The organism is Paraburkholderia sp. GAS42, assembly GCF_050436565.1.
In the GTDB taxonomy this organism is placed as follows: domain Bacteria; phylum Pseudomonadota; class Gammaproteobacteria; order Burkholderiales; family Burkholderiaceae; genus Paraburkholderia.
Genome location: NZ_JBNDML010000029.1, coordinates 1 through 57671, shown reverse-complemented (window position 1 = coordinate 57671; position 57671 = coordinate 1). Strand labels below are relative to the sequence as shown.

Below are 57671 nucleotides of genomic sequence, written 5' to 3'. Positions count from 1 at the left end.
CGTGGGTGCGCTTGGTCAAGCCGGTATGAGTCAGGCGAACACGGCAAACAGCCAGACCTACACCGTTCAGTTACCCGGCACGATAGCCCTTGCCAACGCGGAACTTTATTCATCGCGCTCGCGAACGGCGCTTGATCGTGCTGCGCTTGTCGTAGGCACGCCGCAGGTTGCATCTTTACTCGATCTCTCGCACAGCATGGGCGAGCAGTCCGACGCGTGGTGGAAAAAGTATCTTGAAGGGCCGCGTGATGCGGCAGAGGATCGTCTCGCGCAAGCGGTTGCCTCCGGGCGCGACGACATGCGACGCGCCCTTGATGCACTCGAGGCAGCGGTCCGGAGTAGCGACTATGCCGAGATCGGCAAGAAGGAAGCGGCTGTTTCCGCAGTCGCGGCGAAGATGGTCGCCAGCGGCGATGCGCTGAAAAAGTTCGAATACGACGCGGCGAAAGAAAGATACGAAGCCGCACAGAGAACGTTCAGGACATCCCGCATCGTCAGCCTTGTGGCAATCGCGCTGGGGCTCGCGGCCGCGTGCTACGCGTGGTTTGCATTGGACCGTGCTATCGGACGCCCACTCAACAGGGCGCTTGACCATTTCAGGGACATCACGGAAGGCGACCTGCGCAGGCCGGTAGTCGCGTCGTCGCGCGACGAGATGGGCCGTTTGCTGGATGGACTCGCAGAGATGCAGCGCGGCCTCATCGAGACGGTGACTACGGTGCGCGCCAGCAGCGAGTCGATCGCTTCGGCGACAGGCCAGATCGCCGCGGGCAATATCGACCTGTCGCGTCGGACCGAGGAGCAGGCGGCATCGCTTGAGGAAACTGCGGCAAGCATGGAAGAGATGACCGGCACCGTCAGGCAGAATGCGGACAACGCCCGTCAAGCGAGCGGACTGGCGTCAAAGGCATCCGATATCGCGAACGTCGGTAACGAAATGATGACGCGCGTCGTCGACACAATGGGCAAGATCAATCAAAGCTCGACGAAGATTGGCGACATTATCGATATTATCGAAAGCATCGCGTTCCAGACCAATATCCTTGCGCTGAACGCTGCTGTGGAAGCGGCGCGTGCGGGCGAGCAGGGACGCGGATTCGCTGTGGTTGCAAGCGAAGTGCGTGGCCTCGCGCAACGCTCTTCATCGGCGGCGAAGGAAGTCAGGGCCTTGATTGACGACTCGGTTCAGCACGTGCAAAGCGGCTCGAGACTGATTGATGAGGCGGGTCAGACGATGAACGAGATCATCGGTGCAGTGCGACGCGTCACCGACATGATGGGCGAGATCGCCGCTGCTTCCGTCGAGCAAAGTACGGGGATCGACCAGGTTTCCCGTGCCGTTACCCACATGGACGAAGCCACGCAGCAGAACGCAGCGCTTGTTGAACAGGCTGCTGCTGCATCCCGGGCGCTGGAGGACCAGGCGCTCAGGTTGCAAGCCGCGGTTTCGGTGTTCCGCATCAGCGCCGCCGATGAAATGAGCGAGCTTGCGAGTGGGCGCGGCTAGCGCTTCGACCCCTACAGGAGCTTGACGATCAAGGCTCGCCTCGGCATATGAATGCTGGTTCTCCGAGCCTTGATGACAATTTGCGCGAAGGTGGACCTGGCCGCAGGAAGAGGGCGAATCTTGCAAATCAAGCGACATCACCAACCTTGTTGAAAGCGCTGCCCGATGAAACCCGGCTACGTGTGGAAACGATAGCGCACCCCGAACGCGGCGTGCATCGAGGCGACCCAGCCGGCGTCACACATTCCATTGGCGCTGACGCTCCAGCGTTGTAGGATTCAATCGAGTGGGCGAGCACTACGCCCAACCCGCGCGCGAATTCGCCTTGTCTGCGAGCACTTAACAACCTCACCCCCTCATTGCCCATCTTGCGGTCACAAGGAGCTCCCTGAAATGAGTTCTCATTTTCTGCTCGCCGCAGGGGCCGAAATACCCAACCCGGATGCGCACTCCCAGAGTGGCGACGCCGTCCTGCCGATGTGCGAGAGTACTGTTGCTGACGCTTTTTTGCTGCTGGCGACGTCGACCGCAGAGGACGCGGTGCGACGAGTTCGCAAACTGGAATCGAAAGCAGACCCCGAAGTTCTGCACAAGCTCCGCGTTGCATTCCGCCGGTTGCGTTCGCTATGGTGGGCCTACGGGCCGCTACTGGACAGGAAGGATGCCAGGTTCCGCTGTGGCGAATTCAAGTCCCTGGCAAACGCCGCCGGCAAGACGCGCGACTGGGATGTCCTGAGGGACTTGCTTGATGCCGACCCGTCGACGAAACATTCCATTAAACCGCTCATCGAGCTTGTCGACGAACGTCGCACCGAAGCGCTGTCGTTCAGTCGCCGCACGATTGGAAACGCCGGTGTCGAGCGGGTACTGGAGCAGGCGTGCACCGGTGCACGGACCCAGCTCGAGTCGCGCGCCAGGGGGCTCGTTCTCGTCGAATTTGCCGAGGACCGGGTGAGCGTGGCTGAGAAGGCCCTGAAAAAACGGGTGAGGCGGGCAGCGTCGCAGAGCGGCTCGGACTATGCCGCGCTTCACGAAGTGCGAATCGCGGGGAAGAAGCTGCGATATCTGCTTGAGTTCTTTTCGCCCGTGCTGGGTGGCGGACACTGGGCGGTGATCGAGCGCCTGACATCAGTCCAGGACGAACTTGGGAGGCTGAACGACCTTGTCACGAGCGAAGCGTTACTGCGGGAGTACATGTTTCAGCTAGGCGAGCCCTGCCTTGTTGAGGAAGCCATTGGCTATCTGCAAGACCAGAAGGGCTATCACATGGGCAAGGCGCAGGAGATTTTGCGCGCTCAATGGTAGTTGCTAACGTGCCGCGCAGCGCAGTCGGTGGCGTCGGTTAGCTATCGGCAGATTTTCGCTTCTTCATTTCGATGCGGCGCGTCAGGTCCGTCAACAACCACTTTGCGACCACAGCCGGCTCCGTCACTCCGTATTCTGCAAACTTGATTTCATTTTCGTAATAAACGATGACAGAACCGCTCATGACGCGATAGCGGCCGCGATAGCGCGAGCCATTCAATTCGATTTCAATTTCTCTGGTCGCTTCATAGCTGTCGGCCATCAATCACTGCTCTCTGGGTACGTAGGTAGGACTACACCGAAAGTAGCGAACCGATCTGTCTGCGTCAACGACGGGCAAACCCGGGGAATGCCGGTATCCCGGCAGGTCCCCGGCGACTGATCCGGACAGCGGTCTCCTGCTGTTTTTCAACGAACCGTGTCGCTGTCGTCTAGTGCATGTTTTGCTGAGCGCTGCGCAGGTTTTCCCGAACACGTTTGGCAACGAGGACGGTCAGGTAGTCCAGGATTCGCGCGCCGTCGCTATATTCGGCCCATGTCTCCGCGTACATTTTCGATACGGTCTCTGCAGGGGTGTTGGTGTCAGCGGCGATAGCGTTGACGACATCCTCGGCATTGAGCTGGGCCATGATGCACTCCTGGTGTTTGAAGAGAGGGGGATGGGCGCCGTGCGGGAAATCGATTAAACGATGTTGCGAATGTGCATGCAAATTGAATCGACCTATCGTCGAGGCGAGTCAGTTGTCTTCGCTTTTGTCAGCACAGATTCTGTCGTTTTCCTGACCAAGGGGTGCTTACTTCACAGCCCGGTGCGCGACAGTGGTGAACAACTCATTGCACACATCCGGCATGCATCGCACAAATCCAGTCGTTTCAGTCACTTGCACCGCTTGCTCGTGAAATTGTCCACAGCCATGCGAACAGATTCTGTGGATAACTTAATGACCGTACCCGGAGGGTGGCATCGCCAATGCAGTCCAGCAAGTGTTCAGAAACGATATATACTGTTTATATCGTTTGTCAATCAGGAGATGATCGTGAGCGAACCGGGTATCAGGAAACCGACGAAGAAGGCCTTTCACTTCCCCAAGCATGCAAACGGTCATGCGAAAGCCGACGACAAGCAGGCAAGTGAGAAAAATTCACTTGAGACGGAAGCTAAAGGTGTGAAACCGGCATCGGAAACGGTTGCAAAGCGCAAGCGCGCGGTAGCCCCCGAGGTAGCGGTAAGTCCGCCTGCGGAAACGAAGCCGAAGCGCGCGAAGAAGGAAAAGGTTGTGCGTGACAGCTTCACGATGCCGACGTCTGACTACGAGAAAATCGCAGCACTGAAACAGAAGTGCCTGGACGCAGGCGTTGCCGTGAAGAAGAGCGAGCTATTGCGTGCAGGGCTGCTGATGCTGGAATCCGCTGCACCCAAACGACTTCTTGCTGCAGTCTCGGCCGTCGAAACGGTCAAAACGGGACGGCCGACGAAGTAGGCAACGCTGCTATCCATCGCGTGGGACAGGCGCGCCGGCGGTTGCTTGCGCGGACCGATGGTCTGACAAGACCACACAACCGTTGCACCTTCGCGGAAGTGGCGCAGACTGAGTGGCGGCACGCGCAATGGAACAGGCATCCATTGTCGATGCTTCCAGTCGACGCCGCCTGCTTCACTGGGTTCAGCGATTTGTACGGGAACGCTGTGGGCAATGATGCAGTGGGTGCCGTCAGAAATCGCATCGACCTGTTGAGGAATACGTCACTGGCCACTTCCGCCAAGGAACGAAAATGTCGGACATGCATCTTTCCAGCGGGTTTGATTCGGACCTCAAGCTGCTTTCAACGAGGCTGCTCGAAATGGGCGGACTGGTGGAGTCTCAGATTGCTCGCGCGATGGAGGCACTGAACACCTTCGATCTGGCACTTGTCGAACAGGTTATCGAGGACGAACGCCGGCTCAATGCGATGGAAATAGAAATCGACGAGGAAGTGAGCAATGTTATTGCCCGTCGACAGCCGACTGCTCGTGACCTGCGTCTCCTGATGGGCGCCTCCAAGTGCATCACCAACCTCGAGCGTGCGGGAGACGAGGCCCGGAAAATTGCAAAGCGAACACGCCGTCTTGCCGTGGATAGCGCGGCGTGGACTGTCGACATCACCGAAATCAAGGCGTCCGGCGAAATGGCCTCACACATTCTGCGCAGAGCACTGGATGCGTTCGCGCGGATGGATACGGTTGCAGCAGCAGAAATTGTCAGAGATGACGAAGCCATCGACAATGAGTTTCGAGCTTTCGTGCGTAAGCTTATAACGTACATGACGGAAGACCCTCGAACAATCTCGATTGGACTTGACTACCTGTTCATAGCGAAGGCCATCGAGCGTATCGGCGACCATGCTACCAACATCGCTGAGTTTGTCGTCTACGTTGCGAGTGGTACCGATGTTCGCCACGTGTCACGTGACCGGCATAAGCGGAACACCTCTGGCAGGTGAGATCTGGGAAGGGGAGGAAGCCCGTCACCGTATCGGGAGCGCTTCGGAAGATGCGTTGCGACGACTGGCAGCGGCGCATCTGACGCTCTCGACGAAAACCTCGGACGGTGACGCGGCCCAGCAGCACGCCGAGTCACCCATTCCAGGATCGGAGCCGTAAAAGTCGAAAACTGAACACGCTCATTCCCTGCTCAGTCCGGATTGAGTCCCTCGCGCCTGTTTTCAAGAACTGCCCGTCTCGAGCGTCGGCGCGACCGCCTGGCTCGCATGTCCCTTGCGAATCACGAATGAATACCGGAGTCTGCTGCCCCCAGTTTCGTTTTCCAGTCCCTTGCGCTGCAGGAACCGGCGGGCGAGTGCGCCCGCCGGGATTGGATCAGGCGAACAGATCAAGACGCGGGCGCGCCGATCCGTCACGCAAATCCGCGAAGATTCATCGACTGCCACCGCCAGTGGTCGGCACACATCTGTTCGATGTCGAACTGCGCGCGCCATCCCGGTAGTTTGTCCGCTGCCGCCGGATCCGCAAAACGCTGCGCAATGTCACCAGACCGGCGCGCGACGATCTCATACGGCGCAGGCTTCCCCAACGCCTTCTCAAACGAACGCACTACATCGAGCACGCTGTATCCCTGGCCCGTACCGAGATTCACAACAAAGCTCGCATCGTGATTAACGAGCGCGTCCAGTGCCGCAAGATGCCCACGCGCGAGATCGACCGCGTGAATGTAGTCGTGCATACCCGTGCAATCGGACGTGTCGTAATCACCGCCGAACATGCGCAGTTTTTCAAGCTTGCCAACTGCAAGCCTGCAACCTGCGCGACATACGGCATCAGGTTATTGGGCACGCCAGCGGGATCTTCTCCAATCAACCCGCTTTCATGTGCGCCCACCGGATTGAAGTAACGCAACGTCGCGATTCGCCACGTCGGATCCGAAACCTCAAGATCACGCAGCACCTGCTCAGCAATCAGCTTTGACTGGCCATACGGATTCGTCGCGGAGAGCGGAAACGATTTATCGATTGGCTCGCTTTCCGGCACGCTGCATGGAAGCCGTCTGGACGGTCGACCATCGCTTCCTGTGGCTAATGGCCGGTCACATATACAGCCAACAGATTTGCGTTCGTCCGTTTCCGTTTGACACTTGATTTGCCGTCGGGATGCACATGATTGTTCCGCTGCGCACATCACGTCCAACTGAAAGGGAGTTTTTATGAAGTGTCTAAGCCGATTTGATGACCGGCTGTTTCTACTTGTGATTGTCTGCACATGGCGTTGTTTTTTGGGGCGGGGTTAGCAAGCGATTTGATGACTGGAGAGGCGTAGACGTGCGTTGCCTCAATATTCGACCGTCGTAACGTTCGCCTTGTTCTGTTTGCAACTTGTGACCGCAAATGATGCAGTTACCTATCTCCACGGAGGGTCTATGGGAACACCCCGTAAAATCTGGCGAATTTTCTGGCAGGAATGTCAGGATTTGCTCAGGGAATACCTGTCTCCGCTAACCGCAGTAGTTCAGTGGTGTCGTCGCAAAATCAAGTAGCTCGTCTCGTTCGCACCCGCGTCGTCAAGCGACGTGGGTGTGCCGTTGTTCCCATATCCTGGTTGCATTCTGTATCACTGGGATGATGGCGTCCCCTTCGTTTGCTCTCCCCCGCCGGCACCGATACCTGATCGAGCCCATTCAGGCAGAGGTTGGCTCGCCTTGACACGGATATCCCGATCTCTCTCGGTTCGCCATCGCCCAACTGGCCTTCGGATCGAAACTGATCTGAATGGCCCGCTGCAAGCCTTGGCAATTGCATTGGGCTAACCCTCATCATCTGCGATCGATTTGCATCTGCCGTGCTCGCCGTGAAACTGGGTTCGTGTGTTCGCTTCGCTTTTCGCGGACCACCTTCCTCACTCAACTGGAGCACACCATGCAACGGATCCATACGCCCCTAACGCAAGTTCTTGATGACCTCGCCTGTACGAATAGTCCGCAAGCGATCCGCTGGTTCATCAAAGCGACAATTTTCTTGACCAACGTTGTTCCGTTCGCTTTTTTGGTGGTCCCGTGGTTCGCGTCTGTGTGGGCAATCGATGAATTGCAGTTGGCTGCTGAGCACGTTCTCGGAGGGGCCGTGTGCGCTTTCATGGAGCTTTTGAAGCTAGGCATTTCAGCGTTCGCGTTTGAGGTGTTGATGCTCATGTTCATCATCCGGGACGAGTGGATTCCAATCGCCCATCAGAACGTATACGACGGAATCGAAGACCTGTTGCAGCCGTGGTTGCGTTAAGCCGCTCCGCCCCCCGAACCTGACTTCAGAGACTCCGATATGAAACGTCTTCTGCACCATTCAATCAAAGTTATATCCGTGTTCGCTCTCGCGCTGATGCTATACGGCTGGGCGCATGCGCTTCTTGCAAGCTTGCATACAGACGCACCATTGATCCGATCCCAACGTTTGTGGATGCTCGGCAATACGCTGTTGGTCACTTCTCTGCTCTGTCTTCTGCTGCGTAGATACGCGGTGACGCGGTGGATCGCGATCGCAATGATTGGAGTGGCCGTGTGTCGCGCGCTGTTCCCATTAGACGGCCTTTCGATCGCAGCCCTCGCTGGGTTGGCGCTGACTATCTTCGCCGAGATCGTACGTCCTGATCGCAATAAAGTTCAGATTTCTCCTCCGCGGTCCAGCGCGACCGGCTCGGAAACAAATGCGCACCCTCAAACAGAACCCGTCTACGAGTTCGACGACCTGATTTCGGTGCCGGCACTGCGCTTCAGCGATATCGTCGGGATGGCGGATACGAAGGCGAGGCTGCTGCGCGCAGGGCGGGAAATCGTCGAGAATGGAGGCGCTCAACGCAACGGAATTCTGCTGTCTGGCGAGCCCGGTAACGGAAAAACCATGTTTGCGCAGGCTCTGGCAGGGGAGCTGAACGTCCGCTTCTTTTCGCTGAGCTATCAGGATGTCGCGTCCAAATGGATTAACGAGACGCCGGCCAAGATCAAGGCGGCGTTCGCCAGAGCCGCTACGCTTGGTGAGGCAGTGTGCTTCATTGACGAGATTGATGCATTTTTGAAACCCCGAGGTGACAGCAGCCATCACATGGACCGTGATCTGACCAACGTGATGCTGACCGAGCTGGTGCGTTTGCGAGGCACCCGTATCGTGGTCGTAGCCGCCTGCAACCAGATAGAGTGGCTTGATACTGCGGCAAGGCGTGAAGGGCGCTTCGATTTCAAGATCACCGTGCCGCCGCCGGACCTTGATGCGCGCAAAGCCATCCTTAACCGGTCGGTTGTGACGATTGTGGATCGCGCCGGATTGCCACCCGCAGTGCTCGACGCGCTCGCTGAACGTTGGGAGGGTTTTAGCGCCGCGCGGATCGCATCCATTGGTCCAGAGCTCGCCGACATGCGGGGAGAGTGGCTCTTCGGCCGCAATGATGTGACCTTCGACCTCGCCATGCAGGCAATGCGCAGATTGCAGGGAAGCAAAGGGCGCCTTCCCGAACACGTGAAGCGTATCGACGACATCATCATGCCCGAGGCTTCCCGGGACGAACTGCGTGACCTCTCCTTCAGGCTGAAGCACGTATTCGAACTGGAGAAGCTGGGCGCGCGCCTGCCATGCGGCGTACTGTTCTATGGGATACCCGGCACCGGGAAGACTCAGGCCGCCATGTCACTCGCTGCCGCAAGTGACTGCGCGTTCCTGAAGACCACGGGCGCCGAGCTGCTGGCGAACCCGTCGTCGTGGGATCGGTTGATAAAGGATGCAAAGGATTTGCGACCGACGATCCTCTTCATCGACGAAGCGGACGACGTCCTGCGCGACCGACGTGGGTCTGGTGTGGCCCCCGTCACGAACAGGATTCTCTCCACGATCGACGGCGCGGATGGGCGCGTCAGCGATATCCTGTACATCGCCGCGACCAATCATCCGGATGCGCTTGACGAAGCCTCGATCCGAGGCGGCCGGTTCGAGCAGCAGATCCACTTTGACGTCCCGGATGAGCATGTCCTCGCGTCGTATGTGAGGACCAGAATCCGTTTACTCGCCGCTGGGGTTTTCGGCATTTCCCGCCACACAATGGAGTACCTGGTGGGCGGCCTGCGGGGATCCTCGATAGCGGACGCCGATGCAGCACTGCAGCGCGTGATTGACAGCGCGGCACTCAGAAAACTACGTGAAGGGACGACGACAATCACTATGACCGACGTACGGCCGGCACTGCGTCGCCCCGTTCCGCACCGGTGAGCGACAGTGCTCCAGCAACCTCGCGCGCCGGATAAATCGCGAGTCAGTTATCTGCGCGCGCGGTTCACAGGAATATCTCCGTTGGAGGTGGCGATGCTTGTCGAGCTAATTGAATACAAGGATGTCCCTGCGGACGGACAGATGTCCTCTTCAGCACACGTACCTGTTGATGGCTTGTGGCAGGTCAGCGTGCCGCAGGGAGGCAATGGTATCGACGATTGTGTTCCCGATCCCGCGCACTACGTCGTGTGCCTGTTTCCGCGGACAGCTTCCGGGATAGTCTCGGGATACTGCTTCGGCTTTGAGAGCCGGCGGGAGTTGATCGAATCCATGGGGGATTATGCCTGCGCGTCAGGGGTACACGTTCGACTGCAGTAGGGCACGCGACGTAGGCCATCACGGTCGTTCGATGCGCGTCCAAGGCGTGCGCTCTGAGGTCGAGTGCCTGCACGCTACTTGATCGGCTTCTGTTTCAACACCGCCACAATCTGCTCGACACTGAAGCGTTTGCGTTTCATCGCACGGCTCCTTTTCTCATCGAAAAGTCCGCCGAAAACTCGCTCACATCATGGCACTGTTTACCGGGGGCCGCTCAGCCCCCATCCTACCGGGAGTCTTCGGACCCAACTCGCGAGCATCGTCTCGATGCACCCTGGAGCCAGCGTCACCCGTCAGCCGTTCGTCTCAAGGCGCTAACTTTGCCACCTTGCCCGGTGTCTCAGGACTATTCCACAGTCCCACGTATCCCGTGGCCGCTGCCGTTGTTTGCCCGACCAGCCACGCGGCAGCCTGATTCGAAGACTGCAACCAGTATACGTTGGCCGCATGAGGATGATGTGCGCTGTGGGTATCCACGCGAAAAGTCGTTGGTGCAATATTTTCTTTCGAATCAAGCCCACTGTCTTTCTGGCGCTCGTTCTTTTTTTGCCGCTGCTCAATGCGTTTTGATTATGCGAGTGCGTGGCATCCGACGTTACGCAACAAGTACAAGCTCAGACGGCGCAGGGGCGGGACTTATCCATCCCCGAACCTCTACGGGCACTTCGGTCTCGTACGTCTGAGCGCACGTGGGGGCGTAGCCTGGCGTGTGTGAAGGCGTGATGTCTTGTCCGAGAGCCCAGTGCGATATGTGGTGCTGGCTCAAATGTGGTCTCGAGGCGCCCGAGCCCGGATCCTCACAGGATCCGGGCGGCTGAACGCCACATAAAAAAGCCTCCTACAAGGACCGGAGAAACGCCATCAGCGCGGGATCTTTGGCCCACCGCCTATTCGCGTTTCGATCGCTGGGGATAGTAAGCCGCGCCAGGGCATTGGCCTTCGTCTCCAGATCGATTTCGGCGTAGACGTTGGTCGTATCGATGGAGACATGACCAAGCCACGCCCGTACGGTATTGATATCGACGCCGGATCGAAGCAGGTGGGTCGCAGTTGAATGTCTAATGCTGTGCGGGCTGACGCGCTTGGATGCGAGCGAGGGCATATTGGCTCGCGCCTTGACAGCGTAACGCTCTACGACCGCGTGAATACCGAAACGCGTCAGGGGTTGCCCACAGCGATTGAGGAATACCCGTTCCTGCGGTGGACGTTGGCCAGCGAGGTTGCACAACTCTTGCACGGTGTCGGGCCATAGCGGACACTGGCGCCGTTTGCGTCCCTTGCCGAGAACGCTCACGCAGCTGGAGATCGCATCGACGTTGCCGATGGTCAGGTGGGCCGCCTCGTCCGCCCGCGCACCCGCATTGTAGAGAAACAGCAACAGGGCGTAGTCACGGCGACCTTGAGCTGTACGTCGATCTGGACAGGCGAGCAACGCATCCATTTCAGGTTTGTCGAGATAGGGCACCACCGCTCTTGTAGTCTTCTTGTAGGGGATGCAGCGCAGCTGGGTGCACCATTGGATATGTTCCGGGCTGTGCTCGCCAACGAATCGAGCCAAAGCATGGATAGCAGCCAGGCGCTGATTCCGCGTCGCGACGCTGCATCCGCGACAGACTTCGACATCTGAGAGGAAGTCCCGGACGATCTCGGCCGACACATCCGTCATTGCCAGCCGGTCGACCGGTTTATGGACTCGAGCGGAAACGAAAGGGATCAGTTGGCACAGCGTGTCGCGGTAGCTCTGCTGGGTGTTGCGCGCGAGGTTCCGCTCGCTGATCAGGTGCTCGAGCAGGAAGCGCCGGACCCAAGGTCCAAGAAGGGTTGTGTCACGCATGATCGTCGCCTCCCCGGGCGTAGCGCTCGAAACGTAAGCTCGCCTGCCGCAGCAGCTCTGGCGTCATGGTCAGGTAATGCTGGGTGGCGCCAATATGCACGTGACCAAGATAGGTTGCCAGCTGGGGCAGCAGGCGTTGTACATCGGCGCCTTCGCGATACCAGGAGACCAACCGGGTGACCGTATAGGTGTGCCGAAGGTCATGAAGTCGTGGCTGATACCGCGCACCATCGTCACGATGTACCCGTGCGCGTTCACGCAATTGTTTGAAGGCATACTCGGCGCCGGCTCTGGACAGGCGCTGTCCGCGTTTCGTCAACAGGAACGCAGCGTCGGGGTTGAGCGGCGGCCATTTGTTGCGTTCGACGGCGTACTTGGCCAGCACCGATGTCAGATCCGGTCCGGTCGGTACCAGCCGTGTCCTGTAGAACTTGGTTTCACGGATGCAAAGGATCCCAGAGCCCAGATCCACATCAGCCAGATTCAGACCGACAGCCTCGCCGATGCGAAGCCCGGTGCCATAGAGGAGCAGCAGGAGCGTCCTGCAGGTTAGCGACGACAGATTGCAGCGCTCACGATCCGCCGTCGCCGCCAGTAGACGCTTCATCTCGTCTCGCGAATAGATGTACGGCACGAAGGTTCGGGGTTCCTCTGGTACCGTTAAGGGCAATGGTGAACTGGTGGTGTAGCCGCGAGCAATGGCAAAGCGGTAGAAGCCGCGCAGCGCGCTGAGCTTACGATGCCAGAAAGCCGTAATGGGACCATTGCCGTCAAGAAACGCATGGACACGGTCGGCGTCGACGTCGCGCATGTCGATGTCGCCGAGCGTTCGATAAAAGGACTTCAAGGTACGTGCCTCAGTGGCAAAGCGCATCCCCAGTGACAGTTTGTAGGCCACGTACGCGGCGACCGCTTCAGGCAGTTTCATAGCAGGTCTCCCAGGGCAAAGTCTGCAACCTGCCTCAGGCCAGCCAGATCGACCTTGGCATAGGTGCGCGTTGCATAGGCGCTGCAATGGCCCAGATGGTCGCCGATTTCCTTGAGTGAGAATCCCTCAGCCACCAGGCGGGTCGCGCACGCGTGTCGAAGTGAATGTGGCCCGCCACGACGGCAACTGATATTCTGAACCCGCAATCGTCGGCTAACCAGGTAGTGCAGACTCGTGGACGCGAGTGGGCGGAACGGGGCCCTTATAGTGAGAAACAGTGAGCGCAAAGCAATGTGAGGCCGCACCTGTTCGAGATACCGAAGAATTGCTTCACCTACCTCGGCCGTAAGCGGGTAGTCCTGTTTGCTCCGCTGCTTTGGACGGCTGATGTGAAGGAGGTCATGTTCCCAGTCCACGTCGTCCAGAGTCAGGCCAATGACTTCACCCCTTCTCAGCCCGTAGACCGCCAGGAGTAACAGAATGGCGCGGTCGCGAATATCATGGGGACTGTCCGTATCGGTGCTGCGAATGAGTCGCTGCACGTCTTCCCACTTCGGACCGGCAGGAAGCGTTTCGTGGCTGAACAGACGCGGTCCTTCGATGCCGGCGGCGAGTCTCTTCGAGCACCAGGTTTGCTCGCCCGCGTAGCGGAGGAAACTTCGCAGCGCGCCGGCAAGGCTGGCCATCGATACCCGGGACCAGCCCTGCAATCGTCTCAGTGCAAAAAAGGCATCGACCTGTTCGAGTCGCATCTCGCCAATGCAACTCCCTTGCTCGCTGAGCCAGGACAAAAACGCCTGAACGTGCCAGCATCGATTGTGGATCGTGTGTGACGACAGGCCGCGCTCCTCGCGCAAGTAGCTGTCGAACCGTTGAACCAGATCGGCGAATGGCGGCGTTTCAGGTTGCTGCTCCTGCAGTCGTCCCAGGAAGCGAAGCCAGACCGTAGCGGTCTGAATAAACCGTTCCCGCGAGAACCTTCCCGTCAGGATTCGCTGGTGTCGTCGCTGGTGACGAACCCAGCGATCGGCTGCCATCCCGATTTCCGCAGACGGAATCAATCGCCCGTTGTCGAGGGCGATACGCCGCGAAATAGCCAGGAGTTCAGGTGCAAGGCCCAACAGCGTTGAATGGGCTGCACCACCCTGTGCGCAGTGGGCCAGAAAGCGTTCTCGATCATCGGCCGACGGACCATTGCGATGACGAGCCAGTACGCGAGGGTAATGAAACAACGTACCGAACATGATCGGATCTCCGAGTTAACCTTCGGATCTCCGACGCTACGCCGGCGCTAATTTATGTGGCCTTCAATAGGCATACACCGCTGATGAACCTCGTCCCGTCTCCGCAAGACCACATTTGAGCCAGCACCACATATCGCATCAAATGAGTTCGATCACATTTAGTGCGGGAGATCTGCACGCTGGGTTCGATGAGCGGGATGTGGAAACGGGGTTAGGGCGAGGTTATTCGGGCACCGTCGGACGAAAGAGGCGGCAACTGACAAACCGAACCTACTGCTACCGCGCCACATCTCGACTCTCTACCGGTTACGGAAGTTCGAGGAAGGCGCTTCGAAGCGGCACGGTCGACCGATTGCGAATTTCCGGGTGCGGCCACAAACCGCCGTTCACATGCGTCTTCGGTCGGACGTTCAGGCGCCGGCTCTGCCCCGTAACCGGCCATCCGATTGTCAAAGACGAACGCTCCTTCATCGGCCAATGCCGACATTGGGGCGTGCTGAGTTCTACGTCAGCAATGTGGCGGATTGCTGACCGTGATGGCATCAAGCAACCGAATGGCAGTTTCCTGCATCGCGAACTCACACTCCCGACCCTGTGCAGCCATCCGCTGCAATCGAGTGAACGTCCGGTGCTCGATATTTAAGCGGTCATCGGCACGGCGATTATCGGTGTCACCTTCTTGACACTCATGACCACTGGGTGACCGGGAAGGTCGTCATCGACCGTCTGCCGCGCCTTGCAGGGGCCTGTACCCAGCGCCAGCGCCGAACCCCTTTCGGAAAGAAAAAAGTAACCGCTGGTTTTATTCCGTAATGTAATGATATAACATTACGGCTGTTTCACAAGCTGCGTCCCGGACGGCGCCTCCGTGCATTGCTGCAACGGCAATCGCACGCAGCTGCGGCTTTGCGCCAGCGTGAAATCGCCCTCGTACGAATTCGTGCAGCAGGTGGTCTGACTCATGATTTGCATACCTAACAAATAACTGACAAGATGAGAAATCGCCATCACCTCGCGCAGGCTGCGCTACTGCTGTTCGCGTTTGCGGCTCGCGCATACGCGGCGGACGACAGCTCGATCACCGGTGCAATCGCTGACAGCTCAGGCAAGCCCGTCAGCAAGGCGACCGCCACCATTCAGGATGCCAGCGGCAAAGCCGTAGGGGCAGCGCAAACCGATGCCAACGGTCATTTCATACTCGACCACGTCAACCCGGGTACGTATGCGATTGTCGTCACCGCCGCCGGTTTTGCCAGTGGCAGCAGCCTCGCTACAACCACGCCGGGGCAGGAAAGCCCGGTGTCGATCGCACTGGCAAAAAGTGACGCGCTTGATGTGCAGGTCAACGCCCAGCGTCTGAACCGGGCGCGCAACGATCTGCTGCCCGAAACTGGCAGCAGCGTCTATCGCTTCAGCCAGGGTGACATCAACAACCTACCGGCCGGCCAGAACACCCCTCTTAACCAGGTCCTGTTGCAGGCGCCCGGTGTGGCGAGTGACTCGTTCGGTCAGTTGCACGTACGGGGCGATCACGCAAACCTGCAGTACCGCATCAACGGCATCGTCATCCCTGAGCCGATCAGCGGTTTTGGGCAATCGCTGGACACGCGAATCATCGACCAGATGAATTTTCTGACCGGAGCCCTGCCTGCGCAGTATGGGTACCGGACCGCGGGTATCGTCGACATCCGCACCAAAACGGGCGATGACGGCAGCGGTGGCTCGATCGATGTGTTCGGCGGCAGCCATCAGACGATCCGGACGACCGGCGACGTCTTTGGCAGCCAGGGGCCATTCAGCTATTACTTCAGCGGATCGGTCGGCGAGAACAATCTGGGGATCGAAAACCCGACCTCGAGCGCCAGCCCACTACACGATCACACGCGCCAAGGGAACGCGTTTGGTTACATGTCGTACATCCTTAACCCGCTTACACGCGTAAGCCTGATGTTCGGCGTAACCAGCAATCAGTTCCAGATCCCCAACACACCCGGGTTGACTCCTACGTTCACGCTCAATGGCGTCAATAGTTTTGATTCGAGCCAGCTCAATGAGACACAATCGGAACTGAATCAGTTTGCTGCGATAGCTCTGCAGGGCACAAACGGCGGGGCGCTGGACTATCAGCTGGCTTTCGTGACCCGGTATTCGCGCACGCAGTTCAACCCTGACCCGATCGGCGATTTGCTGTTTAACGGCGTCGCGTCGAGCGACTTCCATAGCGACACTGCGAATGGGGTACAGCTGGACACCACATACCGGCTGAACGAAAAGCACACGATTCGGGCAGGCGTCTTCGCCCAGCAGGAACACGCGGTCTTTGACAACAGTCTCACCGTCTTTCCGGCCGACGAAAGCGGCAACCAGTCCTCCGATCAGCCGATCAGCATTCCTGACTCGAACACCAAAACCGGCTATCTATACAGCGCCTACGTGCAGGATGAATGGAAGGTCACCAGCAAGCTGACGATCAACTATGGCCTGCGCTACGACAAGATGGACGAGTACGTCAGTGCCAGTCAGCTGAGTCCGCGCATTGGCATGGTGTACACGCTGACGCCATCGACCACTGTTCATGCGGGCTACGCACGCTACTTCACCCCGCCGGCCTTCGAACTGGTGTCGAACTCCGACATTGCCCGTTTTGCGGGCACCACGGCCCAGGTGACGGGACAGAACGATCCGGTGCAACCCGAGCGCAGTCACTACTTCGACCTGGGCGTGACGCAGCGGCTGACTTCGGCTCTCACCATCGGTCTCGACGCTTACTACAAAAAGTCGACCAACCTGCTCGATGAAGGTCAGTTCGGCACCGCGCTGATCTTTACGCCATTCAATTACCAGTACGGCCGCGTCTACGGCGTGGAGTTCACCGCGAACTACAAGCAGGACAACGTCTCCGCCTACATGAACGTCGCGTTCAGTCGTGCGCAGGGTAAAAACATTAACTCGGCGCAGTTCAATTTCGGCGCCGACGAACTCGCTTTCATCAGCAGCCACTGGGTGTATCTGGACCACGACCAACGTGTGTCCGCGTCATTCGGCGGCACCTATGACCTTGGTCAAACCACTTTCACTTTTGATGGCATTGTCGGAAGTGGCCTTCGCAGCGGATTCGCAAATACCGATCGCCTGCCCTGGTACACGCAGGTTAATCTCGGCGTCATCCAGCACTTCAATTTCAATAACGCGCTGATCGGCAAGTTCGATGCCCGTCTGCTGGTGATCAATGCACTCAACCGCGTGTATGAACTGCGCGACGGCTCAGGCATCGGCGTGGGCGCACCCCAGTACGGACCGCACATCGCTGTATATGCGGGTATTACCAAGAAGTTTTGATGCGTGACCAATGGATACAGCAATGACGGACTGGACGACTTTTCTGGGTGCTGTGCAGCTAGGCGGATGGGTGATCTATCCGCTAAGCGTGCTTGCCATCCTGGCGATCACGATTGTGATCGACCGCTCATATGTTTTTCTGCGCTTTGCCCGCCCGCCCAACACAGATGGGCGGGCCTCGGGTGCCGACGGCATATCCTCCCGCTCGCTCACCGAGGGATTGGATTCGCTGCCGGCGCGACATGTTTTCAGGCGCCTGAGCGCTCCGCTCACAGACAGGCCAACTGCCCCCCTGTGGTATCGCGAGGCGAAGACTGAAGCGATCGCAGCGACGATCGAGCGGGACATGAGCAAGGGTTTCTGGGTACTGGAGACAATTGTGACCGCAGCACCGCTTCTTGGGTTGCTGGGCACGATCGTGGGCATGATGCATTCATTCCAGCTATTCGGCGGAAACGGCGTCGTCAATCCGGGCGGCGTCACGGGCGGCGTCGCCCAGTCGCTGGTGGCAACCGCCGTTGGCCTGGTTGTCGCGTTGTTCTCGCTGTTCGCTTTCAACTACTTCTCCCGGCGCCTTGAACGATTGATGGATGAACTCGAGTCGTTTGCGAACGAGCGTATCAGCGAGATCCGCCTTGATTCGGAAGGACAGGGTGCCACGCCGTGAAGTTTCGTCGCTCTCGCGCCGCGAAGCGTGGTCGCATTGAAATCATCCCGATGATCGACGTCATGTTTTTTCTGCTGGCGACTTTCATGCTGGCATCGCTCGCCATGCAACGACTGGACGCCGTGAAGGTGAATCTGCCGTCGGGTCATGCGCAGCAAATGTCTGCGGATGGACCGCCGACTGTGAGCATCGACCGGAGCAACGGGATTTTCGTCAACCACCAGGCCGTTCGTCTCGATCAGGTAGAACCGGCGATAAGGCGTGCCCTGCGCCCGGACCACGACGTCATCATCGCCGCCGACGATGCCGCGGGACATGGCGTGGTCGTGCAGGCGATGCTGGCGGCCCGTCGCGCGGGAGTTGAGCATTTTCTTGTTGCGGTTCATCGTGAATAGAACTGGGCAGTTCCTCATCAAGGCGGGCGACAACCGGAAAGTGAGGGTCACGATTGCCGCGGCGCTGGGCGCACTGGCATGGGGAATCTTTCTTGTTGTGGTGGGACGCAGCCTGCATACAAGACCCGGCCCCGAACGCAAGCCGGAGCAGCCGTTGGAAATGAGGGTTGTTGAAATACCGGATCTCGCTCCGACACTGCCTACGGCGATAACACGCTCAACACAGATGGCCGCTGAGCCGAACAGGGCCTCGCCCCCGAAACAACCGTCAGTCAAACCTGCGCGCAGTCAGTCGCTGCCGGCTCGCACGCCAATGCCTGCTCCGAAGTCTCAGCCGATGACACGCGCGCCGGAGCCCACGCCGGCCGCGGAGCCCGAGACCCGTTCGCCCGCTCAAACTGCGACGGCTGGACCGCGCCCGTCGTCGCCCGACCGTAGCGCGACAACCACTGAGCGGGCGTCCGCAGAATCGACGCCAGGCAGCTCGCCGGCGCATGCCATCACGCAGCCGCTGCCCTCGATCCCAGATGATTTGCGCGAGCTGGCTTACCAGGCCGTTGCGATCGCCCGTTTCGTCATTCACACCGACGGGTCCGTATCGGTCGAACTCATCAAGCCCACCCAGTACCCGCGTCTGAACCAGATTCTTGTTGAGACCCTGCGAAGCTGGCGTTTTTTTCCGGCGATACAGGACGGACACCCGATCGAAACCCAGCAGGACATTCGCGTGCACTTTAATGTGAGCTGATTCCCTGGAGCGGCACTTCCAGTCCGACCGAAACGCGAGATAGCCGGCCTCGGATCTGATCACAGGATGGCTTGGTGCGCAGCAAGCGCCCCGCCTGCACGAACGTCCGAGAAGGCTTGGGTTCCGGTCATCTGAACAGACTGGGTGACCGTCGCTTCCTGGCCGACTGTACGCGATCACTCCCTTCGCCGTAAGCCGACGGTCGAAAACATTCGGCCTGCGCTAGCGGCAGCTTTGTGACGCCATAACTCAGCGGGTGCAACCGGCCATCTCCGGTCTTTCGCGCCCATCCTCAACCAGACATTCAAGCGTCTGCTGGGGGGCAAGCAGCAGACGCTCGACTCCGATCACATGTGCCGAAGACCGAACTCAGTGATTTTTTCGGCGAGTTAATCCATCACCCGGTGCGCACCCGATTTCGTCTCCGCAGTTCGAAAAACCCAAAGACAAATTCGTTTACCAACTGACTGCGGAAAACGCGGCCATTTGTCGATGGCTGTTGGCGGATAAATCCGGCGTGGCCCTCGAAGGTTGCATCCATGTTGCGAGACTTGCCATGCCAAGCTTACGGATAGAGATTCTGATTGTCGCAGCGAGTCTATTGCTAACTTCCTGTTCAACCAAACCACCGGTCCGTTCCGGGGAATATTTGTTGCGGGCGACCGTGCCGCCGGCGGTGCAGTCCCCGGTCGCCATTAAGACAATGCCGTCGGCGTCGTGCGTCGTGCGGCCAGCCGAAGGCGGGGATCCGGCTAGCGTGGCACGTCTGTTCGCCGACCATGACGGCAACGCGCGCTTTTTCGTCACGCCGAAGGATTCAAGCGAAACCACGCGCCTGACGGTGCATTGCGAGGCGCCCGGTGGCGTCACTGACCAAACTGTGGAGCTGCGGGCATCTAAGACATCGAATTCGGAATATCCACCACCACCTGCGCTGCCTTCACCTGTCGGTCAAGTCCGTCGGGCCTTGTCCAGAGACGAGGCCGCAAATATGTCCGATGAGGAATTGATTAAAGGCGGATACCCGCTCCCGCCGGATGAGCGGTTGTCACCCAACGAATATGAGATTTGGCTGCGCGACGTGACCAGCCAGAGGGTTGCCGTTAATCCCGGACTGCTCGTCAATCGCTTCACGAGACATGATTACGGCAACACACGAAATGGCCCGGCCACTTCCAACAACTGGAGCGGCGTGGAATTGCGCGGCTCGAGTGGCCCGTTCGCCTGGGTTTCGGCTTGGTGGACTGTGCCAACCGTAACGGGTGAGTCCAAAACGCAGACCAACTCGTCCACTTGGGTCGGCATCGATGGCGACGGCACGACAGACCTCGCCCAGGCCGGGACGGAGCAAGATGCGTTTGACACTGGCAGTGCCACTGTAACGACGTATCGCGCGTGGACCGAGCTGTTGCCGAATCAGCCGACGGAATCCGTCCTCACCGGTGTCAGCATCAATCCCGGCGATCAGGTGTTCACCGAGGTATGGATCGGGCCCGCAGGTGGCAGTCCGTCGCTCACCTCGGCTTTCTTTATGGTGGTCTGCCTCGAAAATCTCACATCGTCTGCGGGCGCGTGCTTCAACTACACGCCGGTTGGAAGTACGATCATTGGAGGCAGCGAGGCCGAGTGGATCATGGAGAGGCCGGGTCAATGCGACAGCAACGGAAACAACTGTACGCTCAGCGATCTCGCTAACTTTGGAAACGTGCCCGTATTCACGACGAACGTCCTTGCCCGACGTTCCAACTCGGGCCGGCACCAAGGCTATGTCGGTTGCTGCGGCACGGGAAGTTTTCTGATCAACATGACCAGCGACGGAACTGCAACCGGCACGACCCTCGACACCACCAATACAACGGGGGGGACGATTAATTTCCAATGGTCGGCGTTTCATTAGCGATATTGAGGACAGGATATCTAAGACGGAAGATTTTGCCGTGCGTAGTCACTTCCGAGTACGGCAGATCCTGCACCCTATATGCAAGGTGTATAGACGGATGCTTGGGTGCCCAATCTTAGACGGATGCTGCAACGGGCCTAGGCGCGACCGATGCACCGGTACGCTGGATCTGCGTCAAATACTCACTACGAAATCGATCCCGCGCTCGTCGTTGAACCTTTCAAGAAAGCTGGCGGCTGAGTCGTTGGCACGCGGATGCCGAAAAACTTCCAGCTTCCGAGTCTGGGCCAGGAAGCGCCATTCGACTACCCCTTCGTTTGGGCGTTGCGATGTCGGCTTCGCCTGTTGCCCTTCGGCAATGCATCAGCGCTGATGCCGTGCCGTGAAACATAATCGGACCGTGGTCATCTACGGACGTTGGTCCACTCGTTCACGCGGACGTTCGAACGTCCGCGCTACTCGTAAACCGGACTTTCTTGCGCGGGTCATATCAGTCGCGTCGTCGGCCAATCCCACCATTCGTGGGAGCGTGATACTACATTGTCGCGAACGACCGCTACAGGGAAAGTCGAATGCCTCCTTTCGCTGAACACCAGAGGCCGTATCGGGTCGATTTGTAACGATCGCCTGTAGCTAACGTGCTTTATTTGCCGGTTTCCGAAGTGTCCCCAGACACTGCCCGTGAAGAGAAACTTCGATGGTTTGTCCTACCGCAGCTGTAGGGCGTTGACCCATGCCGGGCACCATCGATCGTTTGAACAATACCGATACGGGGAGAAGTGCGAAAGCACAACCGGAGACGATTGCGGCGCCTGCCGATCAATTGCCGCAGCCTGTCGATTATTGCTGGAGGGATTCAAATGAGAGCGTTCACAATGCCATGGCGCATGGCGATAGCGCTCGGGGTCGCGAGCACGATCACTATGGTTGCCCCCCATGCGTACGCGCAAGACAGTGCCGACCCGCATGCCCACCATCACATGATGAAAGGCATGACCATGACATCAATGGTGGACTACACCGTACCCGCCGTGATGCTGGTGCGAGATGACGGCCAGACCGTTTCCCTGAAGAATGAAGTGGACGACGGCCGCCCGGTGGTCCTGACTTTTATCTACACCACGTGTACATCGATCTGCCCGATGATCAGCCAGACTTTGTCGCAGTTGCAGAGCGAACTCGGCGCGGATCGGGACAAGGTACACCTGGTTTCGATCTCGATTGATCCGGAGCAGGATACGCCGGAGCGCCTTAGGGAGTATGCAAAAAGATTTGGAGCTGGACCGGAGTGGCAGCACTACACCGGCACCGTGGCGGCGAGCGTCGCAACGCAGCGTGCCTTCAACGTCTACCGCGGCGACAAGATGAGCCACACGCCGGTGACACTGTTCCGTGCCGCGCCGGGGAAACCATGGCTGCGGTTCGATGGCTTCGCTACCGCGGCCGACCTGTTACACGCGTACCAGCAGCCGGTCGCGTCCAACTGAATGCATACCCACCTCGCCCGATTAGACAGGTCAAGGAGAAAGAAGATGAAATCGACTTTCGCCCGCCACGCCCTCGTTGCCGCAGCCCTTACCGGTCTCGGCGTCGCAGGTATGGGCGTCGCGCACGCCGAGGACGACGTGAAGTGCCTCGGCATCGCGAAGGCCGGTCAGAACGACTGCGCGAACAAGACCGGCGTGCATAGCTGCTCCGGCGAAGCGAAGGTGGACAATGACAAAGGCGACTTCCAGAACGTGCCGAAGGGAACGTGTGACAAGCTCGGCGGCACGGTCGACACCTGAGCGCGCCACGAAGCTCGATTTGTGGCCCGTCGCCGCGCCCTCCGGTGGAGACGCTGTCGCGCGTACGCCACGCGGCGCGGGCGTCGGACTGTGCGAATGTCGATGCCCCACTTGCGCATCACGCGCGCGCTGCTGAATCTCGCGATCCGCCAGTACGTTGGCAGGCCGTTTTTCATATCCGGAATGATCAAGCTGCCCGACTGGCATGCGACAGATGTCGCTGTTGGCGACCGGTCGCAACCGACACACGGAACAGAACCGGCGCGGCTACCCGAAGGTTCGCTTGCCGTCAAGTTGCGGCGATCACCAAAAAAACCCGGTCGGACGATTCGATCTCGCGCGTTCCCTTTGGTGTTAGGATTCGGCGAACCCAGCCCTGTTTGCCGACGGTCACAAATTCTGCGGACCGCCGGAAGTGTCATCGTTGCAGTGAATTTTCTTCAAGAGGGATTTCACATGGACAGACGTGAAGCACTGATCGGTACCGGGATGCTTGCCCTTTCCGCGTTCGCGGTTGCGGAGCGAGCCTCGGCCCAGGAGAGCACTCCACAGGAAATGTCCCACATGCACCATGGTGGCCACTACAAGGCGCTGGCTGGCGCGGCCGGGGCGTGCGTGTCGAAGGGGCAAGTCTGCGCCAACCATTGCCTCGATCTTCTGGGAAGCGGAGACAAGGAGCTGGCCGCGTGCGCCAGGAGCGTGTCGCAGATGCTTGCTCTTTGCAATGCGCTACAAGGGCTGGCCAACCAGGACGCCCACTATCTTCCGGCACTTGCCAAGGTCACGATGGACGCGTGCAATGATTGTGAGAAGGAATGCAAGAAGCACGCTGACAAGCACGCGCCCTGCAAGGCGTGCATGGAGTCGTGCCGGACATGCGCCGATGAGTGTAGTCGGGCGCTAGGGGCTTGAAGTCCTGAAAACGCCGCCGGGCGATCCGGCGGCAGAACCGCTTTCGCGTGCCGTGCGGCGATCGCGGCGGGACAGTGGCCCGAGCTGACTCCCGTACTGGCTTTCCGCCTGACGGAAAGCCGTACGAACTGTCATATATATTTCGCATACTATTTTTATCGACGTCTCGCCGGTCCGCCATGCTCAGCCGCCACCGTCAGAAGATCGGGGCTTTGCTCGGGATGTTTGCGATCCTGCTGAGCGTGATCGCGCCGACCGTATCCCAGGCGCTGCGCAGCGGGTCCACAGATGTCGCGCATCACGCTCATCATGCGGCCCACATGGCCCACACGGCCCACGCCGGGGCTGCCGCGCACCATACCGGTTCCGAATCGTCCTCGCTTTGCGACGCGTGTCCCTATTGCGGTCTGATCGCGCACACGCCGGCCCTGACGGGCTCGGTCGCATCTTTCAGCATCGCACCGCAACTACCGTGGTTTCCCCCGCCAGCCGGCGCTGCTGCGTTTCGCCCTTATGCGGTGGCGACGCAGGCTCAGCCGCGCGCTCCCCCTGCCTTGTCCTGATCGTCGTTGACGATTTCCCGCGATGTCGGTGAACGACGTCGCGGCGCTGCCGTGCGCGTGCTGCGGCGGCATGACAACAATTTGACCAGGACATCAAAATGCGAACCACTCTCAAGCGGGGCGCCCTAGCGTTATGCGCGGTCGTGCCAAGTCTTCTGTCATCCGGCGCGTCGGCTCACGCCGTCGCCGGCAACCGCGTTTTCCCGGCGACGATGGCGGTCGACGACCCGGGCGTCGGAGATGAAGTCAATCTGGGATTCGGCCACGTCAAATCCGACACGGGCGACGGCGACACCCAGAACACCAATACCACGACGCTCGAATGGGACAAGCTGATCACGCCGAGTTTCGCCCTTATTGTGACGGGCACCTATGTGAACCTGAACGCGCCGAATGGCGGCTCCGCCCGCGGGTTTGATAACTTCGCCGTCGGTGCCAAATATCGGTTCTACGTGAACGAAGCGCATGAGTTCATGGCGTCGGCCGGGGTGATCGCCGAACTGGGTGACACCGGCTCGAAGGCGATCGCCAATCCGCACTCGGCGATCACGCCAACGCTCTATGTCGGCAAGGGATTCGGCGATCTGCCGGACGGCCTGAAATATCTGAGACCGTTTGCGATCACCGGCACTGTCGGCCCGCGCGTGACGATGAACAGCGCCGATCCCGATTCCCTGAGCTGGGGCGTCACGGTGCAATACAGCCTGCCTTACCTGCAGAACTTCGTGCAGGACGTGGGGCTCAAGGCGCCGTTCAGTAACCTGATTCCGGTCGTCGAATTCCCGATGAGTACCTGTACCGGCGGCCCCTGTTCGGGCCATACGACGGGGAGCATCAATCCCGGCCTGATCTGGCTCAATCGCTGGGGCCAGTTGGGCGCCGAGGCGGTGATTCCGGTCAATCATGCAAGCGGCAAGGGGGTGGGCGTCCTGTTGCAGGCGCATCTTTACCTGGATGACGTGCTCCCCAACTCCGTAGGTAAGCCGCTTTTCGGCAAAGGAGACTAGAAATGAGTGTCTTCAATGGTCTTCGACGAGGCTGCGGTGCAGCGGCCATCGCGACCGGCATCCTGATACCGTCCGCCGCATTCGCGCATGTGTTCCCGCAAACGCAATCGCCCTCCGCGGGCGCCGAAGTGCCCGCGCCGGAAAACGTGACGGTCGTGTTTGACGGCCCACTCGAACCGGCATTCAGCTCGCTGACCGTAAGCAATTCGACGGGTAAGCAGGTGAGTACCGTGAAGGCGCAAGTCGATCCAAACGACAGGAAAACGATCCATGTTGCGTTGCCCTCGTTGCCGCCTGACAAGTACACCGTGCATTGGGTGGCCGTCGCCTCCGACGGACACCGTACGCATGGCGACTATTCGTTCAGGGTGAAGTAGTGGACCCAGCGACGATAACCGGTTCGATCATCGTGGCCGGCATCGCGAACGTACTGTTCGCGTGTGCGGTCGGTGCCTGTCTTGCGGTGTTGATGCTGGACAATGCATCGCCGCGCATGCGGCACCGGTTGCGATGGACCGTAGCCGTTTGCGTCGTCGCGTTGATCGTTGCGGATACCGTCAATTTGCTGTTTGAGGCTGCGCTGATGAGCGGGTCAGCGCCGGGTGCCGATTTTTCGGTGCTGATCCCGGTACTGACCCAATCGCATTTCGGCGCAGCGTGGTCTACAGGACTGGTCGCCCTGATCGTGTGGGCGCTCCTGTCGTTGGCACCGCGAGGGTTCGGGCGGCCAGCCCGGATGACTGTCGCACTGTTCGCCGCAGCCGTCTTCGCGTTTAGCAAGGCGGCCGCAAGTCATGCGGCCGACGCCGGCGACTTTTCGCTGCCGGAGTGGATTCACTGGGCGCATATTTGCGCGACCGCCACGTGGGCCGGGCCCGTGATCGCGAGCGGACTCCTCGTGCTGCCCGGGTTGCGGGCCGAAGCGAGCGGAGAGGACCTCGCGCACTTCGTCAGGCGCCTGTCTGTTGCCGCAACCCTCGCCTTGCTGGTGGTCCTCTTCACCGGGATTTACAACGCCGATCGCGGACTGGGTGGCTCTCCGCTACCGCTTACGCATAGCGACTGGGGGCTCGTCCTCGACGCTAAAATTGGGCTTGTCAGTACAGCGATCGCCCTGGGCGGAATCAACCGGCTGGTTTATCTGCCACGCATACGGCGCGCTGCATCACACAGTGCTGCGGCGTCTTCGTTCCAGACGATTCTGAAAGCGGAGGCAATCGTCATGATCGGCATCCTGTCTGCCGCCGCCGTGCTCGCCCACACAATGCCGGGCTCGCACCCCAGCGGGTAGTCGTGATTTGAAGTCTCCGCTCCGCTAAATGCCCGGTTGTCGGCGATTCCTGTCATCGACGAACCCGCTGGCCTCAAGACAACGCGCGGTGCCCGATGCCGCCTTCACCCTGGAGAAGCAAGATGAGATCGAACCTCAACCGGAAAGCCCTGCTTGCCGTCGCGCTCGCAGGCTTCGCCACGACCGCCGTGGCCGCCGCACATGCGGAAGAACAGGTGGAATGCCTCGGCATCGCCAAGGCCGGCCAGAACGACTGTGCGAGCAAGACAGGCGTGCATAGCTGCGCAGGCGAGGCGAAGGTCGGCAATGACAAGGGCGACTTCAAGAGAGTGCCGAAAGGGACCTGCAAAGAAATGGGCGGAACAATCGCCAAATGACGCTCGCCGCGTCGCACGGCCATCGCCACTCCGGGACGCAGCTCGCATGAATACCCTCTGCCCTGCTTTCCGCGCGCCTGCGGGCATCGGTATAGGATTGCGTCACGCGCACTACGCCGATTTCCTCGAGACGGTGCCACCCGTCGACTGGATTGAAGTACACAGCGAAAACTATTTCGGTGACGGCGGTTACGATCTGCACCTCCTTCAGACCGTGCGGCGCGATCTGCCAGTCAGCCTGCATGGCGTGGGGCTCGGGCTCGGTTCGGCCACGACCCTCGACCTGGCTCACCTTGGCAAACTGAAGCGTCTCGTGGAGAGGATCGAGCCCGCGGTGGTCTCCGAGCATTTGTGCTGGGGCGCAACATCGGCTGGTCACCTGAACGACCTGCTGCCGATGCCACTGACCGATGCGGCACTCGATCATCTCAGTGCAAAAGTCAGCGAGGTGCAGGAGTTTCTCGGCCGCCCGATCCTGCTGGAAAACGTCTCGACATACGTTCGGTTCCTCGATGACCGATACGGCGAGACGGCATTCCTCGCCGAGTTGGCGCGCCGCACGGGTTGTGGGGTACTGCTTGACGTCAATAATCTGTATGTGAACCAGTGCAATCACGGTGAAGACGCAATCGCCGCGATGAATGCCCTGCCGACCGGCACGGTCGGTGAGATCCATCTGGCCGGCCATCGCGTGACCGATGTTGCCGTGATCGACGACCATGGTTCGCGCGTCGCGTCGGCCGTTTGGGCGCTTTATGACTATGCGCTGTGCCGCTTTGGTGAAACGCCAGCGTTGATCGAATGGGACACCGATGTGCCGCCATTGAGCGTCCTGCTTGACGAGGCGCAGCTTGCCCGCGACCGTCAGGCTCGGACATGCCCAACCACGCCACCGGACATGACTGCCGCGCGGGAGGCCAATGACGACTGCTCAGCTTGAATTGCTCCAACGATCGTTTGCCAATGCGCTTGACGATGCGAAACATGAACAACCGCTGCACAGGCGTTTGAGACCCGTGCCGTCGACGGCGGCATGGGCGCCTGCACGGTCTCGGGAAACCGGGATATCGGACTCGCACACGCATCTCGCAGCCGGACTTGATGCCGATGCCAACGTGCACCGCGGCATCGGGCTTTACCGTGGCAATGTGCGCAGCCATTGGCGAGCGGCGCTCGCCAACGCGTACCCGGTATTGCTGGCGCTGGTTGGCGATGCCTGGTTCGATGCGCTGTCAATTGCGTACGCCCGCGCTCATCCGTCCCAGAGTGGCGATCTCAACAGCTTCGGCGATAAGTTGCCGGCCTTCATTGGACAATACGAGCGCAACCGGCGCTATCGATACTTCGGTGACGTTGCGCGCCTGGAGTGGTCGCTGCACGTCGCGTATTTCGCCGCCGATGTGACGCCGTTCACCCCGCAGCAGTGGCTTGCTGCCGGCGAGGACCGACTGCTCGATTCCCAACTGGTCGTGAACCCGGCATGTACAGCACTCGCCTCGCGCCATGCCATCGCCGATATCTGGCTGGCTCATCAACCGGGCGGGATCATGCCACGGCGTCTTCAGGTCCCAACGTGGGCCCTGGTTGTCAGGCCACGATGGCGACCCACAATACTCGTGCATTCCGCAGCCGCGCATGCTGCCTTCGTCGCATTGCAAGGAGGAAAAACGCTCAACGAGGCACTCGACGCCGCATTTGCGCTCGATCCCGAATTCGATTTCACTTCTCAGTGGCAGACGTGGATCTCGGCAACCGCAATTACCGGTGCAGTTGCTGGCACAACTGCCCGGTCTGTCTCGCGTTCCTGCGCCACGCCTCGATTGCAACGACCTCGATTTACCCTTCAGAGCGACGAGGTCAAACGCGCCCGCCAGATGAATCAGGCTTTCGCGGCGCGATAACCAGTTGGTCCCGCCTGCGGGATTTGTTGATTTGTCTCTGATCGACCCAAGCCGGACGCTCGACCAGGCGCCACCTCATCGGAAGCTTTTAAAGGTACAGCGGTCACTTACCTTCCTATTCGGTCGGTCGTAGGTCACACCCGCAGGCGGACAGTCATCCGCTATAGGTGCTCATCTGCTGATTCCTGGTCTGGTGATTTACGTACGGTTTGACGAATTGCGGCGCCATCAATCGAACGGTGTGTCCCATGCCTTGCAGCTTGCGTGCCCAGTAGTGGGCACCACTGCATGCCTCCATGCCAACGAGTGCCGGCGCCAGATTCGCAAAGAACATCGTCATCTGCTCGCGCTTCACTTGCTTCTTCAGCACGATCTTGCCGTGCCCGCTAACACCGTGAACCTGGAACACGTTCTTTGCCAGATCGGGTTAAATATCTGTTGCGGGACCGGGGTTATCGATTATCGAGCACGCTCTTCGGACGATCATGACTATTCGCGCTCGCAAGCACTCCGTCGCATGGCCTGGCATCTTTGCGACGTGGCTGATGGCGTTCGCGTTGTTCGCGAGTCAACTGCTCAAGCTGGCGGAGACTTCGGACCTGGTCGCGGCCAACTGCTCTGACGTCAAAAGCGAAAATGCCGGGCAGTACACCCTTCCCGACAGCTTCAGCGCATGCGATTACTGCGACATCGTGGCGCAGCAAGCGAGCGCAGTCCTAACCGTCCCGGCAATGGAGATCGCCGCTATCCTACTTGCGACAGCATTGACCCTGGCGCTTGCCTCGCTAGCGCGTATTGATGACTCATCTGGCCGCACTTCGCGGTGCACGGAGGGGGAAGCAGCCAGCAGGAAGTGTTCAACTCCCTTACAAAACCAGTGTTAAACTTCGCCCACTCACGAATTCATCGCCTCATGACCTTTCACGCCCGTCGAAGACTCAGCACATGGCTTGGCATACTTGCCATGTGCCTCGTCACGTTCGTGCCGGTCGTGAGCCAGCTGGTGGCGTCATCGCGCGCCGCTGATCCCATCGCGGTGCTCTGTTCCGCTACGCAGGTGGACAGTGGCCGCCATCACGCGGGCGACCTGCTCTCCGCGTGCGGCTATTGCGATCTGCTCGCGACCCACGCGGCTCCGCCGCCGATTCCATCAACCGTAGCGCCAGTTCTTCTGTTGCCGGTCGTGACCGCGAGCGCTGTGCCGTCTACGCGCTTCACGGCGCTCGGCGCCTTCCCGTCCGGCCGTCCGCGCGGCCCGCCTGTTTCTTCCTGATCGTCGTTCGCTGCATGCCGCACCGGCACGCGCCCATTGAAGGCGCGCGTCGCCGCTCGCTGCGGATGTTCACCAATACGCACAGGAAGAAATCTCATGCTGTACTTCGCCTTGCGAAGTCTTCGCCGCGGCACGCGCTCGCGGATGCGCCACGCCGCGCTCGGCCTCCTGCCGCTTACCGTCGTCGTGCCTCCCGCCGTCGCGCAGACGCCTGGTGTGACCGCTGCCCCTGTTGGAGCTTCATCCGCCGCACCAGCTGACGCGCATTCTGCCGACACCGAATTGCCAGCGGTCTCAGTGACCGCAAGCAGTGGCGGAAGCTATCGCCCGGTCGTCGATCCGAACCTGCCCGCGACGACCGAAACGGTCACGCGCGAGCAGCTTGAAAGCCGGAACGTGGTCAATACCGAAGACGCGCTCAAATATCTGCCGAACCTCGCGGTGCGCAAACGCTTCATCGGTGACCTGAACTCGATCATCGCGGTGCGCGGCACAAGCAACGTGCAAAGCGCGCGCGGCCTCGTCTATGCGGACGGGCTGTTGCTGTCGAATCTGCTCGGCAACAGCTATTCTTTCCCGCCGCGCTGGTCAATGGTATTTCCGGACGAGATCCAGCAGGTCGATGTGATCTACGGTCCTTACTCCGCGCTCTACCCGGGCAATTCGCTGGGTGCGACGGTGCTGATCACCACGCGCATGCCGACGAAATTCGAAGCGACTGCCGACGTCAAGGCGTTCACGCAGCACTTCGATCTGTACGGGGTCAACCAGAACTTCAACGGCACTGAAGCGAGCGCGACGATCGGCGATCGTATCGGCAAGTTTTCCTGGTTCATCGGCGCCAACCATCTGGAGAACACCAGTCAGCCGCTGCAGTTCGCGACGCTCGCGCAATCGACGACGCCCGCGAAGCCCGGCGACACGCCGGTCACAGGCGCCTACTTCTACAACAACCAGACCAATTCGCCGACTGCGGTGCTCGGCGTGAACGGCGAAGGGATCGAGCACACCGTCCAGGACCAGCTGAAAGTGAAGATGCAGTACGACTTCACGCCGACGGTGCAGGGCGGCTTCACGCTCGGCTACTGGCATCAGACATACAACAGCGAAACCTCGACGTTCCTGCGCGATGCGAACGGCAATCCCGTGTACAGCGGCAGGGTCGCGATCAACGGCTTCGAGTACAACATCCCGGCCGCCGCGATGGCGCCGAGCCTCGGCAGCAGCGAGAACTGGCTGTACGGCGCGTGGTTGAAGACGCACAACGCAACCGGCTGGAACGCTGAAGCGATCGCGTCCCACTACGACGTATCCAACAGCGTCGCGCGCACCGCCAACGCGGGCGGTCCCGGCAACGGCCCGGGTGTCGTCACGTTCGGCGACGGCACCGGCTGGAAGACGCTCGACCTGAAAACCACATACACGCCGGCTTCGCCTCAGGCGGGGCTGACGAACCACGCGCTGAGCTTCGGCTATCACTACGACAACTACTTCCTCGACAACGAAACCTACAATACCGCCGCGTGGCGCGACGGCGCGGCCGGCAGCTTCGCCAATGCATTCAGAGGCCGCACGCAGACCCAGGCCGCCGATGCGCAGGACGCTTGGCGCTTCCTGCCGCGCTGGAAGTTCGTCTACGGCTTGCGCTACGAAGACTGGCGCGCGTACGACGGTTTTCAGGCGCTCGGAGCGACGACCTTGCCCTATCCGGGCGCGGACCAGCATCACTTTTCGCCGAAGGCGTCGCTGTCGTTCGATGTCACCGACGACCTGACGCTGCGTGCGTCGATTGCGCGTGCCTATCGCTTCCCGACGGTCGGGGAGCTGTTCCAGGGGAAGATCAACGGTTCGACGATCATCAACAACAATCCGAACCTGCAGCCCGAGGACGATCTCTCGAAGGAGCTGACTGCGGAATGGGCGCACTGGAACGGCGTGTTCCGCCTGACGCTGTTCCAGGACGACGTGAAGAACACGATCTTCAGCCAGACCCATACGACCGTCATTCCGAACGTGACGAGCTTCCAGAACATCGGCAAGGTGCGCTCGCGCGGCGTCGAAACGGCCTACGAGGGGCAGGACGTGTTCGTACGAGGTCTCGACCTGATCGCGAACGCCGCCTATACGCAGTCGAAGATTCTTGAGAACGCGCAGAATCCCGCGACGGTGGGCAAGTATTTCTACCGGATTCCGTTGTGGCGCGCGAACGTCGCCGCGACGTACCACTTCGACGCGCGCGCCGCGATGACGCTCGCCGCGCGGTATTCCGGGCGCCAGTACAACACGCTCACGAATACCGATTCGAATCCGGATGTGTTCGGCGGTACCAGCACTTACGTGGTGGCCGATGCGAAGTTCACGTTCCGGCCGACAAAGCAGAGCGAAATCGGCATAGGCGTCGACAACATTTTCGATGCGCGTTATTTCGTCTATCACCCGTATCCAGGCCGGACCTTCTACGTCGAAGGCCGGCTGCACCTGTAACGGAGGGATCGCATGTCCACTGCCGCAATCGACCGGCGTCCGCCACCCGTCGCCGCCACCACCGCGAGCCGGGGCTACCGCACGCTGTGGCGCTGGCATTTCTATGCCGGCCTGTTCGTGATGCCGTTTCTCGTCGTACTCGCACTGACGGGCACGCTGTACTGCTTCCAGCCGCAGATCGAGCCGCTGCTGTATCCGCACCGGCTCGCCGTCGAGCCGCGCGACGTGCCGCGCCTCGACGAAGACGCGTTGCTCGCGAACGCGCGCCGCGCGCTGCCGCCCGATTCGGTCGTGACGACCGCGCGCATCTCGTCACGGCAGGACCGCAGCGCGGAGTTCATCTTCCGCTTGCCGAATGGGGACACGCAAAGCGTCTACGTAAATCCCTACGACGGCGCGGTGCTCGGCACGCTCAGCGTCGAGGGGCGCCTGATGCAGGTCGACCGGATGATTCACCGCAAGCTGTTGCTCGGGAAACCTGGAGAGCTGCTGATGGAACTGGTCGCGTGCTGGACGCTGGTCATGATCGGCACGGGCGTCGCGCTATGGTGGCCGCGCGCGGGCGCGACGCTGCGCGGCGCGCTCGTGCCACGCTTTTCGCTGCGCGGCCGGCCGCTATGGAAAAGCGTGCACGCGACGCTAGGTGTCTGGCTTGCCGTGGGCGCGCTCGCGTTCGTGGTCACCGGCTTGCCATGGACCGGCTCGTGGGGCAAGCAGTTTAAGTCGCTGGCCGCGAGCGCCAGGCTCGGTGCGCCGCCGGGCGCGTGGGGCGGGTTACCGTTACATTCGACGCGGCCGGGCGAGCAAACGCCAGCCAATCGTTCCCATCCGGCTGGTGCGCAAACACAGCACGGATCGCACGAAGCTCACGAGTCGGGCATGGATGCGATGCCGGGCATGACAATGGATGATCTGCCTCTGCCGCAGGTACCGTGGGCAGCCGGCGCCGCGACGGTGCCGCAGTCGCGGGATGCCAGGCCTGCGGCGCTGACACCCGGTCGCGTCGTCGCGCAGTTGCGCGCACTGGGCCTCACAGACGCCTATGACGTCGCGTTGCCGGCTTCCGCGAGCGGCGTCTACACTGTGTCGTATTTCCCGCCGGACCCGAAGCTCGAACGCACGCTCTACATCGACCAGTACAGCGGCGCGATCCTGAAAGACATCCGCTATGGCGACTACGGTGCAGTCGGAAAGGCAGTGTCATATGGCACGTCGCTGCACATGGGCCGTTATTTCGGCTTCCTGAACCAGTTGGTCTGCACGGCGCTTTCGCTCGGACTCGCGGCGCTCGCCGTCACCGGCTGCGTGATGTGGTGGAAACGCCGGCCAGCCGGCGCGCTTGGCGCACGCGCCCGCGAGCGCACCGTTGGGCCGATGCGCGGCTGGAAGCTTAGCCTCGTGCTGCTCGGTCTGGTGTTTCCGCTGATGGGCGCCACGCTCGTTGCGGTCTGGCTCGCCGACCGGATGATTTTCGGCCGCCCGTCGCAGCCGGTCGCGTCCTGATGCCGCCGCGCATGTCCTACCTGGAGAGCAACATGAAGATTCCACTCAAAGCCATTCTGTTAGCCACGCTATGCGGTTGTGCGGGAAGCGCTTCGGGGGCGCCCGCATCGGTGATGGTGTCCGACTGCTGGATCCGGCTGTTGCCGGGCAATCTTCCATCGGGCGCCTATTTCAGCGTGATGAACATGAGTGCACAGCCGGTCGACCTGACCAGTGTTCGAACCGACGCTTACGGTACGGCGATGCTTCACCAGACCCGAAGCAACGGCAGCACGTCGAACATGGTGATGGTCGACAAGGTGACCGTGCCTGCGCACGGCACACTGGCGTTCACGCCCGGTGGATATCACGTGATGCTGGAACAGCCGAAAACGCCGCTCAAGGTCGGGATGTCGATTCCGTTCACATTTGTGTTCAGTGATGGCGAGCAGGTACATGCCGAATGTGAGACGAAAGGTGCGACCGCAACGAGCCACTGAATGGGACTTCGGACGTCGCGGTGTCCGGATAATCGAGGTACATCCGGCCGACAGGACTGGCGGGGCCCGCTGAAGACGGGGCACCTGCTCAGGACGGTGTTGTCGTGTCCGCTTCATGTTGCATGGTTGTATGCAATGAGTGTGGGCGATCATGGTGAGTGCAATACCGTATTGGCGCGACATGGATAACGCTGCGCGCGCGGAGCGTCGGACTGCAGTCGTCGCGGCGCTCGTCGCGGCGCTCCACGTCGTCGCGCTCGCAGTCGCGTTCATGGTCCGTGAAGCCATGCCCGTGCGGCCGGTCGAATCCCGCACGATCACGGCCAAACTGATCAGCCCGACACCCGTCGCCGCGCCCGCCGCGATCCAGTCGACCCCGACGCCAACTCCGCCGAAGCCCGTGCCCGTGCAGAAGGTCAAGCCGAAGGTGCAGCCGCGCCCGGCGCCAAAGCCCACGCCGTTGCCCGTCACGCGGGCGCGATCGCAGCACGAGTTTTCAACGCCAGAGCTTGCGCCACCGGCTCCGCCCGCGCCCGCTGCACCCACGCCTGCGGAACCGGGCGGGCCCGCAGCCGGCAAGCCGACGATGGCGCTGTCCGCGCCGAAAGACGTGTCACACCTCGATTGCAGGATTGCCCACCCCGATTATCCGGCGCTCTCGCGCCGACGCAGCGAGACGGGGACGACGATGGTCCGCTTCGTGGTTGGCCTGAGGGGCGAGATCGAGAACGTCGAACTAAAGAAGAGCAGCGGCTACGATCGCCTCGACCAGGCCGCGCTCAACGCGATGCATTCCAGTTCGTGCAGGCCATATCTCGAAAACGGCGAGCCTATTCGCGCTGCGTATACCCAGCCATTCAACTTCAGTCTGGACTGACCGGCTGAGACAGGTTAAGAAGGAGCTGCCATGCAAAACTACGGTATTGTCCACGTCTGGGCGCAAGGCGATTTCGTTACGCGCGGTATCGCGCTGGCGCTGCTGATCATGTCGGTGCTGTCGTGGAGCGTGATCGTCATCAAGAGCTGGAACGTCATGCGTCTCAAGCGTCTGGCGAAAAACGCCGAGCAGGCGTTCTGGCATTCGGACGACTTCAACGACGGCGTGAAGAAGCTCGGCAGCGATACGTCTTCTCCCGCTGATAACCCGTTTCTCGCGCTCGCATTGTCGGGCCAGGAAGCTGCCGACCATCATCAGACGCAGCCGCATCTGCATGACCGCATGGACGTGTCGGACTGGGTCACGCGCTGCCTGAAGGACACGATGGACGAAAGCATCGCGCGCATGCAGAGCGGTCTCGCGATTCTCGCGTCGATCGGCAGCACGGCGCCGTTCGTCGGCCTGTTCGGCACGGTCTGGGGCATCTATCACGCTCTGTTGACCATCGGCGCGACCGGCCAGACGTCGATCGATCAGGTCGCGGGCCCCGTCGGCGAGGCGCTCATCATGACGGCCTTCGGTCTCTTCGTCGCGATTCCCGCCGTGCTCGGCTACAACGCGCTCACGCGCGCCAACAAGGCGATCGTCAGCAAGCTGAGCCGCTTTGCTCATGGCCTCCATGCGTTCTTCGTCACAGGCGCCCGCCTGTCGTCGTCGAAACGCGGAGACGCTCTTCGGCTCGCGTCCCGCGTCAACTGACTAGCGAGGCATAGCGATGGCAATGAACCCTTTCGCCGGCGACGATGACGACGGCCTCATGAGCGAAATCAACATGACGCCGCTTGTCGATGTCATGTTGGTTCTCCTGATCGTGTTCATGGTGACGATCCCCGTGATCCGCCATGCCGTGAAGATCGACCTGCCGCACGCGAGCAGCCAGAAGGAAGACACGAAGCCCGCGCAGGTGACGGTGTCGATCGACGCCGACGGCAACGTGCTGTGGGACGACCAGAAAATCTCCGGCGACGCGCTGCAGGCAAAGATCGCCGCAGCTGCGCAGCAGAATCCGCAGCCTGAACTGCACCTGAACGCGGACCGCAAGGTCGCTTACGAGAAGGTGGCGCAGGTGATGTCGGAGGTACGGGCTGGCGGCCTGACGAAGATCGGCTTCGTCACGGTTCCCCTGCATAGATGACCACTACGAATCGCTGGCGAGGCTCTCTGGTTTTCTGAGTCGTGTCGAATAGAGAGCAAACAGGCACCGGGTAGCCAGCGGGGCCTGTTCAGCCACTGTGCGAATCCGCGTGCGCGAATCGGAAGGTTGCACCCTCCGTAGGCGACAGCCGGAAGTTCAGTGTCGAGCCTCCGTGGTTGAGACGTGCGTCCCCCCAATTCGCGACGGCTCTCTCTGAATCGCGACCTCGAGCGCTTTGCTAACTTGTTCGTCCTCCGTGTACGAGCGCATTCTGCCTAATTCTCCCAATTCGCCGAATTCGATAGGCAGGGGTCACCGTCGTCGGCGGAGCCTGCAGCGGTCGAGGGTCGCTGCGTCTCTGGAGTCAATTTGACGAGCAAGGGACGAACCCTCGAGCACAACAGGGGTGATGAAGCGCAAAATGGAGGCGACGATTAGCGCGGTAGACGCCGGAACATCAATGATTTCATGGCAAGCTACAGTCGTTTTCTGCTCCAAAGTCGTGTGAAATCACATCTGTTGCGCCGGCGGCCATGGAGACCAGACGCCGCCCAAGGAGATTGCGACCGACCGCTTCGACAAATGCGTTCCTTTTCGATGCCGATCATGCTGTTTGCGCTCGCCGCCGGGCCGTCCCTAAGTTTTGCCGAGGAGCTGCTGCGCGCCGACGGTGGCCACTACAAAGGACAAGTCTCAGAAGGCAAGGCGGAAGGTCAGGGCGTCGAAACCAGGCCAGACGGCACGATTTTGAAAGGACGCTTCGTCAGAGACGTCTTCGTAGAGGGGACGATGCGCACAGGCGGATGGGTCGTGCCTTTTTCAAACTGTCATTCTCTGGATACGCCAAAGCCATCACAGCCCGCGAACAAGTGATTCCGACCTGAGTGGCAACTTGCTTTGAGCAAAGCATCAGTCGAAGGTTGCTCCAAGATCTGCGTTCCCAGACCCCTGTTGCGATCTTGTTCCACCATGGGGTTGGTCGCTGCCGCCCTGCCGCTCGGTACTGCGATGAGCACTTGCGCACTGTGCGCTTACGGCGTTGTGTTCTGTGCTGCCGTCTTCTTACCCGAGACGAGCGGGACGGATTTGCACGAGGCATCGCATGATGTCGCAGCGCATACCGATGGCCACGCCGACGGGCATGACAGGCACTTTGAACGCAAACGTGCATAAGGCTAGATGGAGCCTGCTTTCTTCGTCTGCGGTTGTCACAGATTTGGCGGCGCAATGAGCCAGCCGCCCGAGGTGACGCTCAGTAGTCGCCCCTGAACAATTCGTTTTGTCGGCCGCCTAGCTCATGCAGTTGGCAGGGCAGCCACGGTACGGTTGAGCAAAGCGATAAGGGCCAGGGCGTAAAAACGCCTCAGCTTCCTGAGGATCATCCGCAGGTTGTGGCCGGCGCCGCATAGCACGGCGTGCATCGCGTCACCGAGCGCGCCTTTGAGCCAATTTCGATCGAGTTTTCCGTCTGCTTTCATGTGACCGATGGCCGGCTCGATTGCACTTCGCCGCCTGATCATCGCGCGTAGTCCGCGTGTAATGCCGCGCCGCAAGCCCGGGTGGTAGATCTTCACGCCATGGATGGCGATACCCTTGTAGCCGCGATCCACGACGGCGACTTCCGGCTCCATGTCGCTCAGAATCGCCGCCTGCTCCAGCGCTTCGGCCAGCGTGTGACCATCGTACGGATTGCCCGGCATTGAGCGCATGCCAACTACCAGTCCTTCCTTGTGCGTCGTCGTGATCGACACTTTCACGCCGAACTCGTACGGCTTGCGCGCCTTGCCCTTGGCCAGACACTCGACTTCCGGTGCATGCAGCGCATAAAGCTTGTTCTTGTCCTTCGGCTTCTGCGACAGGATGCGCTTCGTGCGGCCAATCAGCTCCAGCAGGGCAGCACGACCTGAGTCAGCCACGTGGGCGACCTGTCGCTCCACATCTCGCATCACCCGTCCAACGCGCGAACGCAGCGTGCGCAGTGCCTTTCTCATACGCTTGTACTGCTTCGCGTGAGCGTAGCGGCCAATCTGAAGCCCCAGACGCGGCGCCTCGCGGTTGTAGTTCTGCCGCAGCTTCAGGCCATGCCGCGCGGCCGCCTTCACCAAATGTTCGCGACACCGCTCGAGCAATCGCGAATCGGTTGGATGGGCAACCGCCTTCTCCATGACCGTCGTGTCTACAATCACGCGCTTCACGCTCGAGGCCTTGATCACGCCGGCACGTTTGGCCGCTTCGATCGTCTCGGCCAGCAACTCTTCAACGCCGGCTTCGCCCAGCCGCTTGCGCCAGCGCGTCAGGCTCGACGGATCGATCGGTGGCTCGGTCTGCAAATAGGTTTCGCCCGTGAACACTTGCCAATACGGGTTCTCCACCCATTGCCAGACGACCTCTTCGTCCGACAGATCGAACGCGTGCTGCAAATACAGCAGCCCGGCGATCAGGCGCGGTGACGTTGCCGGTCGCCCCTTGTCCGAAGCGAAGCTCTCGCTCATCGACACACCCAACCGATCCCAGTTGATCAGGTCGGCCAGGCGCACCAGTGGATGCTTCAGATTGATCTGCTCGCGCAGCGGTTGCCGGAAGAAATCTTGCTCAGTTACAGGTGTCTTCGGACCCATCTGCACCTCACCAGGAATTGCAGGATTCACGCATCAATATGCCAGGTCCCTGCAATTCCCACAACACCATTCCGGCCTCAAAGCCACACCGTACAAGCCTCCGCCGATTGTTCAGGGGCGACTACTGAGATGACGGACCATAGACGCTTTACAGTGGCCACGGACGTTAAAGTCTATTTCTGTGGTGTGTCACGAACACAAGCGAGAGCTTGTGATGCTGTATCGAAGATGGGAGAAGGCCTCCCGAAGTCGGCTTGCAGGAGCAGGCTTCAAACCGCCCGGTGCTGCTGCGTTCAAAAGGCGTGGTGGTGAGCGACCGTGGAAAAGGCGTCCGGTTCAGGACGTCAGGTACGTATTGAGAAGATGAGCGAAAGCGAACCGTCCGATGACGCATCGTTATAGACCCAAGGTACTGCCAAAACTGGAGTCGCACAGAAGCTCCAGGATCAGTCGGGACGGCACCTGTTTACGGACCCGTCGGCAGTCGGTGTATAGGCGGCATGAGCTCAATGCAGGCTTTGGTATGGAACGTGAGAACCTCTCGCTGGATGCAAAGGGAAATGACAAATGGCCAACACCATGAGGAAGAAAACCGATGCCAGCGCGAGGGACGGAGTCGCCCGTAGTAGCGTCGAAACTTCTGTAATGGGAGCGGAGCGAAGGGGCGGCGTTAGCCGGTTGACGAAGGTCACCAACCTGCATGGCGGGGATGAGTGACATGACATCAACAAAACCGTATTGCATTGCGAAGCGCACGGTCTGGGAGGCGTACCAGTTGGTGAAGGCCAACCGCGGCGCTGCCGGCGTGGACGATGAAACGATCGCCATGTTTGAGCAGAATCTGTCGGGAAATCTGTACAAGCTGTGGAACCGGATGTCATCGGGATCGTACTTCCCGCCGCCGGTGAAGCAGGTGGAAATTCCGAAGGCCAAGGGCGGGACTAGAAAGCTGGGCGTGCCCACTGTTTCTGATCGAGTCGCTCAAACTGTTGCCAAGCTCATGATCGAGCCGATACTCGATCCGGTGTTTCATCCCGATTCGTATGGATACCGGCCGGGTAAGTCGGCGAAACAGGCGATTGCCGTCACGCGCAAGCGTTGCTGGCAGTACGACTGGGTCGTTGAGTTTGACATCAAGGCCGCGTTCGACCAGATCGATCATGCGTTGTTGATGAAGGCGGTGCGAAACCACATCAAGGAAGACTGGATCCTGCTGTATATCGAGCGGTGGCTGACTGCGCCATTCGAGACTGCGGACGGTGCCCGACTGCCTCGGCAGAGGGGGACCCCGCAAGGCGGGGTAGTCAGTCCTATCCTAATGAATCTGTTCATGCATTATGCGTTCGACAGCTGGATGACGCGGACTTACCAACAACTTCCTTTTGCTCGCTACGCCGATGACGCAGTGGTTCACTGCCGCACTCACGGGCAGGATGCGGGCTATCGCATCACGGCTGGAGCAGTGTGGTTTGACGATGCATCCAGAGAAGTCGAAGATCGTGTACTGCAAGGATGTGAACCGCACCTTAGCTTATTCGAACGTGCAATTTACCTTTCTCGGTTTTACGTTTAGACCGCGAGAGGCAATGAGCAAGTACAACCGGCGATTCACCAGTTTCCTGCCGGCGGCGAGCAACGATGCGCTGAAACGGATGAGACAAACGGTGCGGAGTTGGCAGATACATCGTCGGACTCCAGCCACGCTAGAAGACTTCGCGCAGCAATGCAATCCAACGATACAAGGGTGGTGGAACTATTATGGGGCGTTCTATCGAACGGCGATGCATGCGATCTTCCAATATGTCGATCGGAAGCTCGAGCGCTGGGCCCGACGGAAGTACAAGACACTGTCGCGACACAAACGGCGTAGCGCTGAATGGCTACGCAAGATGGCGGCTGTCTACCCACGGTTGTTCGTTCACTGGCGTGTCGCTGGGGCATCGGTTGGCTGACGGGAGCCGTATGAGGCGAGAGTCTCACGTACGGTTCTGCGAGAGGCTTGAGGTGAAACCCCTCGGGCCTACTTACCATCCGCAGCATCCATGGCAGCGCGGGTCGAATGAGAATACGAACGGACTGCTGAGACAGTATTTCCCTAAGGGAACTGACCTTTCAGTGTATTCACAGGCCAAACTCAATGCCGTCGCGCGGCGACTGAATGAGCGTCCAAGAAAGACCCTGAACTACGAGACGCCCGCCGAACGATTTCACCAATCTGTTGCATCCACCGGTTGAATCCGCAACAGCAAGCGGCCATTCTATTCACGCCCCGTCGCAAGCACTGGACGCAAGGTCAATTCTTTTATTCGTCGACAGTGGGATTGTATCGTGTAGCCCATGTATGCACCCGGTTAGTGAATCTAACTAATAGACGCGGGAAGGGGATTTCCCTTCCGATCAACCGAATCCATAGAAGAATCAATGCGCTCAAAAGAAAGATGAAGCCAAAACCAAAAGACCGAATAAGGTCTGGCAGATTATCCAGTTCACGATCGTGCGGGACGATATCAAGGAATAAATTCCATTTTTTTGCAATGCAAAAAAGTGAAAAAGAAATCAATACACCGCCAGCAACGGCAAAGGACTTCGCGATACCCCAAAACAGCAGATCAATGCTGCCAGATATCCATATCGGAGCGGAAGCGCAACCAGATATTCCGCAAACCACATAAGTCAACAGCTGAGGAAAAACTATCAAAACCGCTATTCCCATTAATATGAAGATATCTGATTCAATATCGAAAATAGCCGGAAGCAAGGCATCCCTCAGAAAGTGGCCTAGAGATGTTAATGGTTCGCCATTTTCTCCAATTGCCTTAACGGCTATTGCTCCTTCAGTAACAAGAGGTGTTGCGCAGCAAGCCAGGAAGAAAAAATACAAGATAGTTTGAGCCACGCCGGGTTGCTCCTCTTGGAACCGAAATACTAGATACGGGATCACTAAGATTGGAAGCAAAATCATCGCATAGGAAAAGTAATCGCTTTCGTGCATAGCTTCTCCGTGCCTCTAAGTTATTCAACGCTGTCTTGCATTCGGCTTGCCGCTTACGTAAGCGCCCCGCTCACCGGAGTTAGTAGCACTGTGCTGGCCCACCTGATCGGCAAGCCTACCGGTGCTATCTGATCGTTGGGAAATAACGCGCTCTTTATTTCGCTAGGCGACGTGACATCTACACAAGGTCCGATAGCCATAGCGCCCGCTTCTTAGTATTGGTTCGATTACTATAGGCGATGCTTTCGGCAATAGGGAGGGCGCGCAGGACGAGAGCGGCTATTCCATTCCTCCCAAACCGGTCACTTTGGAGCGACTTGGAACCGGGAGGCGCCGACGAGCGGTCTGTAGACTGCCCACGAACGTCTGCTCCACTTCGGGAAGAGCCATTGATGTCTCGGCATGTCGACAGTCCGCTCAGGGTCGGTCTATGCCGTTCGCATATCGATTGCGATCTGCGATTGATCGAGGTCCGTGTCGGACCGGGTTCGGCCAGCTCCAGCCGTTCGCTCGCGCGCTCAGACGGACACTCAAGCGTCGGCTACGCCCAGACAGCGGACCTTCGCCCGTCAATCACACGCGTCGTGTCATCGACCATTACGGACGGTCACTCACGGGTTCGACTCACCTATAGCGTTCCCTCGCGATCCTCGCGGTGACTCGCCGGTTTTTCCAGAAGAGGTCATGGATGCGCGGCTGTAATTTCCCGAGAGTCTCCGGATCGAGCGAATTGAAGGTCAGCACCACCGCGGGCCGGGATCCTTCCCCAGGGACGTGCTCGATCTCATCGTACCGGGGGAATCCGTATTTCACCAAAAATTCCTGGATCTCGTCGTCGGAGGTACCAGGTTCAATGTTCCCCAACATCAAGTGCACCATTTTGCGCTCCTGTCATTTACGAATGCGCGCCGTATCTCGACGTTTAGCGTCTGCCTGGTCCCTTCGCTCCGTTGAATATGCATTTGTGGCGTCAGCCACCTGCCTCACTGGCCTGATACTTGGCAACCGCCAGGTCCATGTTGAAGAACATCCTGTCGCGGCCAAGCGTCTCTCCCAAGGGAGCGCGCCGGACCATCGCAAGGACGCCGGGATTTACGCCAACGAGCCAGACCGTTACCCCCTCTTCCTCGCGCAACTTCTTCTCCGCTTCTGTCAGCATCTTCAATGCGGTGTACTCGAAGTCGAATACTCCCGCAAGATCGAGCGCCACCACCTTCGGCTTCGCCGCGGCAATCAGCGGCCTTATCTTCTGGCCGATGCGCTGTGCATTGGCAAAGAAGATCCGCCCCTCCGGCCTCAGCATCAGCATGCCGGGGAAGGTCTCATCCCCGGGGTGCTCGTTCGACTGCGGACGGAACACATTCGTACCGGGCTTCCTGCCCAGGACATGAACCGGCGGATCTGACACTTGGTGAGCGAGCGCCACCAGCGACACAATGATGGCGACGACAATCCCCTGAAGGGTACCGACCAGCACCACGCCGACCAACGCGACGAGCGCCCAGATGAATTCCGTGCGCCGTATCTTGAGGATTTCCCGGAACTCTGCCGGTTGGATCAGCCCGACCGAGTACACGATGACCACCGCCGCCAGCGTCGCTTCCGGCATCAGCCCGATGAGAGGTGCCAGCACCAGCATCGTGCCGAGCGCGGCTATCGAGGTAACCAACCCGGACAGTTGTGATCGCGCGCCCGAGCGGCGGTTCACGGCGGTCTGCGTCGTGCCCCCGCCAGCGGCCATGGCGCCGAGAAACGCGCCGCCAAGATTCGCCAGCCCCGTTGCCAGCAACTCCCGGTTCGGCTGCGGCACCGGATCGCCACTCTCCGCGAACGCGCGTCCGGCCGCGATGGTTTCGGTAAAGCTCATCAGTGCGATGCCTAGCGCCGGTGGCCAAAGCGCCATCATCATCTGAAGATCCGGCAGCGTGAGGGCAGGCAGTCCCGTCGGGACATGGCCCACCGTCGCCACCCCGTATGCCGACAGGCCGAACAGGCTCACGCCGGCAATCCCGGCCGCCACCGCGATTAAGGGTGCGGGAGCACGGGGGAGTAAACGCTCCATGGCGACCAGCAGCCCGATCATGACCGCGCCTACAGCCACGGTTGCCCATGACGCTTGCGGAATCCCCTGCGCGATGGCGAACAGGTTGTGAAAGAACGAGCCTTTGTGAAAATGGATGCCGAGCAGTTTCGGCACCTGGTCCACGACAATGACAATCCCAATGCCTGCCTTGAAGCCAACCAGCACCGGTTCGGAAATGAAATTCGCGACAAAGCCCAGCCGCAGCAGTCTCGCTACGATCAGGATCCCCCCTACCAGGCATGTCAGCGTCGCCGAAGCCGTCAGCAGATTGGCCGTATCATTCGCGGACGCCACACCGTCGAGCGCCGCCGCGACCAGGATTGCGATCGTTGTCGTCGTACTTACGCTGAGCACGCGCGAAGTTCCCAGCAAGGCGTAGATCAGCATGGGTGTAAAGGCCGTGTACAGCCCGACCTGAACCGGCAGGCCGGCGATAGTCGCATAGGCGAGCGCCTTCGGGATAACGACTGCGGCCACGGTCAGCCCGGCGATGATATCGGGCCGGGCCCACTCCTGCCTGAAATCGCTAAGCCACTCGGGCAAAGGCATGCGGACGCCGCCCGCTGAAAGCCGCCGTGCACGGCGACCCTGCTGGCTACCGAGTTTTCTTTGACGGGGAGGACGTTCTGGCTTCATGGATCATGGCCGAGAGTTAAGGCACCTGTTTTCGCGCATGCTGCCGGATGAAGGTTTTCGCGCGATCTGGCTACGGAGCGTGAGCAGAACATGAGCGTTGTCCACGACAGTTGTGAAACGCGCCGTCCGAAGGCGATGTCATCAAGGATGGCGCGCGTCAGCCGAACTGCATTGGAAGGCCTCCCGCGGCCCGGCGCTGTCGTGCGAACGAATCTGGCGCGACATCTCCGGCGCTGATGAGCGTTGCGATGGAATCGTCTCTGCTGGCGGGTTCGTGTTGCATGGCTGCATGCCCTGATGCGGATTCCGTGTCGCAATGGCGTGGTGACGGCCTTCATCCGCAGTGATCCGCTGAGCTCAGAACCTCTCGGCTATGTATTTAAACGGATAGTCCGGCTCCTCATAGCCGTCTGGCTTTTGCCGCTTGGGCAAGGTCACTTTTTTGCGAGGCATGGCTTCATAGGGGATCTTGTCGAGCAGATCGCTGATGATATTGAGCCGCGCACGTCGTTTGTCGTTCGAATTTGCCACGAACCACGGGGCAATCGTGGTGTCGGACGCCCTGAACATCGCGTCGCGCGCACGCGAATAGTCATACCACTGGCTATAGGACTTCAGATCCATTTCGGACAGTTTCCAAACCTTGCGCCCGTCGTGGATGCGCGCCTCGAGGCGGCGGGCCTGCTCCTCCTGACTGACTTCCAGCCAGTATTTGAGCAGAATGACGCCGGAATCGATGATTGCCTGCTCGATCAGCGGCACCGCCCTCAAGAAATGCGCGACATCGTCCTCGGTGCAGAAACCCATGACCCGCTCGACTCCCGCACGGTTGTACCAACTGCGGTCGAAGATCACCACTTCTCCTGCAGCCGGCAAATGCGGTAGGTAGCGTTGCACGTACATCTGGCTCTTCTCGCGTTCGGATGGCGCAGGCAGCGCAACCACGCGGAATATGCGCGGGCTCACGCGCTCGGTAATCGCCTTGATGGTGCCACCCTTGCCTGCACCATCGCGTCCCTCGAAGACAATGCAGACCTTGCTGCCCGTTTGCACCACCCATTCCTGGAGCTTGACCAGTTCAACGTGCAGCCGGAGCAACTCCTTCCGGTACTCCTTGTACGACAACGGCTCGTCTTCCGGGGGCCGGTCTTTTTTTGCCTCGGTCTTCGCCATTCCTGTGTCTCCATGCGCACGCTGACCTACGGTAATTTCTGGAGATCCTTTCATAATCTAGGCGCCAGCCCGAAAAGCGGCAATACGACTTTGGACCAATACATGTGATTATGTGGAGCGCCGTACGCTGAATGAATCTACTCTCGAATCAGCCAATCCGATGACTGTCGCGACCACGCCCAGAGGCTCTCGGCCCGTTGCCACCATCGCGCCGGACCATACTGACAAACGTGGCGCGCCGAGGCACCTCCCAGGTGCGGTTGCGCCCCGATCGGCGCAAGAAGGTCACGCCTGATCCTGCGACATTCGCCGGGGACCTGGTGTTGAACCATGCGTGCCGGCTCGGCGGTAATGAGCATGATCATGTGCTAACTGCGATAGGGGGGCTCATGCACGCTACCGGTTTGACGCATCAGGAAGATGTCGAAACGCGCGAGCCAGTCCTCGATACCATCGATCGGGTTTCGGAATTTTGCTTCGGCTTGTTCATGGCGCTGACTTTCGTGGGAGCTGTGTCGGCCGCCACGGCCGGAGAAGATGCCGGACGAAAAATGCTGTACACGGCACTTGGCTGCAATCTCGCGTGGGGGCTCGCCGATGCTGTAATGTTTCTCGTACGCACGCTTACGAATCGCGGCAGGCGGCTCACGCTTGCGCTGACTGTTAAAAACGAACCGGACGCGGCCGCCGGAGTTAGCGCGCTCCGCGACGCGTTGCCGAAGTTGATGAAAAGTCTGGTTGTCGATACAGAACTTGAGCTTATTCGGGCGCGTATTGTCGCCATGACGACCCTGCCCAATCGTCCGCGTCTAGTGCTCGATGATTTTATCGGCGCGATGGGAATTTTTGTCATCGTAGTCTGCTCGACCTTCCCGGTTGCATTGCCGTTCGTCCTGTTCAAGGACACCTCAACTGCCTTGATTGTTTCGCGTGTGCTTACGCTGGCAATGTTGTTCTGTGCAGGCATCGCGCTGGGCCGCCATGCCGGATTCGGCGGATGGATAGCGGGATTCGCGATGGTGGCCCTCGGCGTCGCGCTGACCATGGTGATCATTGCGCTGGGCGGATGAGCGTGGCGGCTGCCATCACATTGCGACGGCGAGCGCCCAAGATCACATTAAACAGCACGAGTGCCAAGGGCCCTTGGTCGTAATCCGCAACCGACCGCAGTGGCCGAGCACTTGCCGGCCGACGCGACTGCACGAATGACCGTTTCACCTTGAAACCTGCCCCTGAGGTCGCGCGGGGTCGAAGGGCGGCAACGGGTCGAACACGGACGGTCTTGCCCGAAAACTCTCGGGGCCGGGTACCGCCACGCGATTCGCTATAAGACTGTTTGCGCTGTCCCTTACGATACGACACGGAGGCAGATTCCGACCTGTGGGGAAGGTTCCCTATCAGGCCTCGTTCGCCGTCTGCTTGACGTTCACCGCGCCCCCGTAGACTGGTCGGCCCATTTTGCGTCGACCACGTCGAGCATTCCGATATCCGGCACGCTGCCCAGCAATGACAGCGAATGCTTGGCGAGTTCCCGAGGAACATGACCCGTCAAGTGTGCAAACCGACCGCCGTTGTCGGGGAAGACGTCAAAAATGCCGAAGTGACCGTCGTCAAGGCGGATGGCAAACCAGGCAACGGTCTTGGGTTCCTGCTCCACGAGTGCTTGCGCGTCGCGAAGGAACTGCGCGACCTGTGACTCATGACCCGCCTTTGCCTTGAACGTGAGGAGCAGCGCCTTCGTGACCGGCTCGCCCGATGACGTTGCAGGCAACTTGTCGGCCAGGACGTCGAGTTCCTGAATCAGCGGCGCCCCGGCAAACACGCTGCCGCCGGCATCCAACAGTGCTTGTGTAACTGGCCCCGCCAGATGCGCCTCGCGGCCGGCATCGTCCGGGAACACGTCGAAGATGCCGTACTCCGATCGCCCGAATCGGATCGCGAACCACGCGGTCGTTGCGGCTTCCGCCCGACCCATCGCGAGAGCCGAGCGCAGGACGTCTTCCGCCATGGCGTCGTCGTTGCCAGCCTTGACTTCCAACCTGACGAGCAGACCTTTAGTGTCCATGAGACACCTCCATTCATGATCGACCGACCGTGAGCGCGTCGAGCGTGCAGTCCTTCGACTGCTAACAAGCCAGCAGCGCCGCGCAGTAGAGCCAGTGCCCTCCCTCCAGAGGACACCTGCGGTCATGCGATCGTCGCCGGCGGCATCGGGCGAGACATCTCGCCCGGCGACCCTGCGCGTGTGCAATGCACCTCAACTGACACGATAGTGGATTTCGCCGCGCCGTTCCAGGCGGGTCCGCTGGAACCGGCTTGCCCTTATGACTCTGGCATCTGCAGTTACACGAGCTCGCTCGCAACACGTCTGCAAGTCAGGAGCCGGAGCCTGCCGACGTCCGGTGTTGGCCGGACCCGGTTCCAGGCTGGCGGCGGTGGCGACTCCAGTTTGCTGCGCCGGCCCGCTGAACTGAAACCGGTGCGAGGCGGCAGTGGGCATGCTGAACGTGTTTCGGCGAGACGACGGAGTGATCCGCCACTTTTGGGGCGCGGAGCCAGGAGGCGGCCGAACGCTTCTATTCCGGCGAATGGCTCGCCGGAATCCGCGCCCGCTACGGCACTGAGCCGACAATCAGCTATTACGAGACCGTTGCGCTGACTGACAAGGCGAGCGGCCATGCGGGCGGGCTCGACTGATCGGCGGTGGGGACCGGTCATGCAGAGCGCAATCGGATATTCATCTGCATCCAGGCGCCGCAAGCACTTACGAGCCGCATCTCACGACGTCGTTGGGCAACGCCGGCGATTGGCTGGACGAAGCTGGCGCTCATGACCGGACGTTCGCGCCGCTACTGCGAGTGGCCTTAACGGGGTCGGTAGCTGACAGAGGCATCGACTCGAAAGCGGCCCCCCACGGTCACAACTGCCTCTTTTCTGGGGCCCGGATCTTGCCGGGATTCGCGCCACCCGGCCCCAACGACGCCACGCTTGCAGCCAACCCGCGCGTCACGGCGGCCATGCACCCATAGTCGAGCGTCGCTGGGACATCGTGAGCGGTATGGTAGTGCGGGTTGCGCAGGTAGGCGGTGTCGGTCACCATGGCGGCCGGATAGCCGTGGCGCCAGAAGGAAGAATGATCGCTCAACGCGACCCCTGGCACCCACCACGGCAGCGCCGCTGCTTCGAGCGGAAAATCGGACGAGGCCTGGAACGCGTCGACGAACCATCGCAATTGGCGCGCCGAGCGAAGATTGGAGACGAAACCGATAAAGTTGCCGCACGCTGGATAGAAGTAACGCAGCAAAGGCGGATACCTTTGGGTACCCGGCTCGTCCCGGTAGTAACCGAGCATCTCGAGCGAAAGCATCAGGCGAATGCGATCCCCGCGCAGCCGCGCGGCTCTCGCGTACCTCAGACTGCCCATGTCGCCACGGAAGAAGAACGGCGCTTCCTCGTTCACGAACGCAACGCAGCGCACGGTGCACCGAGGCGAGAGGGACTGAAGCATGCCCGCGATCTCGAGGAGCGCGGCGACGCCGCTGGCGTTGTCATCGGCGCCAGGGCTGTTTCGCACGGTGTCGTAATGCGCGCCCAGCACAATGATTTCGTCAGACTGAACGCAGCCTTCGAGCGCAACTTCAATATTGGCGCAGGGAACCCCTCGCACCTGGTAGTCCTGATGCGTCACTGTACGGCCAGACCTCGTCCACTGCTGCACGATATAGTCGGCTGCCGCGTGCAGCGCGTCCGGCCGGAACACGTTGCGTTCGCCGATGTCTTCGGCGAGAACCTTCACATGGCGTTCCAATGCCGCAGCGAGGTCCGGGACGTGCGCAGTCAGCATGCGATTCTCTCCACCCGTTCATGAACGAATACCGCCATTGAAGCAGGAAACGGCTACCAGCGAGCGTAACTCCAGGAGCGATTCATATCTCGAATGTGCGCCGCTTCGAGCGGCGACGACGATATTGCCCGCATTGCAATCGGCGAGTCGCTTGAGCAGGTCCGGGCCGAACGCCACGGCGGCGCCACCGTGGCGTAAGCGCGGACTGGGCACGGCGCTATACTGTGAGCCCGTTCACCGCTCCACAAGCCGGCGTGGCGATACGTCGAAACGGCGTTCCTGTACGGCGCTTGACGAACGTGACCGCTTGCCGGTGCAAGGCGCGAAAATTGGCTGATCACGATCTGGAAAGGCTGAGAATCGACCGGCCGTCGGCCGGCACTGTCCCGCGGCGGCGCAGCTGGATCCGTTATGCGGTCATCGCGCTGCTCATCGCAGCGGTGCTCGGCGTTGCCGCCAGGCTGGCCGGTCCGCCGGCGGTCGAAACGGCGACTGTGACATCCGCTTACCCGTCGCAGAGCTACACGCTGCTCAATGCCACGGGTTACGTCGTGCCGCAGCGCAAGGCCGCGGTTGCATCGAAGGCGCAGGGTCGTCTCGAGTGGCTCGGGGTACTGGAGGGCACTCACGTGAAAAAAGGCGAGGTGATTGCCCGGCTCGAAAGCGCGGATGTCGAGGCAGCGCTGGCCTAGGCGTTGGCGCAAGTGAAAGTGGCGCAGGCGAGTCTTGAACTGCAAGTTGCCGAGCAAAAGAACGCCGAAGCCAATCTGCGCCGCTCCGCAATACTGGCGCCCAAGGGGGCTATACCGGCAACACAATACGATGCCGATCTTGCCCGCTACGACAAGGCCAAGGCGTCGATCAACAACAGCAGGGCCACCATCCTGTCGGCGCAGGCCAACGCCCGTGCCGCTCAAGTCGCTGTCGATCAGACGGTGATTCGTGCGCCATTCGATGGCGTGGTGATCGAAAAGCATGCGAACGTGGGCGACAACATCACCCCCTTTTCGCAGGCATCCGACAGCAAGGGCGCGGTCGTGACGATCGCCGACATGGAAACGCTCGAAGTCGAAGCGGACGTGGCGGAGTCCAACATAGCCAGAATCAATGTGGATCAGCCGTGCGAGATCCAGCTCGACGCGCTGCCCTATCTGAGACTGGCAGGCCGGGTCTCGCGCATCGTGCCGACGGTGGACCGCTCGAAAGCGACCGTGCTGGTCAAGGTGCGTTTCGTGGATCGCGATGCGCGTGTGCTTCCGGACATGAGCGCAAAGATTGCGTTCCTCTCCAGACCGGTTCCGCCGCAAGAAAAGCAGCCCGTTGTCGCGGTGCAGCCCGCCGCGATCGTCGAGCGCGAAGGCAAGAAAGTGGTCTACGTGGTCAAGGACGGCACAGTGCGGGAGGTAGCTGTCACGACGGGCGCCAGGATCGGCGAGCTCGTCGCGGTCAATGGCGTGAACCCGGGCGACACGCTCGTACTGGCTCCGAACGAGAAGATCAGGGACGGCGCCAAAGTGACTTTGGCGAAGAAATAGCGTGAGTACCGCACCGCTCGTCGAAATTTGCCACGTCGCGAAATCCTACCGACGCGGAGTCCAGACCGTGCCAGTCCTGGCCAACATCTCGCTAGGAATCGGAGAGGGCGACTTCGTCGCACTGATGGGCCCGTCGGGATCGGGCAAGAGCACGCTGCTCAATCTGATTGCCGGCATCGACAGGCCGGATAGCGGCGAGCTGCGGGTCGGAGGGCTCGACATCACGCGACTTCCGGAAGCGGCGCTGGCCGAATGGCGCGCGGCCAACATCGGCTTCATTTTTCAGTTCTACAACCTGATGCCCGTGCTCACCGCTTTCGAGAACATCGAGCTGCCGCTGATGTTGACTCGTTTGACCCGGAGAGAGCGGCGTGAGCGCGTTGGGCTGGTGCTCGACATGGTGAACCTGGCCGACCGCATGCACCACTACCCTTCCGAGCTGTCCGGCGGCCAGCAGCAGCGCGTCGCCATCGCTCGCGCGCTCATCACCGATCCGACACTGATCGTGGCAGACGAGCCGACCGGCGACCTGGACCGTGCGTCAGCAGAGGAAATTCTTTCCATGATGCAACGGCTCAACAGAGAGCTCGGCAAAACCATCATCATGGTCACCCACGACGCTCACGCTGCCGGCGCGGCGAAGGCGCTCGTGCATCTGGAGAAGGGGGAGCTGAGCGATGGAAAGATCCGTTGAACGGGGTTGTGGTGCTGCGCCATGTACCTGCTGAAGCTGATCGCGAGAAACGCGCTGCGACACAAGCTGCGCACCATTCTGACCGTGGTGGGGCTGACCATCGCGGTGCTAGCCTACGGGTTGCTGCACACGGTGGTGGACGCCTGGTATGCGGGGGCCGCCGCAGCCTCGAATGCACGGCTCGTGACACGCAACGCCATCTCGCTCGTGTTCCCCTTGCCTCTGAGCTATGAAAACCGTATCCGGGGCGTCGACGGGGTGACACTGGTGGCTCGTTCCAACTGGTTCGGGGGTATCTATCGCGAGCCCAGGAACTTCTTTGCGCAGTTCGCGGTATCGGACAACTATCTCGACCTGTACCCGGAGTTCGTACTGCCGGCGCAACAGCGCTCCGATTACCAGCGTGATCGCAAGGGGTGCCTCGTGGGACGGCAACTCGCGAGCCAGTTCGGATTCAAGTTGGGCGATGTGATTCCGATTAAAGGCACGATTTACCCCGGCACCTGGGAATTCGTCGTTCGCGGCATTCTGGACGGACGGGACGAAACGACGATCACACGTCAGTTGCTCTTCCACTGGGAATACCTGAACGAAACCGTGCGCAAGACGACGCCCCGGCAAGCGGATCAAGTCGGTGTCTACGTCCTGGGCATCTCGAACCCGGATGATGCCGCCGCGATTTCGCGCAGTGTGGATAGCGTCTTCAAGAACTCGCTTGCTGAGACCCTCACCGAAACCGAGCAGGCATTTCAGCTTGGCTTCGTTGCCATGTCGAATCAGATCATTGCGGCGATCCGCGTCGTGTCGTATGTGGTGATCGTGATCATCATGGCGGTGATGGCCAATGCAATGGCCATGAGTGCGCGCGAGCGTACGGTCGAGTACGCAACGCTCAAGGCGCTCGGCTTCGGGCCCACGTTTCTGGCGTTTCTGGTTTTCGGGGAGTCGACCGCGATCTGCGCGATCGGCGGCAGCCTCGGCATTCTCGCCACGCCGCCGGCGGCGAGCCTTTTCAAGCAAGCTACGGGCGGCGTGTTCCCCGTTTTCAACGTATCCGTCGAAACGATCGAGCTGCAGGCAGCATGCGCGCTCGCCGTCGGATTCGCCGCCGCCATCCTACCGGCGTTGCACGCGGCGCGGGTTCGTATTGTCGAGGGCCTGCGGGCAATCGGTTAGAGGTTCCTGTGGCGATTCCGCTTGCTTACATCGCGCGCAACCTGTGGACACGCCGGCTGACCACGATGCTCACAGCCGGCGGGCTGGCGCTGGTTGTGTTCGTGTTCGCCACGGTGCTGATGCTCGACGCGGGCCTCAAGAAGACACTCGTGTCCACCGGCGAGCACGACAACGTGGTGGTGATCCGCAAGGGTGCGGAAACCGAGGTGCAGAGCGCGATCGACCGCAACCAGGCAAGCATCATGGAAATGCATCCGTCGGTGGCCATCGGCGAGGACGGGCGGCCACTGGCGTCGAAAGAAGCCGTGGTGCTCATCTCGCTCGTGAAGAGCGGCTCGAACAAACCGTCGAACGTGGTCATTCGCGGGGTCTCGCCGACGGGCCTGGGCTTGCGTCCACAGGTGAAGCTGGTGGCGGGACGCATGTTCAAAGCCGGGTCGTCCGAGATCATTGTCGGGAGCAGCGTTGCGAAGGGCTTCAGCGGGACGCAGATCGGCGAGCATTTGCGTTTTGCCCAGCGTGACTGGACCGTTGTCGGAACCTTTGACGCAGGCGGCAGCGGCTTCGACTCGGAAATATGGGGCGATGTGGACCAGCTCATGCAGTCGTTTCGCCGCACCAGTTACTCGTCGATGGTGGTGCGCCTCGCGCAGACCAATCTCTTCGACCGTTTCAAGGCAGACATCGATGTCGACCCACGGCTTGCCGACGAAGCGAAACGTGAGCAGGCGTTCTATAGCGATCAATCGAAGGCGCTATCGACGTTGATCAACATTCTGGGCTTTACGCTATCGATGATTTTTTCGATCGCTGCGATGATCGGCGCGATGATCACGATGTATGCGTCAGTGGCCAACCGAGTTGCGGAAATCGGCACCTTGCGCGCGCTGGGCTTCAAACGCGTCAACGTGCTCGCCGCGTTTCTCGTCGAGGCCATGCTGCTCGGCCTCGTGGGGGGGACGGCCGGGCTTGGCTGCGCGGCGTTGATGCAGTTCGCCTCATTTTCCACCACCAACTTCCAGACCTTTGCCGACCTTTCGTTCCGCTTCATTCTCACCTCGGCAATCGTGGTGAAAACGCTTGCGTTCTCGGTAGCAATGGGTCTCATCGGCGGGTTCCTTCCTGCCATGCGTGCAGCGCGCATGAACATCGTCGATGCACTGCGTGCACGCTGAAGGCGGGCGACCCCTGCAACCGGCTCGAGCAGGGCTGTCGTCAGGATGTACAAAGCTCGAGGAGCGCCTTGCCGTCGGTCACCGGTGCGGCGCACGTGCGGTTTCGGCACACGTAGGCCGTTGGGCGGCCCCTGACCGGGTGGCGCTCCCGGCCAATCGGCACGTCTTCGGCAAAGGCCAGCACGCGCGCGGGGAGGTATGCGCGGTGAACGCTTGTTACCAGTGCGGCGGCGCCCGATTTGTCGCCCGCAAAGATGATCTCGAGTGGGCTGCGTTGCGCGAAGTCCCGGGCGGCAAGGAAGTGCGCGAAGCCGGCTGGCGCCTTGGCGGCTGCGGCCTCGTATCGCCGCAATTCGTGCTCGGCACGGTCACGATAGAGATCGTGGCCGGTAAGCTCATGCAGGCGCAAGAACGCAAATACACTCGTTGAGATGCCCGACGGCCACGCATTGTCGTACGGCGCGCGCGGCCTGTGCACCAATGGCTCGCCGTCACACGGTGTGAAATACAGCCCGTCCTCCCAGAACTTGTCGAGGATGAGTGCCGCGAGTTCGACGGCCCGATCGAGGTAGCGCTTGTCGAAGCATGACTCGTACAGGTCGAGCAGCGCATTGGACAGGAAGGCGTAGTCTTCGAGAAACCCCGGCACCTTGGATCTCCCGTCGTTCCAGGCACGGTACACGCCGCCGTCGGGCAGGGTCAGCTCGCTCTGGATGAAACTAGCGGCACGCTGTGCTGCGCTGAGATACTCGAGGCAGCCCGTTGCCTGGAAAGCGGTACAGAGCCCTTCGATCATCAGGCCGTTCCAGCCGGTGAGAATGTTGTCGTCGCGCGCCGGGCGCACGCGTCGGCCGCGCGCCGCCAGCAACCGCTCGCGCCAGCCCGCCAGACGCGCTGCTTGCAGCGCATCCAGCTCGACCGCACGCTGGAGCACTGTAGCACCGTGTTCGAAGTTGCCGTGTTCTGTCACACCGTAGGCCTGGCACGCCATTGCACCGTCGGAATCGCCAAGGACTGCTTCGATCCCGGCGACTGTCCAGACATAGAATTTGCCTTCCTGTCCTTCGCTGTCGGCATCTTCGCCGGCGTAAAAGCCGCCACCGGGGTGCGTCATGTCGCGCAAGACGTAGTCGATGGTTTCCTCCACGACGCGGCGCCAGGCCTCTTTGCCGGTCAGCCGGTAGGCGTCCGCGTACAGCTTCACGAGCTGGCCGTTGTCATAGAGCATTTTCTCGAAGTGCGGCACGGCCCAACGCGCGTCGACACTGTAGCGGGCGAATCCGCCGCCGAGCTGGTCATAGATGCCGCCAGCCGCCATGTGGTCGAGCGTGCGTTCCACTGCGTCAAGCAGCGTGGGCTCGCCCCTTCGATGATAGACGCGCAGCATGAGGTCATAACAGCTCGGGTTGGGAAACTTGGGGGCGCCGCCCAGCCCGCCATGAACCGGGTCAGTGTTCCGTGCCAGGGCGCGGGCTGCCTCTGCTGGCAGATCCCCGATACCGGTGGCTTCGCCGTCCAGATTCTCTTGATCGAGCTGTCGGAACCCCTCCCGAAACTGCGCAATAGTGTCGCGCAGCTCCTCTCGCCGATGCCGCCAGGCTTCGCTCAGACTCATCAGCACGCGCACGAGCCCGGGGCGGCCATAGCGGTCGTCCGGCGGGAAGTAGGTGCCGCCGAAAAACGGCTCTCCCTGCGGCGTGAGGAACACGGTCAGCGGCCAACCGCCTCCTTGTCCCATCATCTGGCTGACTTGCTGGTAGATGTCGTCGATGTCGGGACGCTCCTGCCGATCGACCTTGATGCTGATGTAGCGCTCGTTCATCAGGCTGGCGATACGCGGATTCTCGAAGGATTCGTGCGCCATCACGTGACACCAGTGGCACGCGGCGTAGCCCACGGAGAGCAGGATCGGCTTGTCTTCGTCGCGGGCGCGGCGAAATGCCTCTTCGCTCCATGGATACCAGTCCACCGGGTTCTCGGCGTGTTGCCGGAGGTAAGAGGAGGTTTCGGTGGCGAGCCGGTTTGTCATGGCAGTCTCCAGCCGGGCTTACGCGCCGGTCGTCATGACAAATGTCGCGCAGAGCCGTGCGCTGTGCAAGTGCGCGGCTGGCGGGTTTCTGGCCGACACTGCGGTGCGCGCACGGGACCGGGGCGCACGCTCATGGCGGCAGCATGAGCGTGCCGTGCAGGCACACGCCCCCGGCCTCGATCACCGTTCGCTTCGTGCTATAGGGAGATTGCCTGGGCGGCGAGGGGAGCCGGCGCCCTCTGTAGGGTCGGGTCGCGATGAACATCGGGTACGCCGCAATCCCACAGGATTGCCTGCCGAGCCGCATTGCGCAGGCGAATCGCGGCATGGCAGCCGTTCCCGGCCGCAGACTGCTGTTGAGCGTGGCTTTACAGCGGGGAGGCGCACCCGGATGAAGTTCGGCCGGGTTTCGGCCAGCGCGCTATAGGGTCGCGATGAACTCTTTCCAGGCAGTCCCTTGGAGGGGCTCGGTGGTGGCGTGCCCACAGGCGCGGATAATCAACGCCGCTCTCTCGAACTGTTTCAGATCGTCAGACTCGACGATGTCCGCCACGTCGAAGCGACCGAGTGTCAGATAGCTGTCTTTCCAGGTGACCGCAGGGCATTCGTCCTTGATTTTCTCGGAGACTGTGGGGGCGAGCTGTTTCAGGTCTTTGGGATCTTTGAACGCGTCAGGCGACAGCCGGCTAAGGATGACGTACGTGGCCATGGAATACCACCGTACAAAACATTGACCCGCAACTGGGTATGGCAGACACACGAGGGAAAGTAGCCTCCCATCAAGGGGAAGCGCCCCCGTGCTTCTTGATTATAGTGGTGCCCCACGTCCTGGGCGTCCGAAATTGCGGGTCGTATCGTTTCAGGGCAAGGGATGTCCCGGGATGCGACCGTGCCTCCGGTTTTCGCAAACGTTCGAATTAGCGCCCGGTGCCGAACCCGGCTGGTCACGATCGTCGCAAACCGGCCGATTCTGTTGAAAAACACGACTTCGATGTCGGCGCCGGGCGTTTTTCTCTCAGCTCCTGCGCTGACAGTTTTGCTTGGGATATGAATTGGAACGGTGATTCGCTGGCCGGAATTGCAT

51 protein-coding genes and 4 pseudogenes (1 of these 55 running past the window's edge) are annotated in these 57671 nt (G+C 60.4%); 39 read left to right on the top strand and 16 right to left on the bottom strand.

What is annotated here, in order from left to right; translation table 11 throughout:
- Together P3T16_RS31040 and P3T16_RS31035 are read left to right on the top strand one after the other, a co-directional pair.
- Positions 1–1507 carry the 3' portion of a methyl-accepting chemotaxis protein gene (locus P3T16_RS31040; RefSeq protein WP_429345151.1) on the top strand. 65 nt of this gene lie to the left of the window's left edge, so only the last 1507 of its 1572 coding nucleotides appear in the window; its start codon lies off the left edge, out of view; its stop codon occupies positions 1505–1507.
- 393 nt (positions 1508–1900) lie between these two features.
- Positions 1901–2812 (top strand): CHAD domain-containing protein, encoded by a 912-nt coding sequence (locus P3T16_RS31035; RefSeq protein ID WP_429345150.1) that lies wholly within the window; start codon positions 1901–1903, stop codon positions 2810–2812.
- A 37-nt stretch (positions 2813–2849) separates the two neighbouring features.
- On the opposite strand, the gene P3T16_RS31030 is transcribed toward P3T16_RS31035, so the two are convergent.
- Both P3T16_RS31030 and P3T16_RS31025 read right to left on the bottom strand, forming a co-directional pair.
- Positions 2850–3074: a hypothetical protein gene (locus tag P3T16_RS31030; protein ID WP_429345149.1), complete on the bottom strand. Its 225-nt coding sequence runs from the start codon at positions 3072–3074 to the stop codon at positions 2850–2852.
- Between the two features lie 169 nt (positions 3075–3243).
- Complete coding sequence (locus tag P3T16_RS31025) at positions 3244–3441, bottom strand: DUF3562 domain-containing protein (protein WP_429260459.1); 198 nt, start codon at positions 3439–3441, stop codon at positions 3244–3246.
- Positions 3442–3849: 408 nt separating this feature from the next.
- Between P3T16_RS31025 and P3T16_RS31020 the strand changes: the two genes are divergently transcribed.
- From P3T16_RS31020 to phoU, 3 genes are read left to right on the top strand one after another with little or no spacing between them, the layout of a single operon-like run.
- The gene (locus P3T16_RS31020; RefSeq protein ID WP_429260480.1) at positions 3850–4293 is read left to right on the top strand and encodes a hypothetical protein; all 444 of its coding nucleotides are present in this window, start codon (positions 3850–3852) and stop codon (positions 4291–4293) included.
- A gap of 20 nt (positions 4294–4313) precedes the next feature.
- Complete coding sequence (locus P3T16_RS31015; RefSeq protein ID WP_429345148.1) at positions 4314–4703, top strand: diguanylate cyclase domain-containing protein; 390 nt, start codon at positions 4314–4316, stop codon at positions 4701–4703.
- Complete coding sequence (phoU, locus tag P3T16_RS31010; RefSeq protein WP_429260457.1) at positions 4586–5293, top strand: phosphate signaling complex protein PhoU; 708 nt, start codon at positions 4586–4588, stop codon at positions 5291–5293. The genes P3T16_RS31015 and phoU overlap by 118 nt, the downstream gene beginning before the upstream one ends.
- A 413-nt stretch (positions 5294–5706) precedes the next feature.
- Here phoU and P3T16_RS31005 read toward each other — a convergent pair.
- Positions 5707–6338: pseudogene (locus tag P3T16_RS31005) on the bottom strand (GDP-mannose 4,6-dehydratase); the annotation flags it as partial.
- An 881-nt stretch (positions 6339–7219) separates the two neighbouring features.
- Between P3T16_RS31005 and P3T16_RS31000 the strand changes: the two are divergent.
- Together P3T16_RS31000 and P3T16_RS30995 are read left to right on the top strand one after the other, a co-directional pair.
- Complete coding sequence (locus tag P3T16_RS31000; RefSeq protein WP_429345147.1) at positions 7220–7579, top strand: hypothetical protein; 360 nt, start codon at positions 7220–7222, stop codon at positions 7577–7579.
- A 39-nt stretch (positions 7580–7618) separates the two neighbouring features.
- On the top strand, positions 7619–9550 hold the full coding sequence (locus P3T16_RS30995) for an AAA family ATPase (RefSeq protein WP_429345146.1): 1932 nt from the start codon (positions 7619–7621) through the stop codon (positions 9548–9550).
- Between the two features lie 1216 nt (positions 9551–10766).
- On the opposite strand, the gene P3T16_RS30990 is transcribed toward P3T16_RS30995, so the two are convergent.
- Genes P3T16_RS30990 through P3T16_RS30980 form a run of 3 tightly spaced genes read right to left on the bottom strand, consistent with a single transcriptional unit; the run spans position 10767 to position 13934 of the window.
- Positions 10767–11762, bottom strand: a complete 996-nt coding sequence (locus P3T16_RS30990; RefSeq protein WP_429345145.1) for a tyrosine-type recombinase/integrase — start codon at positions 11760–11762, stop codon at positions 10767–10769.
- Positions 11755–12690, bottom strand: coding sequence for a tyrosine-type recombinase/integrase (locus tag P3T16_RS30985; protein ID WP_429345144.1), 936 nt, complete (start codon positions 12688–12690; stop codon positions 11755–11757). Before P3T16_RS30985 ends, P3T16_RS30990 begins: the two co-directional genes overlap by 8 nt.
- A complete protein-coding gene (locus P3T16_RS30980) occupies positions 12687–13934 on the bottom strand; it encodes a tyrosine-type recombinase/integrase (protein WP_429345143.1) in 1248 nt (415 codons plus the stop codon). The genes P3T16_RS30985 and P3T16_RS30980 overlap by 4 nt, the downstream gene beginning before the upstream one ends.
- A gap of 993 nt (positions 13935–14927) precedes the next feature.
- On the opposite strand from P3T16_RS30980, the gene P3T16_RS30975 reads away from it, so the two are divergent.
- The 15 genes from P3T16_RS30975 to P3T16_RS30905 all read left to right on the top strand — a co-directional run bounded on the left by P3T16_RS30975 (position 14928) and on the right by P3T16_RS30905 (position 28821).
- On the top strand, positions 14928–17273 hold the full coding sequence (locus P3T16_RS30975; RefSeq protein WP_429345142.1) for a TonB-dependent receptor: 2346 nt from the start codon (positions 14928–14930) through the stop codon (positions 17271–17273).
- A gap of 22 nt (positions 17274–17295) precedes the next feature.
- The gene (locus P3T16_RS30970) at positions 17296–17940 is read left to right on the top strand and encodes a MotA/TolQ/ExbB proton channel family protein (protein ID WP_429345141.1); all 645 of its coding nucleotides are present in this window, start codon (positions 17296–17298) and stop codon (positions 17938–17940) included.
- 86 nt (positions 17941–18026) lie between these two features.
- Positions 18027–18335: an ExbD/TolR family protein gene (locus P3T16_RS30965; RefSeq protein WP_429345140.1), complete on the top strand. Its 309-nt coding sequence runs from the start codon at positions 18027–18029 to the stop codon at positions 18333–18335.
- Complete coding sequence (locus P3T16_RS30960) at positions 18301–19083, top strand: energy transducer TonB (protein ID WP_429345139.1); 783 nt, start codon at positions 18301–18303, stop codon at positions 19081–19083. Before P3T16_RS30965 ends, P3T16_RS30960 begins: the two co-directional genes overlap by 35 nt.
- A gap of 757 nt (positions 19084–19840) precedes the next feature.
- Positions 19841–20980 (top strand): G1 family glutamic endopeptidase, encoded by a 1140-nt coding sequence (locus tag P3T16_RS30955; protein ID WP_429345138.1) that lies wholly within the window; start codon positions 19841–19843, stop codon positions 20978–20980.
- Positions 20981–21870: 890 nt separating this feature from the next.
- Positions 21871–22470, top strand: coding sequence for an SCO family protein (locus P3T16_RS30950; protein WP_429345162.1), 600 nt, complete (start codon positions 21871–21873; stop codon positions 22468–22470).
- Positions 22471–22515: 45 nt separating this feature from the next.
- Positions 22516–22770, top strand: a complete 255-nt coding sequence (locus tag P3T16_RS30945) for a BufA1 family periplasmic bufferin-type metallophore (protein WP_429345137.1) — start codon at positions 22516–22518, stop codon at positions 22768–22770.
- A gap of 96 nt (positions 22771–22866) precedes the next feature.
- Positions 22867–23682, top strand: coding sequence for a four-helix bundle copper-binding protein (locus tag P3T16_RS30940; protein ID WP_429345136.1), 816 nt, complete (start codon positions 22867–22869; stop codon positions 23680–23682).
- A 179-nt stretch (positions 23683–23861) separates the two neighbouring features.
- Entirely contained in the window at positions 23862–24245 is a 384-nt protein-coding gene (locus P3T16_RS30935) for a DUF2946 domain-containing protein (protein WP_429345135.1), read from the top strand.
- A gap of 212 nt (positions 24246–24457) precedes the next feature.
- Complete coding sequence (locus P3T16_RS30930; RefSeq protein WP_429345134.1) at positions 24458–25252, top strand: hypothetical protein; 795 nt, start codon at positions 24458–24460, stop codon at positions 25250–25252.
- Positions 25253–25254: 2 nt separating this feature from the next.
- Positions 25255–25629: a copper resistance CopC family protein gene (locus P3T16_RS30925; RefSeq protein ID WP_429345133.1), complete on the top strand. Its 375-nt coding sequence runs from the start codon at positions 25255–25257 to the stop codon at positions 25627–25629.
- Entirely contained in the window at positions 25629–26543 is a 915-nt protein-coding gene (locus P3T16_RS30920) for a copper resistance D family protein (protein WP_429345132.1), read from the top strand. Before P3T16_RS30925 ends, P3T16_RS30920 begins: the two co-directional genes overlap by 1 nt.
- 122 nt (positions 26544–26665) lie before the next feature.
- Positions 26666–26920, top strand: coding sequence for a BufA1 family periplasmic bufferin-type metallophore (locus P3T16_RS30915; protein WP_429345131.1), 255 nt, complete (start codon positions 26666–26668; stop codon positions 26918–26920).
- A gap of 46 nt (positions 26921–26966) precedes the next feature.
- Positions 26967–27860: an MNIO family bufferin maturase gene (gene bufB / locus P3T16_RS30910; RefSeq protein ID WP_429345130.1), complete on the top strand. Its 894-nt coding sequence runs from the start codon at positions 26967–26969 to the stop codon at positions 27858–27860.
- The gene (locus tag P3T16_RS30905; protein ID WP_429345129.1) at positions 27841–28821 is read left to right on the top strand and encodes an HvfC/BufC family peptide modification chaperone; all 981 of its coding nucleotides are present in this window, start codon (positions 27841–27843) and stop codon (positions 28819–28821) included. The genes bufB and P3T16_RS30905 overlap by 20 nt, the downstream gene beginning before the upstream one ends.
- Before the next feature lie 199 nt (positions 28822–29020).
- Here the strand turns inward: P3T16_RS30905 and P3T16_RS30900 are convergent.
- Positions 29021–29242, bottom strand: a pseudogene (locus P3T16_RS30900) (IS110 family transposase); the annotation flags it as partial.
- 64 nt (positions 29243–29306) lie between these two features.
- Here P3T16_RS30900 and P3T16_RS30895 point away from each other — a divergent pair.
- The 9 genes from P3T16_RS30895 (at position 29307) to P3T16_RS30855 (ending at position 37505) form a co-directional block, all read left to right on the top strand.
- Complete coding sequence (locus P3T16_RS30895; protein ID WP_429345128.1) at positions 29307–29705, top strand: hypothetical protein; 399 nt, start codon at positions 29307–29309, stop codon at positions 29703–29705.
- Between the two features lie 29 nt (positions 29706–29734).
- Positions 29735–30094, top strand: coding sequence for a DUF2946 domain-containing protein (locus P3T16_RS30890; protein ID WP_429345127.1), 360 nt, complete (start codon positions 29735–29737; stop codon positions 30092–30094).
- Between the two features lie 96 nt (positions 30095–30190).
- Complete coding sequence (locus P3T16_RS30885) at positions 30191–32578, top strand: TonB-dependent receptor (RefSeq protein WP_429345126.1); 2388 nt, start codon at positions 30191–30193, stop codon at positions 32576–32578.
- Between the two features lie 12 nt (positions 32579–32590).
- The gene (locus tag P3T16_RS30880; RefSeq protein ID WP_429345125.1) at positions 32591–34081 is read left to right on the top strand and encodes a PepSY-associated TM helix domain-containing protein; all 1491 of its coding nucleotides are present in this window, start codon (positions 32591–32593) and stop codon (positions 34079–34081) included.
- 32 nt (positions 34082–34113) lie between these two features.
- A complete protein-coding gene (locus tag P3T16_RS30875) occupies positions 34114–34560 on the top strand; it encodes a copper chaperone PCu(A)C (RefSeq protein ID WP_429345124.1) in 447 nt (148 codons plus the stop codon).
- Positions 34561–34741: 181 nt separating this feature from the next.
- Positions 34742–35437, top strand: coding sequence for an energy transducer TonB (locus P3T16_RS30870; RefSeq protein WP_429345123.1), 696 nt, complete (start codon positions 34742–34744; stop codon positions 35435–35437).
- Between the two features lie 30 nt (positions 35438–35467).
- A complete protein-coding gene (locus P3T16_RS30865) occupies positions 35468–36196 on the top strand; it encodes a MotA/TolQ/ExbB proton channel family protein (protein ID WP_429345122.1) in 729 nt (242 codons plus the stop codon).
- Between the two features lie 16 nt (positions 36197–36212).
- On the top strand, positions 36213–36632 hold the full coding sequence (locus P3T16_RS30860; protein ID WP_429345121.1) for an ExbD/TolR family protein: 420 nt from the start codon (positions 36213–36215) through the stop codon (positions 36630–36632).
- A 597-nt stretch (positions 36633–37229) separates the two neighbouring features.
- Positions 37230–37505, top strand: a complete 276-nt coding sequence (locus tag P3T16_RS30855) for a hypothetical protein (RefSeq protein WP_429345120.1) — start codon at positions 37230–37232, stop codon at positions 37503–37505.
- 422 nt (positions 37506–37927) lie between these two features.
- Here the strand turns inward: P3T16_RS30855 and P3T16_RS30850 are convergent, their stop codons facing one another.
- Positions 37928–39250 (bottom strand): IS5 family transposase, encoded by a 1323-nt coding sequence (locus tag P3T16_RS30850; RefSeq protein ID WP_429345161.1) that lies wholly within the window; start codon positions 39248–39250, stop codon positions 37928–37930.
- Positions 39251–39968: 718 nt separating this feature from the next.
- Between P3T16_RS30850 and ltrA the strand changes: the two genes are divergently transcribed.
- From ltrA to P3T16_RS30835, 3 genes and pseudogenes are all read left to right on the top strand, one after another.
- Positions 39969–40823 carry a group II intron reverse transcriptase/maturase gene (ltrA, locus tag P3T16_RS30845; protein WP_429345119.1) on the top strand — a complete coding sequence of 285 codons (855 nt, stop codon included), beginning with the start codon at positions 39969–39971 and terminating at the stop codon, positions 40821–40823.
- A 13-nt stretch (positions 40824–40836) separates the two neighbouring features.
- Entirely contained in the window at positions 40837–41202 is a 366-nt protein-coding gene (locus P3T16_RS30840) for a group II intron maturase-specific domain-containing protein (RefSeq protein WP_429345118.1), read from the top strand.
- A gap of 79 nt (positions 41203–41281) precedes the next feature.
- Positions 41282–41485 (top strand): annotated as a pseudogene (locus tag P3T16_RS30835) (transposase); the annotation flags it as partial.
- 67 nt (positions 41486–41552) lie between these two features.
- Here the strand turns inward: P3T16_RS30835 and P3T16_RS30830 are convergent.
- From P3T16_RS30830 to ppk2, 4 genes are all read right to left on the bottom strand, one after another.
- On the bottom strand, positions 41553–42242 hold the full coding sequence (locus tag P3T16_RS30830; protein ID WP_429345117.1) for a hypothetical protein: 690 nt from the start codon (positions 42240–42242) through the stop codon (positions 41553–41555).
- Positions 42243–42866: 624 nt separating this feature from the next.
- Positions 42867–43121, bottom strand: a complete 255-nt coding sequence (locus P3T16_RS30825) for an RNA-binding protein (protein WP_429255999.1) — start codon at positions 43119–43121, stop codon at positions 42867–42869.
- A 91-nt stretch (positions 43122–43212) separates the two neighbouring features.
- On the bottom strand, positions 43213–44874 hold the full coding sequence (locus P3T16_RS30820) for a SulP family inorganic anion transporter (RefSeq protein WP_429345116.1): 1662 nt from the start codon (positions 44872–44874) through the stop codon (positions 43213–43215).
- Between the two features lie 444 nt (positions 44875–45318).
- The gene (gene ppk2 / locus P3T16_RS30815; RefSeq protein WP_429255997.1) at positions 45319–46134 is read right to left on the bottom strand and encodes a polyphosphate kinase 2; all 816 of its coding nucleotides are present in this window, start codon (positions 46132–46134) and stop codon (positions 45319–45321) included.
- Between the two features lie 389 nt (positions 46135–46523).
- On the opposite strand from ppk2, the gene P3T16_RS30810 reads away from it, so the two are divergent.
- The gene (locus tag P3T16_RS30810; RefSeq protein ID WP_429255996.1) at positions 46524–47204 is read left to right on the top strand and encodes a hypothetical protein; all 681 of its coding nucleotides are present in this window, start codon (positions 46524–46526) and stop codon (positions 47202–47204) included.
- Between the two features lie 356 nt (positions 47205–47560).
- Here P3T16_RS30810 and P3T16_RS30805 read toward each other — a convergent pair whose 3' ends face one another.
- Both P3T16_RS30805 and P3T16_RS30800 read right to left on the bottom strand, forming a co-directional pair.
- Positions 47561–48199 (bottom strand): putative quinol monooxygenase, encoded by a 639-nt coding sequence (locus P3T16_RS30805; RefSeq protein WP_429345115.1) that lies wholly within the window; start codon positions 48197–48199, stop codon positions 47561–47563.
- Positions 48200–49051: 852 nt separating this feature from the next.
- The gene (locus P3T16_RS30800) at positions 49052–49978 is read right to left on the bottom strand and encodes a M28 family peptidase (protein ID WP_429345114.1); all 927 of its coding nucleotides are present in this window, start codon (positions 49976–49978) and stop codon (positions 49052–49054) included.
- A 329-nt stretch (positions 49979–50307) separates the two neighbouring features.
- Here P3T16_RS30800 and P3T16_RS30795 point away from each other — a divergent pair.
- From P3T16_RS30795 to P3T16_RS30780, 4 genes and pseudogenes are all read left to right on the top strand, one after another.
- Positions 50308–51513: pseudogene (locus P3T16_RS30795) on the top strand (efflux RND transporter periplasmic adaptor subunit).
- Position 51514: 1 nt separating this feature from the next.
- Entirely contained in the window at positions 51515–52207 is a 693-nt protein-coding gene (locus P3T16_RS30790) for an ABC transporter ATP-binding protein (RefSeq protein WP_429260737.1), read from the top strand.
- 21 nt (positions 52208–52228) lie between these two features.
- Positions 52229–53383 (top strand): ABC transporter permease, encoded by a 1155-nt coding sequence (locus P3T16_RS30785; RefSeq protein ID WP_429345113.1) that lies wholly within the window; start codon positions 52229–52231, stop codon positions 53381–53383.
- An 8-nt stretch (positions 53384–53391) separates the two neighbouring features.
- Entirely contained in the window at positions 53392–54558 is a 1167-nt protein-coding gene (locus tag P3T16_RS30780) for an ABC transporter permease (RefSeq protein WP_429345112.1), read from the top strand.
- A 40-nt stretch (positions 54559–54598) separates the two neighbouring features.
- Here the strand turns inward: P3T16_RS30780 and P3T16_RS30775 are convergent, their stop codons facing one another.
- Entirely contained in the window at positions 54599–56587 is a 1989-nt protein-coding gene (locus tag P3T16_RS30775) for a thioredoxin domain-containing protein (protein WP_429345111.1), read from the bottom strand.
- Between the two features lie 421 nt (positions 56588–57008).
- Positions 57009–57296, bottom strand: a complete 288-nt coding sequence (locus P3T16_RS30770) for a GYD domain-containing protein (RefSeq protein ID WP_429345110.1) — start codon at positions 57294–57296, stop codon at positions 57009–57011.
- Positions 57297–57671: the final 375 nt, after the last annotated feature.

What these genes read in the sequence shown, in the direction of transcription:
- P3T16_RS30995 (WP_429345146.1), top strand. Translation starts at nt 7,619, where the DNA reads ATGAAACGTCTTCTGCACCATTCAATCAAAGTTATATCCGTGTTCGCT.
- ltrA (WP_429345119.1), top strand. Translation starts at nt 39,969, where the DNA reads ATGACATCAACAAAACCGTATTGCATTGCGAAGCGCACGGTCTGGGAG.
- ppk2 (WP_429255997.1), bottom strand. Translation starts at nt 46,134, where the DNA reads ATGGCGAAGACCGAGGCAAAAAAAGACCGGCCCCCGGAAGACGAGCCG.
- P3T16_RS30805 (WP_429345115.1), bottom strand. Translation starts at nt 48,199, where the DNA reads ATGGACACTAAAGGTCTGCTCGTCAGGTTGGAAGTCAAGGCTGGCAAC.
- P3T16_RS30930 (WP_429345134.1), top strand. Translation starts at nt 24,458, where the DNA reads ATGGCGGTCGACGACCCGGGCGTCGGAGATGAAGTCAATCTGGGATTC.
- P3T16_RS30940 (WP_429345136.1), top strand. Translation starts at nt 22,867, where the DNA reads ATGTCGATGCCCCACTTGCGCATCACGCGCGCGCTGCTGAATCTCGCG.
- P3T16_RS30775 (WP_429345111.1), bottom strand. Translation starts at nt 56,587, where the DNA reads ATGACAAACCGGCTCGCCACCGAAACCTCCTCTTACCTCCGGCAACAC.
- P3T16_RS30855 (WP_429345120.1), top strand. Translation starts at nt 37,230, where the DNA reads ATGCCGATCATGCTGTTTGCGCTCGCCGCCGGGCCGTCCCTAAGTTTT.
- P3T16_RS30880 (WP_429345125.1), top strand. Translation starts at nt 32,591, where the DNA reads ATGTCCACTGCCGCAATCGACCGGCGTCCGCCACCCGTCGCCGCCACC.
- P3T16_RS30820 (WP_429345116.1), bottom strand. Translation starts at nt 44,874, where the DNA reads ATGCCTTTGCCCGAGTGGCTTAGCGATTTCAGGCAGGAGTGGGCCCGG.
- P3T16_RS30865 (WP_429345122.1), top strand. Translation starts at nt 35,468, where the DNA reads ATGCAAAACTACGGTATTGTCCACGTCTGGGCGCAAGGCGATTTCGTT.
- P3T16_RS30985 (WP_429345144.1), bottom strand. Translation starts at nt 12,690, where the DNA reads ATGAAACTGCCTGAAGCGGTCGCCGCGTACGTGGCCTACAAACTGTCA.
- P3T16_RS30875 (WP_429345124.1), top strand. Translation starts at nt 34,114, where the DNA reads ATGAAGATTCCACTCAAAGCCATTCTGTTAGCCACGCTATGCGGTTGT.
- P3T16_RS30925 (WP_429345133.1), top strand. Translation starts at nt 25,255, where the DNA reads ATGAGTGTCTTCAATGGTCTTCGACGAGGCTGCGGTGCAGCGGCCATC.
- P3T16_RS30890 (WP_429345127.1), top strand. Translation starts at nt 29,735, where the DNA reads ATGACCTTTCACGCCCGTCGAAGACTCAGCACATGGCTTGGCATACTT.
- P3T16_RS30895 (WP_429345128.1), top strand. Translation starts at nt 29,307, where the DNA reads ATGACTATTCGCGCTCGCAAGCACTCCGTCGCATGGCCTGGCATCTTT.
- P3T16_RS30965 (WP_429345140.1), top strand. Translation starts at nt 18,027, where the DNA reads ATGCTGGCATCGCTCGCCATGCAACGACTGGACGCCGTGAAGGTGAAT.
- bufB (WP_429345130.1), top strand. Translation starts at nt 26,967, where the DNA reads ATGAATACCCTCTGCCCTGCTTTCCGCGCGCCTGCGGGCATCGGTATA.
- P3T16_RS31030 (WP_429345149.1), bottom strand. Translation starts at nt 3,074, where the DNA reads ATGGCCGACAGCTATGAAGCGACCAGAGAAATTGAAATCGAATTGAAT.
- P3T16_RS30935 (WP_429345135.1), top strand. Translation starts at nt 23,862, where the DNA reads ATGCTCAGCCGCCACCGTCAGAAGATCGGGGCTTTGCTCGGGATGTTT.
- phoU (WP_429260457.1), top strand. Translation starts at nt 4,586, where the DNA reads ATGTCGGACATGCATCTTTCCAGCGGGTTTGATTCGGACCTCAAGCTG.
- P3T16_RS30905 (WP_429345129.1), top strand. Translation starts at nt 27,841, where the DNA reads ATGACGACTGCTCAGCTTGAATTGCTCCAACGATCGTTTGCCAATGCG.
- P3T16_RS30915 (WP_429345131.1), top strand. Translation starts at nt 26,666, where the DNA reads ATGAGATCGAACCTCAACCGGAAAGCCCTGCTTGCCGTCGCGCTCGCA.
- P3T16_RS30885 (WP_429345126.1), top strand. Translation starts at nt 30,191, where the DNA reads ATGCTGTACTTCGCCTTGCGAAGTCTTCGCCGCGGCACGCGCTCGCGG.
- P3T16_RS30870 (WP_429345123.1), top strand. Translation starts at nt 34,742, where the DNA reads ATGGATAACGCTGCGCGCGCGGAGCGTCGGACTGCAGTCGTCGCGGCG.
- P3T16_RS30830 (WP_429345117.1), bottom strand. Translation starts at nt 42,242, where the DNA reads ATGCACGAAAGCGATTACTTTTCCTATGCGATGATTTTGCTTCCAATC.
- P3T16_RS30840 (WP_429345118.1), top strand. Translation starts at nt 40,837, where the DNA reads ATGAGCAAGTACAACCGGCGATTCACCAGTTTCCTGCCGGCGGCGAGC.
- P3T16_RS30975 (WP_429345142.1), top strand. Translation starts at nt 14,928, where the DNA reads ATGAGAAATCGCCATCACCTCGCGCAGGCTGCGCTACTGCTGTTCGCG.
- P3T16_RS31025 (WP_429260459.1), bottom strand. Translation starts at nt 3,441, where the DNA reads ATGGCCCAGCTCAATGCCGAGGATGTCGTCAACGCTATCGCCGCTGAC.
- P3T16_RS31035 (WP_429345150.1), top strand. Translation starts at nt 1,901, where the DNA reads ATGAGTTCTCATTTTCTGCTCGCCGCAGGGGCCGAAATACCCAACCCG.
- P3T16_RS30970 (WP_429345141.1), top strand. Translation starts at nt 17,296, where the DNA reads ATGACGGACTGGACGACTTTTCTGGGTGCTGTGCAGCTAGGCGGATGG.
- P3T16_RS30980 (WP_429345143.1), bottom strand. Translation starts at nt 13,934, where the DNA reads ATGTTCGGTACGTTGTTTCATTACCCTCGCGTACTGGCTCGTCATCGC.
- P3T16_RS30950 (WP_429345162.1), top strand. Translation starts at nt 21,871, where the DNA reads ATGGCGATAGCGCTCGGGGTCGCGAGCACGATCACTATGGTTGCCCCC.
- P3T16_RS30785 (WP_429345113.1), top strand. Translation starts at nt 52,229, where the DNA reads ATGTACCTGCTGAAGCTGATCGCGAGAAACGCGCTGCGACACAAGCTG.
- P3T16_RS30800 (WP_429345114.1), bottom strand. Translation starts at nt 49,978, where the DNA reads ATGCTGACTGCGCACGTCCCGGACCTCGCTGCGGCATTGGAACGCCAT.
- P3T16_RS31000 (WP_429345147.1), top strand. Translation starts at nt 7,220, where the DNA reads ATGCAACGGATCCATACGCCCCTAACGCAAGTTCTTGATGACCTCGCC.
- P3T16_RS30850 (WP_429345161.1), bottom strand. Translation starts at nt 39,250, where the DNA reads ATGGGTCCGAAGACACCTGTAACTGAGCAAGATTTCTTCCGGCAACCG.
- P3T16_RS30825 (WP_429255999.1), bottom strand. Translation starts at nt 43,121, where the DNA reads ATGGTGCACTTGATGTTGGGGAACATTGAACCTGGTACCTCCGACGAC.
- P3T16_RS30860 (WP_429345121.1), top strand. Translation starts at nt 36,213, where the DNA reads ATGGCAATGAACCCTTTCGCCGGCGACGATGACGACGGCCTCATGAGC.
- P3T16_RS30810 (WP_429255996.1), top strand. Translation starts at nt 46,524, where the DNA reads ATGCACGCTACCGGTTTGACGCATCAGGAAGATGTCGAAACGCGCGAG.
- P3T16_RS30770 (WP_429345110.1), bottom strand. Translation starts at nt 57,296, where the DNA reads ATGGCCACGTACGTCATCCTTAGCCGGCTGTCGCCTGACGCGTTCAAA.
- P3T16_RS30945 (WP_429345137.1), top strand. Translation starts at nt 22,516, where the DNA reads ATGAAATCGACTTTCGCCCGCCACGCCCTCGTTGCCGCAGCCCTTACC.
- P3T16_RS30990 (WP_429345145.1), bottom strand. Translation starts at nt 11,762, where the DNA reads ATGCGTGACACAACCCTTCTTGGACCTTGGGTCCGGCGCTTCCTGCTC.